The following is a 55,008-nucleotide window of genomic DNA, read 5'->3' as shown; positions in this document are numbered from 1 at the left end:
AAGTCGGCCCGATCAGCGCGAATCCCAGGACCACGAGCAGGATGAGAAGGCCGATCACCGCGCCGCGATTGCGGGCAAACCGTTTGAGAAAGCTCATGCCGCGACCTCGATGCGCGGATCCGCGATGCGATAGATGATGTCGGTGATCAGGTTGAAGACCACGACCATCGCGGACGAAACGAAGAAGACGCCAAGCAGCACCGAATAGTCGCGCTGGACGAGCGCATCGAACATCAGCCGCCCGATGCCGGGCCATGCGAAGACCGTCTCGGTGAGAACCGCCCCGCCGACGAGCTGACCGGCCTGCAGTCCCGCGAGCGTGACGACCGGCAGGATGGCATTGCGGGCAATGTGACGCCTGGTGATGACCGCCGGTGACAGCCCTTTGGCACGCGCCGTCTTGACGAAGTCGGCGCCGGACACCTCGAGCATCGAGGCGCGCATCATGCGCGCGTAGAGGGCCGTGAAGAAGAGACCGAGAGACAAGGCCGGAAGCGCGAGGTGCTGCGCGATATCGGCCGCCCTCGCGAGACCCGTATAGTTCGCGCCGATGGTTTCATAGCCGACGTTCGGCACCCAGCCGAGTTTCAACGAGAAGACGATCTGCCCCATCAGGGCGATCCAGAACAGCGGCGTGGCATAGAAGACGAGGGCGATTGTCGTGATGAGGCTGTCGGACCACCGTCCCGCCCGGCGCGCCGCGAGAGCCCCGAGAACGACACCCAGCAGCAGCGAGATCACGAAGGCCGTTCCGGTGAGGATCAGCGTCGCCGGCAGCCGGTCAAGGATCAAGGTCAGCACCGGTTGCTGCTGCCGGTAGCTGAAGCCGAGATCGAACGTCGCGTAACCCTTCAGGTAGATCCAGAGCTGCTCCAGCAGCGGCCGGTCGAGACCGAATCGCTCGCGCAACTGCTCGAGAAGCACGGCGTCGGCCGCTCCTCCCTCCCCGGCCAGCACCTGAGCCGGATCGCCCGGCGCGGCGCGGATCAGGAAGAAGTTCAGGACTGCGATCGCGAACAGAACCAGCACGCCTTTGACGAGCCGTCCTGCCGCAAAGCGGACAAAGGGCATCTATCGGACCTATCGAGAATCGAGCGCGGGCTGCTCACCGATGAGCGGTCTCCCCGCAATGAAGCCACACGGGGAGACCTGCAGTAACCGCAACCTATTCCTTCCAGGCGTCGCGGAAACCGTCGTTGAGGCCGATTCCGGTCGTCACGAGGTTCTTGACGTTGCAACGGTAGATCGTCGGGAAGTCCATCTCGAGCAGCCACAGAACCGGCAGCTCCTCGACGAGGATCTGCTGCACCTTCGTGTAGAGCTTCTGACGATCGGCTTCGGTCGGGGCGATGGCGGCATCCGCGAAGAGCTTGTCGACCTCCGGGTTCGAGTAACCACCGACATTGGCAAAGGGATTGCCCTTGACGATGTTGCTCGAGATGTAGCTGCGCGCCACGCCGATCGCCGGATCGCCCAGCTGGTAGAGGAAGTTGAAGGTCAGGTCGAAATCGAAGTTTCCGGTCTTCTGGGTCCAGCCCGGCACGTCCGTGTTCTCGATCTCGACCGTGACCCCGACATCGGCGAAATTCTGCTTGATCGCCTCGGCCCAGCGGTTCCAAGTCTCACCGTAAGGGATGCCCAGGAGCTTGATGGTTTCTCCCTTGTAGCCGGAGGCCTTGATGAGTTCCTTGGCCTTTGCGGGATCGTATTCGTATTTCTTGACGTCGTCGGAATAGAACTTCGTCTTCGACGAGATCGGGCCAGTCGGCACTTTCCCTAGGCCGCCATAGACCACGTCCTTGCCGAACTCGCGGTCGATCGCGTGCATGAGGCCCTGGCGAAACTGCTTGTTGCCGAGAATGCCGTTGCGGTGATTGACCGCAACCCAGGCGATCGGGGCCATCATCTCCCAGCCCTTGGTCGTCATGCAGGTATTCGGCAGCTTGGACAGGCGGTCGACGTCGTAGACGTCGACCGAGCCGCCGGAGAGCACATCGACCTTGCCGGTCTCATAGGCGACGGCGCGCGCCGCGGCATCCGGGATCACATGCCAGTAGATCTCGGAGAGGTTCGGCTTGCCCTTGAGCCAGTAGTTCTCGTTCTTCTCCAGGTGGATGTAGGAGCCCTTCTTCCACTCCTTGAGCTTGAATGGACCGGTGCCGATGGGCGTGTTGTTCATCGGGTTGGCCCGGAAGTCGGTGCCCTCGTAGATATGCTTCGGGATGATCGGAGCAGAGGCCGGATCCATCGCGAGCAGGAGCGGGCCGAACGGCTGCTTCAGGGTGATCCGGACCGTGAGATCGTCGAGCTTTTCGATCTTTTCGATCTGGTTGTTGGCGATCGGGCGCCAGCGCGGATGGACTTCGCGGAGAAACTTGTCGAGCGAGAAGACGACGTCGTCCGCCGTGAAGGGCTTGCCGTCGTGCCAGGTGACGCCCTCCTGGAGCTTGAAGGTGTAGACCTTCGCATCACCCGAGACCTCCCAGCTCTTGGCGAGGGACGGTTGCGGGTTGAGCTTCTCGTCGTAGCGCACGAGGGACTCGTAGATGTTGCCGGCGACCATGTTGGTCGTCGCGTTCTGGTTGAGTCCCTGCATCAGGCTCGGGGGCTCGGGCTGAACCACCACGTGCACCGCGCCGCCCGCCTTCTGTGCCCATGCACCCGACGAGATCGTCCCGGCACCGGCCATGACCACGGCCGCGGCCGCCCGTTTCCATCCTCGCATCGACTCTCCTCCCACAATTCTGTCATCGGCGGCCGGCATGCCCTCCGGCCCTTTGCGGGTTGTGCAACACGCCGGCCGCAAACGCCAGCCCGGTTCGAAAACCCGGACCGGCCGGTCCGATCAGGCGCCCGGACGCTCGCTGGAGGCGCAAAGGCCGATATTCCCAGGTCGACCTTAGCTCGTCTTCGGGCGTCGATTACCGAGCCCGACCTCCCAAGCTCCTGATCCGGCACGTGGATCGGATCCGAGCTCGACCGTGCGGATCCGCACGAGCCGGTCCTGGAACAAAGGAGCAGCCCTCTCTCCATGCCCTTCGATACGGTCGCATGGAACGCGCCTTCTTGGGGCGACGTTAAGCTGTCGTCGTTGCGACCTTTCGATTGGAGGATGAAGATGGCTGGACAGGCTGGAAACATGGGTGGTTCCACTTCGCGCTATCAGGGCGGAAGTGGCGGCCAAGGCATGCACGGAGGAACGGGCGGAAGCTACTCCGAGCAGGCTCAGAGCGCGATGCGCAATGTCGCGGACAGTGCGTCCGAGATGTGGGATGACGCCTATGAGCAGGGCGAGCGCTACTATCGGCAGGGCAGTCAGGCGCTCGGCAATGTCGACGGGACGACGCTCACCGGTTGGATGGTCGCCGGCGCGATCGGCTTCGGCCTCGCTTGGCTGATGTTCGGCCAGCATTCACGGTCGGGCGACTATATGACCCGGCGCATGAGCGAGAGCAGCAGCCCGCACCGCTAAGGCGGAGCTGGCGAAGCCTCAAGAGCGATGCTGCTCGTAGGCAGATCGCCCGCCCAGTTGCTCCATCGAGCCCGGGCGGGCGATCTCGCAGGCCGAGCCGTGACCGCCTGCCGCCGGATCTCCCGGGCGTCATGGCTGCCTCGACCTCGTGACGCGCCTCCATCGGGATGCGGCGTGACCGGCACAGGGGCCATTGCGTCACAGCGGGGTGCTCTCATGCGTTTCAGCGAGACCGCACGCGAAATCCTTCAGATCCTTCATCAGACGCACCGGCGTCCCGGGGCGCGCATGACGATTCCCGAGTTGGAGGCCCGTCTCGGCACGGCCCCGGCCATTGCCGTCGGGATTTCCGAACTGGTGGAGGCGGGCTACCTGATTGCTCCGGATTCCCGAACCATTGAGCTGACGCCCCGCGGGTTCGACGCCCTGCAGGACGGAGCCGACCGCCGCGGCGAGACGCAGTGATGCATCCTCCTGCCCGAGCCGGGCGGACGCCCGGACGGTACATATGGCCCGCGTCTGGCGGAGCCCGCCTGCCCCGTTTCAGGACTGCGAACGCTTCGCCCCGGTCGCCCATGCAGCTGGCGGGGGGTGAAGCGTGTCGGGTGCCTCCAGTTCCATGACCAGTCGTTCGAGAAAATCTCGCGTCGTCTGCGGAAGGGTCCGTCCGAGCATCGTCAGGATCTGGAGGTTGCGCTCCAGGAAGTTCGTCTCCCGGAGCGGCACGACCGCGAGGTGGCCATCGCGGACAGCGGCCCGTGCCGAGATATAGGAGGCGAAGGTCATGGCGGGACCGAGCCGGCAGAAATGCAGCACGCTGGCGAGGTTCGAGGAGCTAAGCGCCGGCTTCAGCAAGATGCCCCTTGTCGCGCAATACATGTCGAGGACCCGGCGCACGGTGGCTCCGCTATCCAGAATCGCGACGGGATGCTCGGAAATCTCCTCGATCGTTATCGGGCCGTGCCCGACCAGCGGATGCGTCTTGCCCGCGAAGGCGTAGGCGGAGACCGCCCGCTGCCAGCGGATTTCCACGCCGTCCTCCGGAGAGAGGGAGAAGGTGAGACCGATCTCGACCTCCCCCTCCTGCACGCAGGTGACGACCTGTGCCGGCGACATGACCCTGACATCGAAGAGCATATGAGGCCGCTCCAGGCGAAAGGCATGGATCATCTCCGGGAGGAAACTGACGGCCAGACCTTCAGTGACGCCGAGCCGGATGAGGCCACGGGTCGCATCGCTGCTGAGCGCCCGGATCTCGCTGACGATCTCATCCCCCTCCAGCACCGCCCTGCGGGCGTACGAGGCCAGCAGCCGCCCCGCATGAGTCAATGCCATGCCGCGGGGACGGCGGTCGAAGAGGGGTGTGCCGAGTTCCTCCTCGAGTCGCGAGATCTGTCGGCTGATCGCGGAGGTGGCAATGTGCAGCCGTCCGGCAGCTGCACTGAGGGAGCCGGTCCGTGCGACTTCCAGGAAGTACCGTAGGGCGGATGGCTGCATTCTGCCTCCTGATTTGCCATTTCGGCAATGATCCTTTCGAATCATTCTTATGGAAGCAAGGACTCTGCCTTGGCACATTAGGCCGCGCCTTAGCCCCGGTCGATGGCGATGCCAGGCGGCAGGGGTAACCTTCCAGGACAACAACGAACGTTCACAACTTCCGGGGCATCGATATGAGCTTCATGCGCAAGACAGCCATCACGGGCTTGGCTTCGACCGCACTTCTCTCCGGAGTGCTCGCAGGCCCTGCTCTCGCAGGAAAAGCCGACAACACCATCCGCTTCGCCTACGACCAGGCGCCGGAAAGCGTCGACCCGTTCTTCAACAACGTCCGGATCGGCGTCATCATCGGCCAGCACGTCTGGGACACGCTCGTCTACCGTGATCCCAACACCAACGAATATAAGGGCCAACTCGCGACCGGGTGGCGGCAGATCGACGACCGGACCATCGAGTTCGATCTGCGGCAGGGCGTGAAGTTCCACAACGGCGAGGAGTTCGATGCGGACGACGTCGTCTACACGTTGAACTTCGTTTCGAAGCCCGAGAACAAGGTCGTTACCCAGAACAACGTCAGCTGGATCGAGAAGGCCGAGAAGCTCGACAAATACAAGGTCCGCATCACGACCAAGCAGGTTTTCCCGGCGGCTATCGAGTATCTCGCGGGCCCGGTCGTCATCCATCCGAACGAATATTACGAGAAGGTCGGCCCGAAGGGTCAGAATGACAAGCCCGTCGGCTCGGGCCCCTACAAGGTGACGAACTACGTCCCCGGCAAGTCGATCACGCTCGAGAAGAACGCGGACTACTTCAAGGATTCTCCGAAGCCGCAGCCGACGATCGCCAAGATCGAGATCCGCTTCATCCCGGATCGCCAGACGCAGATGGCCGAGGTCATCTCGAACGGCCTCGACTTCATCATGCACGTGCCCAAGGATCAGGCCGACCAGCTCCAGGCCGTCCCGCATCTGCAGGTCGTCTCCGGCGAGACGATGCGCATCGTCTTCATGCAGATCAACACGCTCGACAACACGCCCGCCCCGGCGCTCAAGGACGAGCGCGTGCGCAAGGCGATCATCCATGCGATCGACCGCGAGGGCATGGTGAAGTCGATCGTCGGCGCAGGCTCGCGCGTCCTCCACACGATCTGCTTCCCGAGCCAATTCGGCTGCACGGACGAGGGTGCGACGCGCTACGCCTACGATCCTGCAAAATCGAAGCAGCTTCTGGCCGAAGCCGGATTCCCCAACGGACTCCAGCTCGATATCGTCGCCTATCGTGAGCGCAACCAAACCGAAGCGCTGATCGGCTACCTGCAGGCGGTCGGCATCAAGACGAACCTGCGCTTCCTGCAATACGCCGCCATGCGCGAGCTCGTCGCCAGCGGCAAGGCGATGCTCACGCACCAGACCTGGGGCTCGTTCTCGGTCAACGACGTTTCCGCCGCGACGCCGAACTACTTCGCGTTCCGGTCGGAGGACATCACCCGCGACCCCGAGGTGCGGGATCTCCTCGGAAAAGGGGACAACTCGGTCGATCCGGAGGTCCGCAAGGAGGCTTACAAGGGTGCCCTGAAGCGCATTGCCGACAAGGCCTATGCGGTGCCGCTCTATTCGCTGCCGGTCTACTACGTCGCCTCGTCGGATCTGAACTTCAAGGCTTATCCGGACGAGATGCCCCGCTTCTGGGAGATGACCTGGAAGTAAGGGCCCGCGCGGCCTTCGGGTGGGATGGCCTGTTCGGTCATCCCGCCTGCATTTCCTTCCGCACCTTTCGGATCGAACGAACTGTATCGGTTCCCTGCCTCGGGACTGCCGCACGCAAGCGCCCGGGCAGGCAGTTGGCCCTAATGCCGGCCAACCACGGAGCAATGCCGTGTTCGGCTATATCCTCAAACGACTGGGTCTCGCGCTTCTCGTGGCGCTCGCGGTCTCGGTTATCGCCTTCTTTCTCCTGCGTCTCTCGGGCGATATCGCGACCGCGATTGCGGGCGAGGGAGCGCAACAGGAAGCCATCGAACTGATCCGGAAGACCTACGGCCTCGATCGCCCCCTGATCGTGCAGTATCTCGACTGGCTATGGCAGACGCTCAGGGGCGATTTCGGAACTTCTCTCTACTTCAAGACGGAGGTGAGCAAACTCGTTCTCGACAAGCTGCCGACGACGATCATCCTCGGCTTCGCGTCACTCGGTTTTGCGCTGCTCATCTCGGTGCCGCTCGGCGTTCTCGCCGCGGTTTACGCCAATAGCTGGATCGACCGGCTCGCGCTTGCGATCGCCGTCGTCGGCCAGGCCCTGCCGAACTTTTTCTTCGCGCTCATCCTCGTGATGATCTTCTCGATCACCCTCCGCTGGCTGCCCGTTTCGGGCTCGGGCACATGGCTGCATTTCGTGATGCCGACGATCGCGCTCGGCTATTACGTGGCGCCGGCCTTCATGCGCCTGATCCGAGCCGGGATGATCGAGGTCCTGTCCGCCGATTACATCCGCACGGCGCGCGCCAAGGGCCTGCCGACCAGCAAGGTCATCTTCAAGCATGCCTTGCGCAACGCTATCGTGCCGGTGGTGGCGCTGACCGCGGTGCAGCTCGGCTACCTCCTCGGCGGCTCGGTGGTCATCGAGACGATCTTCGCCCTCGATGGGCTCGGCTACCTCGCCTACCAGAGCATCACCTACAAGGATTTCCCGGTGATGCAGGTGGTGGTCCTGCTCCTCTCGGTCCTCTACGTGCTGCTGACGCTCGCCTCCGATGTCGCCAACGCGTGGCTCGATCCGCGCATCCGGGTGGCCTGATATGACCGATTCGGCCCTTTCGATTCCCGTCGCAGAACCATCGCCAGGGATGCAGCTCGTCCGCCGGTTTTTCGGGCAGAAAGCGTTCGTGGTCGGCGCCGGCATTCTCGCCGTGATCGTGGTTCTGGCCCTGCTCGCGCCGCTGATCGCGCCGCACGATCCCTATGCGCAGAATCTCGCGCTCCGGAACGTGCCGCCCGTGTGGTACGAGAAGGGATCCTGGCTGCACCCGCTCGGGACCGACCAGCTCGGCCGCGACTACCTCTCCCGCGTCCTCTACGGCGGCCGGATCTCGCTGCTGATCGGCGTCAGCGTGGTCCTGATCTCCGGCATCATCGGAACCACGATGGGCCTGGCCGCCGGCTATTTCGGCGGCAAGGTCGACCTGCTGATGACCTTCATCGTCACGACACGCCTTTCGATGCCGGTTATCCTGGTGGCCCTCGCCGTGGTCGCGATGGTCGGCGGCTCCCTCTGGATCGTGATCCTGGTGCTCGGTCTCCTCAAGTGGGATCGCTTCGCCGTCGTGATGCGCAGCGCGACCCAGCAAGTGCGATCCCTGGACTATGTGGCGGCCGCAGAGGCAGCCGGGGCGTCGACGACACGCATCATCGTTCAGGAGGTGCTGCCGAACATCGCCCCTCACCTCATCGTGGTCGCAACCCTCGAGGCCGCCAGCGCCATCCTGCTGGAAGCCGCTCTCTCGTTCCTGGGCCTCGGAGTGCAGCCTCCCCTCCCCTCCTGGGGCCTCATGATCGCCGAGGCGAAGGCGTACATGTTCTTCTCGTTCTGGCTCATCGCCATTCCGGGAACGGCTCTGGCAGTGCTGATTTTCGCGATCAATCTCGCCGGCGACGGCCTACGCGACGTGATTTCACCGGAAGGGCGGACCTAGGGCCATGAGCGACGTCATCCTCGAGGTCGACGGTCTGAGCGTCGACATCGCCACGGCCCGCGGCCCTCTCCATGCGGTGCGGGACATTTCCTTTTCCGTGAAACGCGGCGAGACCTTGTGCCTCGTCGGAGAGTCCGGCTGCGGCAAGTCCATGACATCGCTTGCGATCATGGACCTTCTGCCCAAGGCCGCAACCCGAAGCGCCCGACGCATCGCCTTCGCGGGAGAGGATCTCGGCAAGGCCGGCCGGAAACGCATCAACGCGCTGCGCGGCGACCGCATGGCGATGATCTTCCAGGAACCCATGACGGCGCTGAACCCGGCCTACACGATCGGCAACCAGCTCGTGGAGGTCTATCGCCAGCATCGGAACGCCAGCGAAGCCGAAGCCCGCGACCGCGCCGTTTATCTCCTCGAGAAGGTCGGCATCGCGTCGGCGGCCGAGCGCCTCGGCCAATATCCGCATCAGCTCTCCGGCGGCTTGCGCCAGCGCGTCATGATCGCCATGGCGCTGATGTGCGGGCCGGACCTGCTGATCGCGGACGAGCCGACGACGGCCCTCGACGTGACGATTCAGGCACAGATCCTGCGGCTCCTGGCGGACCTGCAGCGCGAACTCGGCATCGCGATGGTACTCATCACCCACGATCTCGGCATCGTGGCGCGCATCGCCGACCGAGTCGCGGTCATGTATGCCGGCGAGATCGTCGAGGAAGGACTGGCATCCTCCCTCTTCACGAATCCACGGCACCCCTACACGCGGGGGCTGATCGACTGCATTCCGGTGCCGGGCCGAACCACCCCGGGCGGAAAGCTCGGCGTCATTCCGGGCGTCGTTCCATCTCTTGTCGGCGAAATCCGTGGCTGCAGCTTTCGTGACCGCTGCAGCCATTCTCGTGAGGTCTGTTCGGCGACCGTGCCTGTCCAGTCTGCGATCAACGGCCAGCGCTGGCGCTGCATCCTGGAGAACGCAGCATGATGCCGCTCCTCGAAGCTCGCGACCTGACCCGCCAGTTCGAGGTGAGTCAGGGCATGTTCAAGCCACGGCGAACCCTCCACGCCGTCAACGGCATCAGCCTCGATATCCGCAAGGGCGAGGTGCTCGGGATCGTTGGCGAATCCGGCTGCGGCAAGTCCACTCTCGCCCGCATGCTCCTCGGCCTCCTGCCGCCGACCCAGGGCGGCATCACATTGGACGGCACCGACATCCGGTCGCTCGGCCGCAAAGGCATGGCGCGGCGGGTACAGCCGGTCTTCCAGGATCCGTATTCCTCGCTCAATCCACGCCGCACGATCGCGTCCATCGTGGCCTTCCCGCTCGAGGTGCACGGGATCGGCACGGCCGCCGAGCGGCGGAAACGCACGCTCGAGATCCTCGACAAGGTCGGCCTGCCTAAGCGTTTCGCGGACCGGTATCCGCGCGAGTTGTCGGGCGGCCAGCGCCAGCGCGTGGCGATCGCCCGCGCGCTGATCATGAATCCGGAGATCGTCGTCTGCGACGAGCCGACCTCCGCGCTCGACGTCTCCGTGCAGTCGCAGATCCTGAACCTGCTCATGGATTTGCGACGCGAGTTCGGCCTGACCTACGTCTTCATCAGCCATAACCTCGCCGTGGTCGAGCACATCGCGACGCGGGTGGCGGTGATGTATCTTGGCCGTGTCGTGGAACTCGCCGAGACTGCCACGCTCTTCAAGACACCGCGCCACCCCTACACCAAGGCGCTCCTGGCCTCCGTCCTGACGCCCGAGCCGGGCCAGGGAATCCCCGAGACGGGGCTCGGCCTCGCCTTTCCGGATCCCCTCAATCCGCCGCCCGGCTGCCCGTTCCATCCGCGCTGCCCGGAGCGGCAGCCGCAATGCAGTTCCCTGGAGCCGCGCCTCGTGCGCTTCGACCGGGACGCAGTGACCTGTCATCTGTACGAGCCGGGACAGGTCCCCGCGCCCACTCAATAACTCCCCAACCATCCGGACGGCTGAGATGCGGCGCTGCAGATCAACGCCGGGGCCGCGCCATCCATTCTTCACAGCAACCGAGAGGTAATTCCCCCGATGACCCGCCAGGCCGCGATTACGAGAGCCGAGACCTATTTCGACTCCGGTGCCTTTAAGACCGATCTCGCGCGCCTCGTGGCCATGCCGACCGAGAGCCAGAATCCGGAGCGGGCGGAAGCGCTCGCCGCCTATATCGAAACCGAGATGCGCCCGCTTCTCGAGGGTCTCGGCTTCACCTGCACCACCCTGCACCACCCTCGTGCGAAGGGACCGTTCCTGTATGCCGAACGCATCGAGAATCCGGCCCTCCCGACGATCCTCGGCTATGGCCACGGCGACGTCATTCGCGGTCTCGACAAGGATTGGAGCGAGGGCCTGTCACCGTGGAAGCTGACGGAGATGGGCGACCGCTGGTACGGGCGGGGCGTGGTCGACAACAAGGGCCAGCACGTCATCAACATCGCAGCGTTGAGGGCGGTAATGGAGACGCGCGGGAAGCTCGGCTTCAATGCCAAATATCTCATCGAAATGGGCGAGGAGATGGGCTCGCCCGGCCTGCGCGAACTCTGCACCGAGCAGAAGGAACTCCTGAAGGCCGACGTGCTCATCGCGTCGGACGGCCCGCGCCTCAATGCCGAGCGGCCGACCATCTTCCTGGGTTCGCGCGGCGGGGTGACCTTCGATCTCACGATCGATGCCCGCGATGGCGGCCACCATTCCGGCAACTGGGGCGGCCTCCTTTCGGATCCGGCTATTCAGCTCGCTCATGCAATTTCTACGATCGCCTCACCGACGGGCCAGATCCGCATCCACGAATGGGTCCCGAAGGAAGTGCCTGCCTCGGTGCGCAGGGTACTGGCCGATTGCGAAGTCGATGGCGGTCCGGACGGCCCGACCATCGATCCGGAATGGGGTGAGCCCGGCCTGACGCCGGCCGAGCAGGTGTTCGGATGGTGCTCCTTCGACGTGCTCGCCATGAAGGCCGGCAATCCCGAGACCCCGGTCAATGCCGTGCCGCCCAAGGCCTGGGCGCGCTGCCAGTTGCGCTTCGTCGTCGGCATCGACCCGAACGAGGTCCTGCCGGCGCTTCGCCGGCACCTCGACCGCCACGGCTTCCCGATGGTTCAGATCGCCAAGAGCCGTGACGAGATCTTCCACGCGACGCGCCTCGACCCGGAAGATGCCTGGGTCGGCTGGGCCGTCGATTCTCTTGCGAGGACCACGGGCAAGAAGCCGGCAATCCTGCCGAATCTCGGCGGGTCGCTCCCCAACGACATCTTCTCCGAGGTCCTGGAACTGCGGACGATCTGGGTGCCGCATTCCTATCCGGGCTGCTCACAGCATGCGCCGGACGAGCACCTGCCCGTCGCCATCGCACGTGAAGGTCTCGCGATGATGGCCGGACTCTACTGGGATCTCGGCGACGGCACGACACCGCCGCTCAGCAGGAAGGGTTGAGAGCGGAGAGTAGATGCCGGAGATACGAACTCCGGCCTTCCCGACGATTACGAACTCACAAGGCTTCTGACGCCGACAGTTTGCCGGTGCGCAAGCGGGTGCTCTACCGCCGAGAGATCCATCCTGCCGGCACCATCATGACGCTGACAGGATGGGAGAATCGGCCACCTGAGTCTGAGCACCAAAGCGGGACAAGCTCGTACCCGGTATGCCAGTCGAAGCCCTCAGGACAGGGGAGATCACCCGCTCCAGCGTTACGGGCACGCGCGGGCAGGCCATGTCGCTAGCCCAAGCGACGCCACTCCAATGGACGCAACCCCAAGGAGAGGATCATCGGTAAGCACGTCCGGTTCAGGCGTGCTGTCCTTGTGCGACAGGTCACCGACAGGCGGGGCGCTGTAGCCTTATCGCTGTCTGGTGACTCGGCGCGTCACGGCAGGCCTGATCACCCTCGACCGAGCCTGGAGGCTCACACGCCGACCAGAGGCCCCGCCCCAAGCGGGGCCTTTCTGGTTTGGGCAGGTCGACCCGCCGGAAATCACTCTGATGCCTGGATCCGGCTCACTTGTTTGGTTCGCCACAAGGTCGGATCAGCAGGTGGCAGGGTACAAAGAAACCAGCCAGGATACTTCTTGCCCGACAGCACCGGCCAAGGGCCACATTCCTGAGAGACGCGTTTTTCTTATGGCAGAATGCCTCTTGACCTCTCCGAAGGGCACTCTGCAAGATTAAGACTCGAGGGGCCCTATATGAAAACGATCCTGATTTGCACAAATTGATTTTTATCAACACCGACAGAGCGTCAGCAGATTAGACGGTCTGACGGGTTCATTATGCCCCTCAAACCTGAATACCTTAAGGGCGCCCATATGGGCGCTTTTTCTTTACTTCGTCCGATACAAAGGGCGCTGCTCCTGAGGATTCTGGATAGAAGCTCAAGTATCGAGGACACTGCAGACCCTCAACGCGAACAGCGCGCATAATCCATGATGCCGTTCACCTCGGTTCGATTTGCTGCTCAGTGTCGGGACAGGGTTTGTTCTCGCTCCACAAGAGTCATGCTGCAGAATCCGATGCCGCTCAGCGGGAGCGTCAGAATTGTATCGCCCCAAGCGTCCGTCACCTCGATCCGCCAATCCTCCCAATCGGCGGCGTCGACAGAGTGCTCCAGCCGGAATTCTTCGATCGCTTTGGTGGCCTCAACGTAGGCTTCTTTGAGGTTGGCCACCTCGATCCCGACCTCGTCGGGAATAATGTCGTAATCGTCCACGAGATGAAAGAAATAGCGGCTCACAATGGCAACCTCGGGTGCTGGAGTGACCGAACGCGCAATCGCCCTGCTCATGGCCCGTGAGATTTGCGGGCCGAATCGAACCTAATGAAGGTGACTTTGCGGCAGGCAAGCGAAAGTCATCGTATTGGCCGAAAGAGGTAGACAGAATACTTCAATAGCTGAAGACAGGACTCGGCCCTTGCCCCTGCCCGAGCTGAAAACGCCTTATAATAGAGGCAAATAGACGTACCCATCGCCAGCTCGGTGACTTGCCGGTCTTTGATGCGAACGACAGCTTTTCGCAAAGGAACAATTGACGAACCACTGTTGACAATGCGTTAAATACTCGTGTCGTCGAGCTCACAATGGACTTGCCCGGCGTATCAGATGAAGACGCAAACTGCAGTCATTGCCACACAGAAGGATTGACCAGCATGTCAAAAGGGGCAGAGGCCACCAGACTCCTTCAGACATCAGAACCAACTGAACGGACCATTGCGCTCGTGGATCGCCGAGTGCTGAGCCGCGAGTGCCTGGCGTATGCTCTGAAGGCGACCGACGCGGGATCCACCGTCCTGTCGTTCTCGTCCGCTGCCGAGTGGGTGGAGCAAAGTCAGAATATGGCACCCGCTTGCGTGATGATCCTGCACGTCAAGCAACCCCATGGGCAGGAACTCGGTCGTGACTTGGCTCTCATCAAGCAAACGGCGGACGCCCCTCCGGTCGTACTCCTCTCGGACGAAGAAGATCCGGAGGAGATCATCAGTGCTCTGAACAGCGGCGTGCGGGGATACATTCCGTCCAGCTTGCCGCTCAGCGTTGCGGTCGAGGCGATGCGCCTCGTCGCTGCCGGCGGAACATACGTTCCCGTCAGCAGCCTTCTGACCTGCCGCCGCACGATCGAGACCTCGGATCAGACGGTCGCCGAGAATAGCGGAAGCGGTTTCACGAGCCGTCAGACAGCGGTGCTGAAAGCCTTGCGCGAGGGGAAAGCCAACAAGATGATCGCGTATGAACTCAACATGTGCGAGAGCACGGTGAAAGTTCATGTCCGCAACATCATGAAGAAGCTCAAGGCCAGGAACCGGACGGAGGTGGCATTCAAGACAGCCGAGTTGTTCGCGGCCGAGGACCGGCGCCGGTTGATGCCGGAGAACCAGTAAAGGGCTTGAGTTGCCCTCGCCCGCAGACCTCTTCTGACGCCACGGAATCTCACCGAGGCACTGGCGTGACAGGGTAGATCCATACCGCACGCTCATTATCGGGCCTGATTTTGACGGCATCCGGACGCGGAGGACCCGGTGCCAATCAGGCTGCCAACAGACACTTTGCGACCGTCACGCCCGGTCACGAAGTGCGCGTGTGGGACGGCGTCGTCGGAATAAACCGCAGCAGGAGCCCAGGGCTCCCGCGGGGCCCGAGGTCCTAACGTAGCCTCTCAAATTCCACTACTCTGGCGCGGTCATGTCCTGAGAGCGCTCCATGAGCCCAGCCGGCCATACGGGCCACCGCCCGAATCGGCAGCCATCAAGCCTTAGAGAGGGAGCTCCCGGCGGCTGGATCGTTCGGATTCGCGACCTCTACGAGGGCGACACGCCTCAGGCCCATTGTTTCCGCTACGGCCTGCTCATCTTCGATGTCACGACGATCCTATTCATCGTCGCCACCTCGTTTCTGCCGCGAATCCCTCTGGTCGAGAAGCTCGACATGCTGTTCGGGCTCGCCATCCTCGCCGACATCGCTGCCCGTCTGCTCATCAGCCGGCACCGCTGGCGGGACCTCCTCCATCCGCTCACGCTGATCGACCTCGTCGTGGCCATCTCCTTCCTGGCTCCGATCTCAGGTGAAGGCGCGGGCTTTCTTCGCATCCTGCGCACCCTGCGCCTGTTGCACAGCTACAAGCTCCTCGCGCGACTGCGCGCCGACAGCCCCTTCTTCTGCCGCAACGAGGAAGTCATCGTCGCGGTCGCGAACCTGTCGGTGTTTCTCTTCGTGATGACCGGGATCGTCTACGAGACCCAGCACTGGACCAACCCGCACATCGGCAACTACGCGGATGCGCTCTACTTCACGGTCACGGCCCTGACTACGACGGGGTTCGGCGACATTACGCTGCCGGGCACGACCGGGCGGATGCTCACGGTCGTAATCATGATCTTCGGGGTGACGCTCTTCTTGCGCCTGGCTCAGGTTTTGTTCCGGCCCAACAAGGTGCGCTTTCCCTGCCCGAACTGCGGGCTGCAGCGCCATGATCCCGACGCCGTGCACTGCAAGGCATGCGGAACAACCCTCAACATCCCCGATGAGGGGGATTCTTAGAAGCAGCCGGAAGAACAATTCGACCGTTACTGGATCGGCTTTGCTGCGCTCAACGTGACGGGGTGATCATGGCCTTGCCCCGGCTCACGAACGAGTAGCTGTGAGTGCCCTCCAGCCCGATCATGACGGCCTCGACGAGAGGCTCCGGGATCGCTTCCTCGGCATCCCACTCGACCACGAAGTTCGCACCCGTTCCGCCGCGTGTGTCCTCGACCGGCACGAAAGCTTCGACCGTGCCGAGCGGACCCACCGCAATCGGCTCCGGAACGTAGCGCTGGAGCAGCTTGCCCGAGGTATCGAAGTAGTCCGTCTGGAGAATGATGAGTCGCCGCTCCTCGGAGAGGTTGTGGATGCTCAAGGTCATGGCGAGGTTCAGCTTCGTCCGCCCGCTGGCCAATCGGATCGCGGAATAGGCAGGCACATACACCTTTCGGGGCTGACTGAGCCGATGGACAGGTGGGACTTCCGTGAGCGGGCCGGTGAATGCGGATGAGTAGTCGGCAGCCGTCTGCGCAACGGCTGGTTTCGGACCAGCCGCGCCTGACAGAAACACGAGGGCGGTCACAATATGGGCCAGGTTACGATGGGGCGACATCCGCTTCTCCTCTGCGGGTCTGCTTGGCCTCTTCATAGATGTCCAAGCGTCGATGAGTGCCGTTGAACGCGGCCACCGCTCCCGTTGACGGAGGCGGCAGCGCGACACGTGCAAGCACAGCGCAACTCACGCGTTCGACAAAGGTGCGAAGTGTTTTCCTTGTCCGGACAGTAAGCGTCCGACCTTTCCCTCCACGGGCGAAAAGTGGATGAGGACGGTGGCGTCAATGATCGACTTGATGCGGTGCGAAACCTCTTCCTCGGACTGGCGCGATGGAAACATTGCTGGCAGCATGGGGCAAAGATTGCAAAAGGAGGAGACGCAATGCCCTACTCGGTTTCTCGCCGCGCCATCCTAGGCTTGGTGACCCTGGCCACAGCGGTCAGCAGTGCGACGATCGCCGCAGCCCAATCCGGAGAGCCCGTGAAGGTGGGCGTGATCATCGCCCAGTCGCCACCCGGCTCAGTCGTCCAGGGCACGCAGATCAAGGACGGTCTCGAGATCGCCCGCGACATGGTCAACCAGCAGGGAGGCGTCCTCGGGCGGAAGATCGAGCTCGTGATCGAGGATGGCCAGGGCGTTCCCGAAAAGGGTCGCTCCGCCGCCGAGAAGCTGATCACCAACGACAAGGTCGTGGCCCTGACGGGCGAGCACCAGAGCTCGAATGTCCTCGCCGAGATCGAGGTCGCGCACCGCTACAAGGTACCCTACATCAACACGAATGGCTGGTCGGATGTCATCCGCGAGAAGGGGTATCCGGAAGTCTTCAATCCCAGCAATTACAACACCCGCGTCGCCAGCGCGATGGCCGAGGTGATCAGCCATATGGGCGTCAAGAACGTCCTGGCCTTCGCCGAGAACACGGATTACGGCATCGGACAGGCGAAGGCGCTCGCCGAATTCCTCAAGGAGAAGGCGCCCAACGTCAAGTTCCGCTATGAGACGCTCGACCGGGCCGCGAAGGATTTCACGCCGGCGGTGCTTCCGCTGCGCAGCAGCCCTCCCGACATGGTCATCAATATCATGCTGCCGCCGGCAGCCTATATCGTGATGAATCAGCTCTATGAGCAGGGCGTCGCCCCCTCGGCCACCACCTGGTTCTACGACGGCGCGGGCATCGCGGACTATCCGGATTTCTGGGCGAATGTCGGCGAAGCCGGCAAAAACATGCTCTCGTTCGGCCTCTATCACCCGAGCATGAACATTCCCGAAATCGGGAAAAAGGTTGGTGACGAGTATACGAAGCGCACGAAGAACGAGCCCAACCGGCTGATCTTCCAGGCGGCCGACTCCCTGTTTCTCATCGTCGACGCCATCAAGCGGGCGAACTCGACAGATCCCGCGCAAATGATCCAGGCCCTCAAGGACACCAAGTATACGGGCACGCGCGGCACGATCGAGTTTTCGCAGAAGCCCGGCTACACGTTCCAGCAATGGGTCGAAATTCCGTATGTCACCTATCAGCTTACGGAAGTGAAGCAGCCGCTGAGCAAGGCGCCCCTCGTGCAGGAACCCGGAAAGCCGCTCGACACGTCGAAGCTGGCGCGCTGACGGCAGCGACCGTTCTCGGTCCAATCGAGGGCGCGGCGAGATCGTCGACTCGGCTGTCCGCCGCGCCAACCGCGCTCCACTTCCAGCGGCTCCCGCCGTTCACGCTCGTCAGGCATTTGCAAGCAAGATGCTGGCACTCGACCTCGCCTTCCAAGGCCTGATCACGGGGGTGTTCTACGCCCTCATGGCCATCGGCCTGTCGCTGATCTTCGGTATCCTGCGCATCGTGAATTTCGCACACGGCGAGTTCTATATGGTCGGCGCCTATGCGTTCACACTGGTGGCGCTGGCCCTCGGCGTGGACCCATGGCTCGCGCTCGTCGCGGCTCCCCTGCTCGGCGCGCTGCTGGGATGGATCACCGAGCGCCTGCTGATCCGCCCCCTCTATGCAGGCTATTCCTCCTGGGGCATCGCCAAGGACGAATACGCGATCATCGTCACCTTTGCGCTCTCGCTTCTTCTCATCAACCTCGTCGACAAGGTGGTCGGTCCATACCCGATGCGGGGACCGAGTCTTGTCGAGGCCCAGCGTCTCAGGCTCGGCCCCTTCATGATGAGCGGGCACCGCCTTACCGCCGCCATCGTAGGCTCAGGCGTGATCATCGCGGTCTTCCTGTTCATGCGCTTCAGCTTCTGGGGGAAGCAGATCCAGGCAGTATCGCAGAACCGGCTCGGCGCCTCTCTCGCCGGGATCGATCCGAGCCGCGTGAGCATGCTCGTCTTCGCGGCTTCTGGCGCCTTGGCGGCTCTGGCGGGCGCGCTGCTCGCGCCGCTGATCAATGCCTCGCCGGATGTCGGCCTGTATATCGCGACCAAGTCGTATGTGATCGTCGTTCTGGGTGGAATGGGCTCGATCGGCGGTGCGCTGATCGCGAGCCTTTTGCTCGGCATTCTCGAGAGCTTCGCCGCCGTGTATATCAGTTACGATTATCGGGACACCTTCGGTCTCGCAATCCTGATCCTGGTTCTCCTCTTCAGGCCGCAGGGCTTGCTCGGCCAGAGGGTGCGGGAAGTATGATCGACAACTCGGAAACCCGCGCCAACCGGCAATTCATCGCCTCGCTCCTGGTCCTCGCCGTCGTGGCGCTCGCGCCTGCGGTGGTCACGAGCGAGTACTGGCTCGGCGTGCTGATCGTCTGCATGTATTTCGCCCTGCAGACGGCAGGCTGGAACGTACTGGCGGGCTATACGGGCCAGATCTCGCTCGCGCCGGCCGCCTTCGCGATGATCGGCGCATATGGGACAGGGCTCATGTCCTACCACCTGCAGGCGCCGTTCTGGATCGGGATCCCTGTCGGCATCGTGGCCGCAGCCCTGTTCGGGTTCGTCCTCGGCTGGGTCGCCTTGCGGCTCTACGGCCCGTATCTCGGCCTCACGACACTGTCCTTTGCCGAGATCATGCGGATCGTGATCGGCAACTCGATCGATTTCACGCGAGGCGATCTCGGCCTGAACGTGCCCGGCCTCTTCACGAGCCGCCTCGCCTATTACTACCTCTTCCTGGCCGTGCTCGTCGCCGTTCAGGTCGGCATTTTTTTCGTGCTCAAATCGAAGGTCGGGCTATTTCTTCAGGCGATCCGGGACGACGAGATCGCGGCCCGCAGCCGCGGAGTTCCGGTCGTGCGCTGGAAGGTCATGGCCTTCGTGGCGAGTTCCGCCATCTGCGGGCTCGCGGGAGCCCTCTATGCCCATTTCGCGCAACTGATCAGCCCGGAGATCGGCCTCGTCCTGCAGACGGGCTTCGTTCTCAGCATGGCCGTGATCGGCGGCATGGGGACGCTGGTCGGCCCGATCATCGGGGCCTTCCTGGTCTATCTCGGCTCGGAGGCGCTGCGCGAGGCCGGCGGCTACCACCTCATCGTCTTCTCGATCCTCGTAATCCTGATCGCCCGCTTCTTCCGCGAAGGTCTTTGGGGTCTTATCCAGCTCGCCCTGAAGCGACTTGCACCCCCGCGCGCGACCAGCGCGGGTGCCGGCACAGCGGCTTGAATTGCGCCATGGCTCTCCTCACGATCCGTCACGTCAGCAAATCCTTCGGAGGCGTTCGCGCTCTCGAGGATGTATCCTTCGATGTTGCGGCCGGCGAACTGATCGGCCTGATCGGACCGAACGGTTCCGGAAAGACGACGCTGATCAACATCCTGAGCGGGCACCAGTCGGCCGATCGCGGCGAGGTGCTCCTCGACGGGCAGTCGCTTCTGGGATTGTCACCGGACCGGATCGCCCGGCGCGGCGTGCTGCGCATGTTCCAGCTCACCCGCGGCTTCGGACGGATCACCGCGCTCGACAATCTCCTCGTGACCGGGCGCGCGCTGGGTCTGGATTCCGACGAGGCGCACAGACGCGCCGAGCGATTGCTCGACGAACTGACGTTGACGCGCGTGATGAACCTGGATGCGCGCCAGCTCTCCGGCGGGCAGCAGAAGCTGCTCGAGTTCGGCTCGTGCTTCATGGTCCCGCCGCGGCTCGCTCTCCTCGATGAGCCCTTTGCCGCCGTGCATCCGACCATGCGCCAGATCATGGCGGATTTCGTGCGCAAGCGCCATGCAGAGGGCCAGACCTTCATCCTCGTCAGCCACGACATGCCGATCGTGATGGAGCTCTGCCCGCGGACCGTCTGCATGAATGCCGGAACCGTCATTGCCGATGAGGCCACGCGCCTCGTCCTCGATGACCCGGTCGTGATCGAGGCCTATCTCGGAGGGCAAGCAGCATGACCGCGGTGCTGCGTCTCGAACGGGTGACGGCCGGCTATTCGGCGGATATCGACGTGTTGCGGGATGTGTCGATCGAAGTCGAGGCTCATGCGATCCGCGGACTCATCGGCCTCAACGGCGCTGGGAAGTCGACGGTGATGAAGGTCGCGTGCGGTCTCCTGCGTCCGCGCCTGGGCCGCGTCCTGTTCGAAGGCCGCGACATCACCGGCCTGCCGCCGCATGAGCTTGTCGGGCTCGGGCTGTCCTACATCCCTCAGGAATCGAGTCTGTTCCCGGCGATGAGCGTCCAGGACAATCTCATGATCCCACTGCGCCGCCTCCGCGAGTTGCGCGGCTCGCGCGACGAGGCGACTGCCGACCGGACGCGGTTCGAGACCATGCTCGAGCAATTTCCGATGCTGCGCGACAAGCTCAAGCAACCCGCTGGCTCGCTGTCCGGCGGGCAGCAGAAGACGGTGGAGTTCGCCAAGGCCTACCTGCTCCGCCCGAAGCTCTGCATGATCGACGAGCCGAGCATCGGATTGGCCCCGAAGATCGCCGAACAGGTCTTCGACTGGATCCGCCTGTTCACGCGCGAGGGCATGGCGATCCTCCTAGTCGATCACAACATCCGCAAGGTGATCGAACTGTCGGACTTCACTTACGTGATCAGCCTCGGCGAGGTAACGGCTGCAGGACCGCGCGAGCACTTCCAGGGCGACATGCACGAGCAGGTGAAGCAGTGGCTCGGCCTTAATTACTAGACACACTCTTTCCGCATTCCGTCATAGTGAACCGCAGACGACAATGCGTTGTCTGTCCCGTTGCGGTTTCCGTCATTGCGGGCCGCTGGCGAAGCGATCCAAGAGCGCATCCGTTGACGGGTAGATTGCTTCACTTCGTTCGCAATGACGATGAGGGTCTGAGGGCGGGAGGTGCAGGGCCGGAACCGGAGTAGCGCCGGACCCACTGCCGTCATGGCGGGCCCAAGGCGTGATGCACTGCCGCTTCTGCCGCACCTCCGTCCTTGCGAGCCGGAGGCGAAGCAATCTACCCATCGACCGTTACACTCCTGGAGTGCCTCACTGCGTTCGCAATGACGAAATGGGTGTGAGTGCGGGAGGCGCAGAGCAGCCCAGGTTCGACTCGCCGGCCGGATCGGCATCGCAGGCCACATCGGCGCTGATACCGTCACTCCCGATGCGCTACATTCCGATACGAGCACTCACCCTGGCCGGAGGAGATCAAAGATGCTGAAAATGATGTTCGTTCTCACGGTCCTCAGCGGACACTATAACACCTCGCCTGTCACCATCTCGCATCATAGCTCGTTGGAAGCCTGCGAGAAGGCATTTGCGAGCCTTCAAACCCAGCTCGCACGGAACACGGGCGCAGTGAGCTACCAGACGACCGTCATGCGCAGCCACGCTTGCACCGAGACGGAAGTCTGGCTCCCGGGAAGGGAACTCGATCGCGCCAACGACACACAGCCGTAATCGGCGCGGCGGCGACGTCGGCCATTCCTGTCAAGGTCAATCTTCCCGCTCCAAGGCGATTAGCCTGCTGGAGCAACCGAGCTGATGTGACGGCGGCCGCTCTGTGAGGAGGGTTGGAACGACGCCGGACCGGGCGTGTTGATTGGAGGGGCTTCGGAACAGGAGGCCTACATGATTGGGCGGCTTGTCGTCATCTCGGCAGCAGCGATCGTCCTTGCCGGGCCTGCTCTTGCGGGACCGTGCACCCAACGTCTTGCCGAGCTGGAAAAATCCATAACCGCGCAACAGGAGGGCAGCGGTCCGGCGCTAAAGGGGCCGACGACGACCGGCTCGACGGCATCGACTCCGGCTTCGACCCCACAGAGCCAGAACGCGAGTGAGGCCATGCGAATGGTTCAAGAGGCAAAGCAGTTCGACCAGCAGGGCAAGGAGGCCGAGTGCATGCAAGCCGTTTCGCGGATCGAAGGGATGGTCCCGTCCCGGACGAAATAGCGGCCACGCTAAGAAGGCAGGCTGCCCTTCCTGGTGGCCTTACGTGCGCAAGCCCTCATTCGAGCTGTCGCAGGGAGTTCAGCCAATGCCCAACAGATCGCAGAACACCGGAAAGGGCCAGCAGCCCGAGGCTCTTCGCTCTCTCGAGGCTGCTGCCAAGTCGGGCAGCCGAAAGCCACCCGAGCAGGGATTGGAGGCGCGAGGCGATACCGCGCCGGCCCCGGCTTCTCCGAAACAGGAGCAGGAGGCAGCAGCGGAGGTCCTCAAGGCCGGAACCGAAAAGGATCCCAAGGCCATGGAGGCGGCCGCGAAGAAGGCACCTCCCCGATAGGGTGATCGAGGCCGCTCGAGCAGCCTGAACGCCAGTCGTAAGCTGGCGTCCGGTTCCGGGCAGTGGCGCCGTGAACAATGCGTGGCGGCTCTGGTCGTCGACCCCACTACATGCGGCGCACAGGCAAAGGAGAGTTCCTCGGAGCGGTCACGAAAAAGCCCCGCTGAAGCGAGGCTGGAGGTGCAACCGAGGGCGCCCGTTCAGGCTGCGCTGCCACCTTCTTCGAGTTGGAACGAGATTTTCACGAGGACCCGGAACTGGGACACCTTGTCGTTCTCGACCACCGCTTCGAACTCCTTGACCCAGACCGAGCGGATATTGCGAAGCGTGCTCGAGGCCCGCTCCACGGCTTGGCGGACTGCGTCCTCATAGCTGTTTGGAGATTGGGCCGATAATTCGAGGAATTTCACGACCGACATGATTTCCTCCCAAGTAGATCGGGCTAACGAAAAGCCCTCTTCCGGAGCCACGCCTCAATCGAGACGGGAGCCCTTCGGCTCTGATCCGGGACGATCAGGCCAGCGCTCACGCGCAGGACTATCAAGCCAACGGCCGTATTCAGAGGCAGTTCCCTGAACCCTCGCACAAGACGACGTCCTCGGGACAGGACGCGGGAGCGAACTGTCCGGGAGCGACTCGACGCCGTGGACGCGCGGGAAGCTCATGCAAGCCGGTCTAGCCCTCGCTGTTGCCCCTCAGCGGTAGGAACGCCGTGATCGGAGAGTCTACGGGTCACAACGACAGCCGATATTCGAACAGCGCCCCAGGGTTCAGAGCATTCCGTAACGTAAACCTGCCCTTAACCGGATCGGCGCAATTTGCACTCGAGCCGGATGTGATCCCGGTTCGCTGTTTCTCTCCTCTGGACTTCCCCGCTCGCTCCGCCGAGCGGGGCTTTTCCAGGGTGGTCAGGAGTAGCTGGACGATTCCAGCCATGTCGCTCGACGAGAAAGGCCCCACCTGTGGGCGGGGCCTTTGATCTGATCGGCGTGGAAGCCTCTAGGCTCCGGTCTAGGGTGATCAGGCCTGCCACGACGCGCCGAACATGAAGTGGCATTAACGCCGTCAATGCCCATGTGTCGGTGCCATGTCGCACAAAGGGAAGATTCTTTGCCGAGTTCGCGTGCGCTTGCGTTACGGTGAGTGCGAAGCTGGCTGCCGCGGAGCGTGAGCTGTTGCGCGTGCCTCTCTGGCTCTACGCACACGCGCTGGCCGAACGTCGCGCGTCACTTCGAAGATGAGCGTGCGTGCTCAATCGATTGCGCAACGGAGCGAGTAGTGCACCGCACTGCTTTCAGAAGCACCTGGAAGCCAGTCAAAGATTCAGACCCGCAGCAGCTCGCCCTAAATCTGTGACTACGAGCATTCGGCCGCGATACTCGACAAACCCATGAGCAGCCAACTCCTTTGCAATTCTGGGCTCAACGCCTCGCGCTTGGCGCGCATATGCGAGAGCACGAAGCGTTCCATGTGCTTCCGGTGACAGTCGCAAACCCATGACAGACCTCTCCCGAGCATGCAGGTCGCATCTGACGACAACGCTGGAGGAGCAAAAAGTGCCATCTCCGGACTTCAGGACGTGTCTTCCTTACGCAACGTGCGTCAATAGCGCCAAATTGACCGCCACTCGCATGCGCGGAATTGGTCCGATGATGAACGCGTCACCCGTGACCGCCTGCATTGCAGACTTCACGCCGACTGCGCGTGGCTGCTCCGACCCCAACAAGATGTCGAAGAGCAGCAATCCGTGCGCTGCTTACCGCACCTGCAACTCTACCAAACTCTCTCTCGGGCCGGCCAGACCATAACGGATAGATCCGCAATCCCGCGGTGGTGGATAGTGCAGGAAGTTCCTATCCGCCGCTTCGCGTGACGAACAAAAATGGAGAACGGAACCACATCCGTCCGGAAATCGGTTTCGATTTCTACGAGTTGCTTGGATGGCGGAGACGGAGGGATTCGAACCCTCGATACGGCTTTTGACCGTATAACGGTTTAGCAAACCGCCGCCTTCAGCCTCTCGGCCACGTCTCCGATGACGTTTTCCTTAGGGATTCGAGCCCTACGGGTCAATGCCATTAGCGCCGACACTGTGAACGAAAGTGGTCCCTTGCGGCACAAAGCGCGGCACAGCGACTGGTCCCCGGCCCCTCCTCGCTCCCGGTGAGCCAGGTCACCTCACCCCGGAGTCGCTTTACCGCGCCGCGCCGTTCCTTGGAGCACGCCCCGAAGCCGCGTCCGCCCGGCGCCGCTCGATGTGCTTGGCGAGGCGCAGATGGCGCGAGATCGCGTAGTTCATCGCCGTCAGGAACCCGTAGGTACCCCGAAGGGCGTGGCGACGGCCGAAATAGGCCTTTAGGAAGGCCGCTGGGAACTCCACGAACACGCGCCAAGCTGGGATCGACACGCCGCGCGCGTCCAGATCCTCCGCCTGCTGGTCGGAGTAGCGGTTCAGCTTAGCGATCTGGTCCCCGAGTGAGCGCACCGAATAGTGCCGGACCACTCCCCTCAGGCGCCCGACCTTCACGCCGGGATTCAGCACCACCCTGTCGTGGACCGGGGACGGCGAGTAGCGGCCCGCCGACTTCCGGTAGAGGCGCACCGGCGCTAAGGCATAGGCCAGCCGATGAGGCGCCGATTCTCCCGGGAACACTTCCGCGATCCGGAAGGCATAGGCCTGCAGCGGGGGCTCGCCCCGCTCGAAGAGCGCCCTGATCTCCGAGGCGAGGTCCGGAGGCACCACCTCGTCGGCATCAAGGTTGAGCAGCCACTCGTGCCGGCACTGGTCCTCGGCAAAGCGCTTCTGCTGCCCGTAGCCCGACCAGTCGTTGTGAATCACGCGGGCGCCGAGCTTGGCAGCCACGGCCTGCGTCCCATCGGCTGAGCCCGAATCCACGACGACGAGGTCGTCCGTGAGGTCCCGGACGGCCTGGATCGTCTCGCCGATGCGATCGGCTTCGTTGCGCGCGATGATGAAGATCGAAAGAGGAAGCATGAGAGAAAGGACAAGGGGCGCCGAAACCCGGCGCCCCTGCGCTCTACAACGTTCGCGCTGGAAGGCAATGCACTCGCGGCCCGGCGCATCGGGCGCGGGCCCCTAGCACGGTCAGGCCGCGTTCCCGAGCAGCCCCTCCTGCCGGAGAGCATCCTGGACCTTCGGACGCGCGGCGACGCGGTCCATGAAGGCGCGGATCCGCGGGTAATCGGCGAGGCTGACCTTGTGGATCTTCGTCCAGTTCAGGATCGTGAAGGCATAGGCATCCGCGACCGTGAAACGCTCGCCCGCGAGATACGGCCCCTTCGCGAGCGATTCCTCGACGAAGGCAAAGCGCTGACGCAACCTATCGATGGTCGCCTGCCGAACCGCGTCCGGGGTCGACGGATTCCAGAGCGGGCCGAACCCCTTGTGGAGCTCCGTGCTGATGAACCCGATCCACTCGAGCACCCGATACCGCTCGGGCGTGCCCTGGGCCGGAACGAGACCGGCGCCCGGCGCCTGATCGGCCAGGTACTGCATGACGGCCGACGCCTCGGTGAGGACTTCGCCCGCCCCGAACTCCAGGGCCGGAACATAGCCCTTCGGGTTGATGGTCATGTAGTCCCGTCCGGACTCCGTCTTGTGAGCCCCCAGGTCCACCTTCTCGAGATCGAGGTTCAGTCCGGCCTCGCATGCGACGATGTGTGGGGCCAGCGAGCAGGCTCCTGGAGCATAGTATAGCTTCATCGAAACGACTCCTCATGATCCGGCCAAGCGGAAGATGCCCGGTCGTGGAGCGGGATATCGGCAGCCCGTCTGCCTCCGGCAATGCACAGAATCGTGCAGTTCTCGATGGAAAGCTTTGCAGGAACGCCAAGTCGATCCGATCGGCGCCGATCAGATCGACACACGCGCTTCCGGAGGGTGCGCGCCGGCTCGGGCCGCAGGGCTTGCGGTGAAATGCAGTTCCGCCAAAAGGGGAAAGTGATCGGAGGCGATCTTCGTTAGCTTGTTGCGCACCGGCGCCGCGGAGACCACGCGGACGCCCTCCGTAACGAAGACGTGGTCGAGGCGCAGCACGGGTGCGCGGGTATGAAACGTCGCTTCCGGCTCGCCCGCCGGGTTTCGTTTCTGGGTGTCGACGAGGCGGCTCGCGAAAATGCGGTAGGCCCGGGATTGCGGCGGAGCGTTGAAGTCCCCCATGAGCACGGCGGGGCGCCGGCAATCCGGATGCCCGAGCCACTCGGGGCCGACGAGCGCTTCCGCCTGGGTCAGCCGGTCTCGTGAGCGGAGCGACAGATGCGCGTTCACGACCTGGAGTTCGGTGTCGCCGACATTTACCGAAACCCAGAGTGCACTGCGCTTCTCGAAGGAGGGCTCACCCGACAGGCTCGGAAGGCGAGCCGAATGGACGAGCCGAGAGGGAAGCCGGGTCAGCACCGCGATCCCAAACTGCTCGCCAAAGACGCGGATCGTCGGCTGAAAGTGAAGCTCCATGCCGAGCCGGGTCGCTACCAGGGCAGCCTGATCCACCGAGCCCGGCCGCGTGCGCCCGACACGGACCTCCTGCAGAGCCACGACATCCGGCTCGCAGGAGGCAATCACATCGGCCACCCGAAGCGGCGAGATCTGGCGGTCGGTGCCCATCCAGCGATGCACGTTATAGGTGAGAATCCGCGCCATCAGGTCCCGTCGTCAGGCGGAGGTCGCCCGCCCCAAATTGCGGCCGGGGAGCCCCGGCGCGCGGCCAAGTTTGAAGCACCCTGTCGCCATGAACTGCCTCCCTAGCCCGCTCGTTCCGCCGGGGCAAACCCCATCCGAGCGCGAACGGCGTTCCGTTCCTCCGAGGGTCAGGTTGGGCGAGGATGGCGGGCGGTCCTGCTGTTCGCGACGACGCTCGCGCCCAGCCCGTCGTCGCCCCGGAGGGTGAGCGAGCCCCTTCCCGCCCGGGTGCGGGAGCAGCTATCTTCGGGCGTTCGGTCCAATGTGTCCTTTACCCGCAAAGGCAGCATGAACGTATTCGTACTCACCGGCGCCGGCGTTTCGGCCGAGAGCGGCCTCGGCACGTTTCGCGACAAGGACGGACTCTGGGCGCGTTTCGATCCGATGAAGCTCGCGACTCCAGAGGCCTTCGCCAGGGATCCTCGAACGGTTCACGCGTTCTACAACATGCGGCGGCGCAATCTCCTTGCCGCCACTCCCAACGAGGCGCACCAAGCCCTTGCGCGGCTGGAACACGCGCTCGCCGAACGCGGTGGAAGCCTGTTCCTGTGCACGCAGAACATCGATGACCTCCATGAGCAGGCCGGATCCAGGCACGTGGTGCACATGCACGGCGAACTCCTGAAGACGCGCTGCATCGCTTGCGATGCCGTCACGGGCTGGCGCGAGGATCTGACGGTCGATACCGCGTGTCCGCATTGCCGGCGAGCCGGAAGACTCCGCCCGCACGTCGTCTGGTTCGGAGAAATGCCGCTCTTCATGGACGAGATCTACGGCGCGCTCGGCAGGGCCGATCTGTTTGTCGCGATTGGCACGTCGGGCTCGGTCTATCCCGCAGCCGGCTTCGTCGCGGAAGCGAGAGCCAACGGGATCCGCACCTGCGAGCTCAACCTCGAGCCATCGGACAATGCCGCGCTCTTCGACGACGCACGCTATGGGCCTGCAGGCGTGGTCGTTCCCGCTTGGACCGCGATCGTGATGGCCTGAGATGGATCCAGGAGAGCGGCGGTGATCTCCTGCGGAGTTTCGAACACCGCAGCGGGTTGGAGGGCGCGCAGGACATCGCCGCGGGTGAATCCCCATGTGACGGCGCCGAACCGCAGACCAGCGGCGGTCGCCGCTTCGTGGTCCCGGATCTCGTCGCCGATGCAGATGGCCTCAGTGGCCGGGACACCGCTCGAGCGCAGAACACGCTTGAACTTCGCCGCTTTGCCGAAGATGGACGCACCGCATTCGTACTGGTGAACGAGCCCTGCCAGCTCCGCACCGAGAATCCGCTGTACGTTCCTTTCATCGTTCGAGCTGACGATCGCGAGCCGGAATCCCGCTTCGGAGAGGCGACGGAGCATTGGGGTGACGCCGTCGAACAGGTGGATGAGGTCGATCTCCTGCGCGGCCAGGACCCGCATATGTCGCGCGATGAGCGGCATTTTCCACGGCGGCACTTCGAGGTGCTTCACGATCTCGCGCGCGCTGCAGCCTCTGAGGTGCTCGACTTCGTGCTCCTCGATCCGCTTGAATCGAAAGCGGTCGGCGACCGTGTTCACGACACGCAGGAACCACGGAAAGGTATCCGCAAGCGTGCCGTCGAAATCGAAGATGGCAAGCCGGTATGTCATAATGCGGTGCGCTCCATGGTCCGTGCCGAGGCGACGTTACAGGGCGCGTCCGGGCAAAATGGGGCGTGCGGTTAGCACGCAGTCGAGCCCGGGTCCAGGACGTGGAATCATCAAAGCGGGAAGAGCCGACATGAACCAAACGAGAACTGGCGGTTGCAGTTGTGGCGCGGTGCGGTTTCGCGTTGACGGCGATCCCGTTCGTGTCGGGCTCTGTCATTGCACGACGTGCCGCAAGGAAACCGGCAGCGTCGTGATGGCCTTCGCGGTCTGGCCGAAGGCGCGCTTCAAGGTCACGGGAGAGACGAAAGGCTGGGGCCACAGGCAATTCTGCCCGACCTGCGGCTCGCGGCTCTTCCAAGCCAGTGACGAGAGCGACGAGGTCGAGATCAAGCTCGGGACCCTGGATGATGCCCCGACCGGGCTCACGCCGGTCCGTGAGCTCTGGACGAAGCGCCGTGAGCCCTGGATGCACCCGGTCTCAGATGCAGCGCAATTCGCGGAGAACCGCAATCCGTGAAGGATATTTCCGGAGAGCGACACCGAGCGCGCGCCCCGCCCTACCCACGGATCTTCCGTAACGCGAACAGGTTGTTGAAGACGGTCTCGGCTTCCTTGAAGCGTCGCTCGGCCTCCTCCTTTTCGTCGGCCGGCCGCGCGTCGGGATGCAATTGCTTCCGATAGGCCGTCCTGACGGCTTTCAGGACGAAATCCGGGCATCCCTCGTCCAGGCCGACACGCCGGTAGAGCGGGTTGCCGCCCCTAGGGGCTACGGAGGCCAGCTTTCGCTCCTGCCAGCGGATCGTATCTCGGGCCTGGAGCAGCACGCTTTGCAGGTCCGCGACCTTCTTTTCGGCCGCCTCCTTCTCGATGCGCAGTCGAGCCAGTTCCTTCGCAATGGCCTCCGCGACCGAGGAGTGCTCCTGTAGTGGGGGGTCGGGCTCGGTCTCCCCGGCTTCCTCGCCTCGAAGCTGCTCGATACGAGAACCGACCTCGCCATGGAGGCGGCGGGCGCCCTCCGTCGTGCGCTGGGCAAGCTCATCGATAACGATTTGAAGGAACAGGGCATTCTCCCAATGCTCCTTCGCCAGCCTGTAGAGGTCTTCGAGGCTGTTGTGTCGATAAGGGCGCTCCTTGCGCATGAGAGCCGTTCGGTGCCGCCGATCTCCTTCTTGGTCCGCCATGATGCGGACCGAGCGATTACGGAGGCCTTAACGATTCTCGAGCAGCAGGATGGACCACGCCGCGCGTCCTGCTTCCGACCGGATTGCGAAGCATCAAACGGCAAATGCTCGTGAGACTCGTTCTCTCACGAGCGCCAGGTATTCCATCCTCGGGCCGGGGGAGCCGTGCCCGGCCCGTAAAGATGGCGCGTCAGTGTTCGGCCATTGCTTCCGCATGACCATTGGCATGGCCATTCGCGTGCCCATTGGCATGGCCATTGCCGTTCTTCACCCCGCTCGTGACGACGGCCCGCAATCCGGCCTCGAGTTCCGCAAGGTCAGAGGCCTTGCTCGCCGGCGCAGTGATCGCGACGGTCTTGGCAGGCGTACCGACGACCCAATCCGATTTCTGGAATCCGATGACGCCATTGTTGATCCGGATGTGCCGGCGTTCGATGACCTCACCCGTCTTGGTGTCGAGGACATGCCACCACTCGGACGGCGTCTGCTCATCGACGAGGGACAGGAACGCCTCGGCCACCGAGTCGAAATCCCGCACGAATCCGCGCATTCCGACTTCCTGGGTGGCCTCGTGGCCCGCGAAAAGCAGGTACTGCTTCATGGTAAGTTCCCCTTGTTTACCCTCAGGTAACCAAGGGGAATATCGGATCAAAACGGGCTTGACAAGCATTGGCCGATTCGGTGCTCGGCCCGTTGGAGTCCAGGTGGAATCTTGTTGGTTCTGTCAACTTGTATCAATTTTGGATGCTTGTCGCTGAAACAAACGACGCAAGCCTCATTGACGCCAAGACTCGACTCGTAGTCCCCGCATCGAAAGTTCGTCATCGAACAGAGACGGAAACGACGGTCGATGAGGGCCCGATCACGCTTCTGAAAGAGATGGGGTCAGGCCGGGGGCGTGCGATGAATGCGCGAAATCGCCGGTCGATTCGAGCCGGGCCAGTCCCGATCAGTGCCTGCGATACATCGTCAAAAAGAGGTAGGCCCGCAAATCTTCCCTGCGTTCGATGACAGCATCGAAGGCAAGCGACATCATAGGAATTTCGTCGCGATCCTCCGGGTTCTCCCGGCACGTGCAATCTCGGTATTCGGCGCCCCGCTTGGAACATCCGCACCTTCCCTCGGTTGTGCGCCGAAGGAGGTTGCTCTCATGAAGCTCGCGGATTTTCTCAAGAAGATCGAGGGGCTCGATCCGAATACCGTCCTGTGCGTCGCCGAAGTCGACGAGGCGTTCGGTTCGGAAGTGGCCGATGTCGAGGTCGTCAGCAACGCGCGGCAGCGAAGTCCCGATGCAGCCGATCAGGAGAACGTCGAATTGGCGAATGGAAGCGAGACGGTGATCGTGGTTCGCTGGTAGAGGTGCATGGGGTTTCGGCTCGAGGGTGCCATTTGTCCCCATAATCCCCAGGGTTCGCCCATTGGAACCCGACCATCCGTGGGAAAGCTGGATCCGTTGGGCCGGGATCCGCCGGCAGGAGGCCGTGCGGAGCCTCCCGTCCGATGCGTTAAAGCCAAGCTAACACAAAGTCGCCGCGATCTGCCGTGAACTGTCTCCCTTCATCCAGGGGGCATTCATGATCTCTCGTCTCGCTCTTGGCTGCTTGCTGGCGGTGGTGGCGCTGCCCGCTACAGCTTCCGATCAGGTGTCCATCGATGCTCTCGTCGCGCGGTATGCAAAGATGCATGGCGTGCCCGAGGCCCTGATCCATCGCGTCATCCAGCGGGAGAGCGGCTACAACCCCCGTGCCGCGAATCGCGGTCATCTCGGCCTCATGCAGATCCGTCACGACACGGCACGCGGGATGGGCTACAGGGGTCCGGCCTCCGGCCTTCTCGATGCGGATACGAATCTGGCTTACGGGGTTCCCTATCTCGCGAATGCTTATCTCGTTGCAGGAGGCAATCCTGCCCGCGCGATCTCGCTTTATTCGCGGGGCTACTATTACGAAGCCAAGCGCAGGGGGCTCCTGGGCGCCCTGCGAACGGCCGCTACGACGACCTCGGCCGCTGAGGATCCGGCGGCAACCCAGCCGCCGACTGTTGCCTCATGGTTCGCATCCGTCTTCTCGCCGCAAGCAAGCGCGGCTCGGTCGGCGGTCGCTGACCGGTAGTCCACCTCTTAGAGTCTGACTCAAAACTCACCGCCTCTCTGGGCGGTTGGGATTCCAGCGACGTGAGAGGGCTTGGATCGGGCGACTTCGAGCCGGCTCCGCTCTATCAGGTCGGGATTGGATGCCTCCATGCGCCGTTTTCAGTCAGACACTTAGGGCGGAGCCTCGGGCCACAGCACCCAGGCATCTCGCTTGAGCCGCCCGCATGCGGGGCCGGAGCCGGCCTGATCGCGGACCTGTCCCAATGCCGTCCGACGCCTGTGTCGAGCATTGTTCCTGCGTGCACATCAATGCGCGCCTGGTTGGCAAAGGCCTGGGTCGCCCGATGACATTCCAACCGTCGCGGCCTCTTGACAGGTTCCGAAGTTGGGCGAAACCTCGGGTTCGCCGTCCTCGGGAGACAATATGCCGGGCTATGTTTCCTGCCCGCACACCCGGAAGCCATCGGACATCATCCGGGTATCGGGCCGAGAAGGTTGCCCGAGATCGACGGGCAGGCAGAGCCGTAACGAACCGGTATGCCGATATAGGGTTGTCGGCATCGCGCATCATCAGGCAGCGTCAAGTCTGGTCCGGCCTGTTCCCGCCCCATTCCTTCCCGGCCCATGATCGGGAAATGCGCTCACGAGGAACCGAAAGCGCGGAGGAAGCCATGACTCTTCAGATCGGCAGCACAGCACCGGATTTCGAAGCTGAGACCACAGAGGGTCGGATCCGGTTTTATGACTGGATGGGAGATTCCTGGTGCGTGCTGTTCTCGCACCCCAAGGATTTCACTCCCGTCTGCACGACGGAACTCGGCTACATGGCGAAGATCAAGGACGAGTTCGACAAGCGTAATGTGAAAATCATCGGCCTCAGCGTCGATCCGGTCGACAGCCACCGACTGTGGCACGAGGACATCAGAGAAACACAGGGCCATGCGCCGAACTACCCGATGATCGGCGACCCCGACCTGTCGATCGCGAAGCTCTGGGGCATGCTGCCGGCCCATGCGACGGGTGACGCCTCGACTCGCAGTCCGGCGGATAACCAGACGGTGCGCAACGTTTTCGTCATTGGACCCGACAAGAAGATCAAGCTCATCCTCGTCTACCCGATGACCACCGGACGCAACTTCGACGAGGTGCTCCGGGTGATCGACTCGCTGCAGTTGACCGCGAAACACAAGGTCTCCACTCCGGTCAACTGGCAGAGGGGTGAGGATGTGATCATTGCCGGGTCGGTCTCGGATGAGGAAGCGAGGCAGACCTATCCCCAGGGCTGGCGATCTCCGAAGCCTTATATCCGGATCATCCCGCAGCCCGGGCAGTAGTGCAAAGCCGATCGCTGCAAGCCGGCGCGGGCTACAGGCGCGCCTGAATTCCTGCTGCAAGAAGTCCGGTCCAAGCGTAGAATGAATCAAGTCGGGTCCTGGAATGGCAGCGGCGCGCTGGACCCGCCACCATCGGAGAAGCGCCGTTTCGGGGGTGTGGACCTTGAAAGGAGGTCCGCCATGAAAGCTCTGTGGGAACGGGAGGACGCCGCGATCAACGGCTTGAATGCGGCTCTCGGCGTCATCCTTCTGATCTCCCCGTCGTTGCTGAATTTCTCGGTTGCGCCGATCGCGACCGGGACGGCCGTCACCGGTGGCATCATCATAGCCATGGTGGCGTTCGCCGCCTTCATGCGCCTCCTGGAATGGGAAGAGTGGGTCAATCTCACGACCGGGCTCTGCGTCATGTTCGCGCCCTGGCTCTTTGAGTTTGCCGGAATGAACTCCGCCGCCTGGACCCATACCATCATTGGATTGACCGTCTCAGCCCTGGCAAGTGTCGAACTCTGGCGTCTCCACGGGCCTCCGCCCCCGAGAGTGATATAAGGTCGTTTCGGCGGGAGGGGACGAGATAGCCCGTCACCTGTGGCGACCTCGCGGCGCGCTAATTGTGCGTGAGTTCTTTCTTTGCACTTTCCTCGTCACCACGAGTAGCAGACGAGGCATTTCGTTTTGAGATGGTAGTCTGGATTGCTTCACTTCGTTCGCAATGACGAAGTGGGCATGAGGGCGCGAGGAGCACGGCCGGAAACGGCAAGAGGCGCCAGATCCACTTCCGTCCTTGCGAGCCGCAGGCGAAGCAATCTACCCGTCGACCGATGCGCTCCTGGATTGCTTCACTGCGTTCGCAATGACGGGTGTGGCGGCGTAACGGCCGACTATCCGGTCTCGAATTTCATCATTCCGTTGTAAGCGTGAAGTATCTCTCCTGATGCGCTTCGCCGCTGATTTGACTCCTGAACATGTTCGACAGCAGCTTCACGACGAGAATGAATTCGAGCGGTTTCTCCGCCAAGGACACATCCCCGAGATCGACCGTGTGGGCATCGCTGTCTCGCCACGAGGTATAGAACAGGAACGGGATGTTCCTGCTGTAGAGTTCATCGGCGAACTCGAAGGAAATCCCGTCCGACACCGTGATGTCGAGAACGACAACGTCGGGTCTGTCCTTCTCGATATACTCCATCGCGTCCGCAATCGTACCGAACGGTCCTAGGAGAGTAAAACCGGCCTCCGTGATGGCCTCGACGAGCGGCAGGTTCGGCAACGCATCGTTCTGAAGTAGCAACACCCGTAGGAGAGACCGTGAGCCACCTCCTGCAACTGCGCCACCCTTCTCCGTTGCCGGCCCGATGACTGGCATTGCTCTATCCTCGTTCCGCTCCTCGCAGGAGCGCCCGTCGGGGACAGGTCTGTCGTTCTCGCGGCCGGAGCGGGTTCGATTCAGCTTGAAGGTCTCCCGCTTGCAAGCTCTTGCTCGAGCACGATCTCGGAGGTAAGCCGTATTTTGCTTTTCCGATCATCCTGCAACGCTGCCGCTCCTGAAGGCTTCCGAGCAAGCGCTCCATTAGGCGTATGGCCCTGCTCGGACGCCATCCCAATCGCCATCGTTTCGGATGTAGTGGAGGAAAATACGGGCGCAGCTATAATCTTGTCTGTCGGCAAGCAGACAGGGGAGTTCGACCCAGGGCGAGGTGCTTACGTCACGCAAGCCTAGAAGGAGCATGCAGCGTTGAATTTATCGCGGATCGCTGCCTTCCAGCATGTGCGGGCCAATACGTGTTTCACCGCGCGCCACCGTCTCCGAAGAGAGCGCTCACGCACGTTCCAAAGCCGCTCTTGAATGTCCGACGATGCCAGGAACGGCCGTACTTTGCCGTGCCAATCCCGACCTAAGCAATCTTCCAGGCGGACAGCCTTGCGTATTCCACGGCCCCCGTATGGAGGCGTTCTGCATCCCGCTCGCCGTCCAGGCTGCGCTCGATGATGAACCGGGCTAACTCATAGCGAACCGTGCACGGATCGAAACTGCCTCGGCCGAGAGTGGCAACGGCGGACTCGAAGGCCTGCACGGCGGTCCTCAGGTCGTCAGGATCGAGGAAGCGAGCCCTCTCGGATGTCAAGGAAGGAACCATCGGTCATCCTCCCGGTCTGCCTGCAGGGGGGCCGTTCACTCTCTCGCCCGCAAGCACGATGCGGAGCATAGCCGGAAAGGCTATGCTCGTCCGAAATCGGTAGTCCGAAATTAAGGCCGAGGTATGGCCGCCCGCGCTCCAGGCAGGTGCCTGCCGAAGGCGCTTCCGCCCAGCAGATAGCTGCTCAGTGGACGTTCTGGGCTCCTTTATCGGCAGTTGGAGCCATGGCCATTTGCCGAACGAGGCTCACGATGGTCGAGGGCTGATAGGGCTTGGTGATGAACGGGACGTCGGCCGGCAATTCCCCGAGCAGAGGTCCCTCGTGACCGGAAATCGCGATGACCCCAACGCCAGGCCAGCGCTCGCGGACAACTCTCGCCAGATCGAAGCCGCTCATTGCACCCGGCAATGCCACATCCGTCATGACTACGCGCACATCGAGCCTGACTTGGAGAATTGCGACCGCCTCGTCCGCGCTCATGGCTTCGAAGACCTTGAAGCCGGCATCCTCGAGAAAGTCTGACGCATAAACGCGAAGAAGCGTTTCGTCCTCCACCACGAGCACCGTCACGCGCGGCTCGGGCGTATCGATCTGGCCCATTCGATCCCACCTCACGAGGTCCGGCTGATCTGTCCGGGATTCCAGGCGCCATCACCCCTGAAATGATGGCACACGAAACGTGCGGTCAGGTGATCGTCCGAACGAGCTGCCTCATAGACTCCAGTGCATCGGCGCGCAGATTGTCTCCATTCCTATTCGTCCTCGAAGGCTTGTCCGAGGATGAACCCGACCAGACTCTCTTTCGTCCAGCAGGGATCGGAGCGGCTTCGGTCGACAACTGCCGGAGCAGCTTCGAACTCTTCGAAAACGACGCGCAGCTCATCCGGATACAGGGATCGAGCCGTCACCGGCGGAAAGCAATGAATCATCTGCACTCCTCCCAGCCCACCGACATGCGGGAGCTTTCTACTCTCTCGCTTGATGGCTCGCTTCGAACCGTATGCCGGGGTTCAGGGCTGGGCTATTCCCCTAATTGTTTGTTCAGAGTACAGCCAAGGTATTATGGGAAATGGGCATTGATTACCAAGAACGATAATATCATGGCAGATCAAGGATCAAAAGGGTAGACGATGCTCCGCATCGCTACTGTATTGATGCTGATGACGATTGCTCCGCCAGTCGGTGCCGAAAACTCGGCGGATGCGACAACCGTGGCCCGGGAAAGCCAGCCTGGGCAACAGGCTCCCAAGCGTGACTGTGAGAAGCGCACCGAGGGCGTGAGTGCCTGAACACGCGCGCTACGATCCACTTGTTCCCCAGGCGCGATGCGCATCTCTCAGCGCTGCCAACAGCAGAGATGTCGCGGCATTTTCTACGCCTCGGCGGGCTTCGCCTCGAGCCACTCCCAGGCCTTGTCCTCCTCGTCACGCCCGAAGTGACGGGTCTCGGTCCGCACCATGGGCGCGACGCTATGCAGGATCTTGTCCAACCAGTTCGGACCGCCGACCAGCGCATAGCGCTCCACCTGCCTCAGGCCACGCATTTTGACGGACCACAGCGCCTCGTTGCGCAGTGCATCGAGGCTCACACCGTCGAAATCGATGACTCGAACCAGGATGCGCAGCCGTTCGTGAGCCTTGAGTGCGTCGTCGAAGGTCGACACCAGAAGGCGCATGTCCTCGCTTCGGATCTTTCCCGTGATCTCGAATGCGATCACATCGGGTCTCGTGGTTTCGATGAGGCGAATTGCCGGCGTGGCATGGGCGTGGGGCTCGCCGCCCTCATGCTGGCCCCGAGGTTCCGGTTGTGAAGCCCATTCCATGGCGGCGTCTCGCTCCGACGGAGCGAACGCGCGCACCTCTATTCGCGGCAGAATGCGATTCTGCACCTCGGCCAGAGTGCGAAGCCATTCCTGACTCGTGACGATCGCGACGCGCGGAAAGCGATGGAGATCTCGCAGCCTTCCGAGGCTGTAGCTCAGGTCTTTTGCGATGGCTCCGGCGGTCATGCCCGACATGTCGACCTCGGCGAGCAGAGATACAGTCTCGCGGTGGGCCAGTGCTGCCTCGATCGCCCCGATACCGCGTTCAATGTCAGCCTCGTCCACCCGGCCCGTCACCCGCATCGCGACGACCTGATCCGGAGCGCTCAACAGTTCGAGCATGCTTCCTCCTCCGATGCATGTTGCTTTTCGGGTCGACTGCGACTCATTGAAACCGTCGCCGGCCCTTCGTCCTGATCTCCCTCAGATTTCCCTCGATGGCTCTCATACGGGTCATCAGACGGTCGATTTCTCTGGCAAGCCTCGAAACCTCGCCCTCCGCATCCTTCTGCTCATGTTCCGTGGGACCGTACTGCTGCCGCTGTTTGGCCAGTCTGATGCGGCCATTCAATGTCTCGTATTCCTGGTGAACACGGCGAAGCTCGCCGAGCAGATTCCCTTCCTCCGACATCCTGGCGCCCTCGGCTACGCACCGGGACTGGCCCCGTCCCGGCGCGGCTGCAGCCAGCATCACCCCGAGCGCTGGAAGCCGCAAGGGCTCAAGGCTCCGTCGGTCGACGTTTCGCGTACGGATCAGTACGACAGAGCCTTGGGCGAACTCCGGACCGCCCTGAGGCTCGGTCCCGGCTCTGCCCTTGGCCGGACGGCATGGCGCCGGGGCGACCGGCGCCAACGGAAACAATTCTCGAAACAGTGCCCTGCTGCCGCGCAATCCTCTGGCAACAGAGCTCTGCGACATTGCCCGGAATGCGCCATTCCTGAGTGGAGGCAGACATGAACCGCGCGGATCGCCAGAGCTCGCGCTGGGCCAATCTCGTTGCCATCGCCGCAGTGGCCTGCGCCCTTGGCGTGCTCTATCTGCCCCTGTTCCTGGGGTGAGGAGCGCGCTCCGTACCCGGCCCGGGCGGTCGGATCGTCCGGCCTCGCGGCTCTCGCTGCCCGGGAGCGTTCGGCTCCGATCATTTCGGTGTGCGCTATTCTCCTCGAAGCCCGAACCCGTTCACAGTGCGAGGAGTTGGACTTATGCTCCCGTTACGGCAGGAGCGAGGCGACAGCTTCAGGAGGCACTCGTGACGACACTCAAGGAGTTCGAGGAGGCATTGCGAGAGCAGGGCATGCACATGGCCCTCGCAGTCCTCGAAAAGCTGCGGGATCGTGACCGGGCCAAGCGGACCATCGCTCCGGCCCGCCGCGTCACCGGCCGCAAGATGACACCCGATCTGGCGCACCGCATCCTCGAGCTGCATGCAACCACCAACATGACCCAGCAGGAGATCGCCTTCAAACTCGGCGTGAACCAGGGCCGCGTGAATGAGGTGATCAAGCGCGGAAAATGGCTCACCGACGATCCCGAGGCGCCGGAGGCGATCGCACGTGACAAGGCTCTGGCTCGAGTCAGTCGGGGCGAGAGAACTCGGTCCCGCTCGACCCCCTCGGCGAAGCGCGGAAAACAGGGATCGCGCAAGCCAAAGGATCAGACACAATTGATACTCGGTGATCTGTAGAGCGCCCCTCGCCCCGGAGGACGTGCCCCGCACCAGCCAAGTCAGAGTCCGCCGGGCACCAGGACGCTGCGAGCCCCACGAACGAATTACGCAATGCCCGATTCCGAAACATCCATCCTTCGCGCAACCCTCGACACGAAGCTCTACCGGGATATCGAGATTCCCGACACGAAATCCCTCTACGACCTCGGCGAGGCGATCGTGGAAGCCTTCGATTTCGACCTCGATCATGCCTTCGGGTTCTACAGCAAGCTGAAGGGCCACATCTTCGATTCCCCGGTCAAATACGAGCTCTTCGCCGATATGGGGGAGAGCGATGCGCAGAGCGTGAAGCACACCCGCATCAGCACCGCGTTCCCGGAGGTCGGGGCGAAGATGATCTTCCTGTTCGATTACGGCGACGACTGGCGCTTTCACCTGGAGATGATCGGCAAAGGCCAGAAACAATCTCGCGTCAGATATCCGAAGGTCATTGCCTCGGTCGGAGAGGCCCCCGAGCAGTATCCGGATTACGAGGAAGGGTGATTGGGAGAGAGATGGGTGCGCGCTTACGCAGCGCGGTGTCGCCCCTTTCCCCTACCCGCGCAACGGCAACAAGCGCAAAGCCCAACCATCCAAGCGGCTGAACACGCCTGCTCCGGATCGCAGCATGATCTGCAGCGAAGCGAAGGATGCCAATGCGCTCACGGCTGCGGCGCCGATCATGTCGAAGGGGAAGTGAACCCCGAGATAGATGCGTGACCAGGCCACCAACAGGCCGAGGCCGGCAGTCGCCCATGCCAGGCGCCGAACGCCGAACAGGCCGAGCGTGATCGCATAGGTGAAGAACACCGTTCCGTGATTGCTCGGAAAGGAGAAACTGGGGCGGTGGTCCATCAACGTGTTCCCGATCCCGACCACGAAGGGACGCGGCGTATAGGCCCCGAGTCCGATGATCTGGTTCACGGCAAGGGCGGCCAAGAGCGCAAGCACGGAGGTGATCGCCATGAACCGCATCGCCCGCGTGCCTCCGGACCAAACGAGCGCAATGTGCAGGGGCACGAGCAGGATCAGGTATTTGGCGGCGAAGATCGCAATGATCACCAAAGCCTGGGGCGGCTCGGACGAGGCATTGAGTGCGAGAAAGAGTGTGTGATTGAGGCTGTCCACAACCATCTCCCGTCCGATAAAGGGCAATGCTCGGCGAGTTTGGTTAATCTCCCGTTAACCTGAGGCTCGGGGCCCCGACGGCCTCTGCCCTCGCATTGCCATTTCCCCGACCGGTCTTGACCTCGAACGATCGGCTGTTACCGTTCATGAAGCTGGGCGGTTCTTGTTGGCCGCCTGCACATCGGCCTCATCCGGAAGACGCCAGGACAGGAGCGTCGGAGCGGGCCTCGACATAAGTCATTGGGAGGGAACGGTGACGAAGACTGGAAGACGTGAGTGGCTGCGCGGCCTCATGGTCGCTTTGTGCGCAGCGCCCCTGCTCGCCGGCGCACCTGCTGCAGCGCAGGACGCAAACTATCCCAGCAAGCGGCTAAACTGGACGATCGCCTTCGGTCCGGGCGGCGGCAACGACATCATGTCCCGCACGCTCATCGACATCATCGAGAAACACAAGCTCTACCCGAACGACATCGTGGCCGAGAACCGGGCTGGCGGCAGCGGCGCCGTCGGCTGGGGATATCTCTTCGGCCAGAAGGGCAACCCCTACCATATCTCGAGCACGAGTGGCAGCTTCATCACGACGCCGCTCCAGGCGAACACACCCTGGAAGCCGGCCGATTTCACGCCCGTCGCGCTCCTCGCCTCCGACGATCTCCTACTTGTCGTCAAGGGCGATTCCAAGATCGGCAGCCTCAAGGAATTCATCGAGGAAGCGAAGAAATCACCCGCAACGATCGGCGGCATCGGTGCCGTCAACGTGGATTTCATCGTGCCGACGCTGCTCGCAAAGCAGGCGGGCTTCAAATTCGAGTATGTCTCCTTCAACAAGGCAGGCGAGCTGACGACGGCGCTTCTGTCGAACGCGCTGACTGCCATGATGGTGAATCCAGGCGAAGCGCTCGGGCTGATCAAGTCGGGCGACGTCAAGCCCCTCGCCTATAGCGGTGCCAAGACGCCCGCGGCGCTCGGGAACGTCCCGACCTTCGCCGATGCGGGCTATCACATCGAGGTTGCGATGCCGCGCGGTCTCGTCCTGCCGCCGGGCGTTTCCCCGCAGGTGCAGCAATGGTGGATCGACACCATGAAGAAGGTCGTCGAGACGCCCGAGTGGAAAAGCTACATCGAGAACCAGATCCTGACCGAGAACGTCAAATACGGCGAAGATTTCCGGACTTTCCTGACGAGAACCCAGGATGTGTTCGCGAGCACCTTGCGGGAGCACGGCGCGATCAAGTGACGTAGGCGTCATGATCCTCCGGCATCGGCACGACGATCTCGAAACAAGCGGACAATGAGAGCCATCTTCCTTCTCGGCGTGCTCTGCCTCGCGAGCTTCTACACTTATGTGGCCTTCGCGGACCTCAGCTTTCTCTCCTCGACGGGACGGCTGGGGCCCGGCTTTTTCCCGCGCCTCATCGGCATTCTCCTGATCGCCACGTGCGTCTACAGCCTACTCATGGAGGCCGCGTTCCGACTACCGCGGAACGAAGAGCATGATGCAGGGCACTGGGGCATCACGGCCATCGTCGCCGGGTTCTCGGCCGGATTCGTGCTTCTGCTCGAAATCCTTGGCGGGCTGCCGGCGATGATCCTGTTCATGCTCGGGATGCTGTCACTCCTGAACCGCGGGCGCATCTTGCAGAACGTCGTCGTCAGCCTGCTCCTGCCTGCTGCTCTCTATCTCATGTTCCATGTCTGGTTGAAGGCCTCCTTCCCCGAAGGCCTGATCTCGCTTCCGGGCTGATCCGGACGCGCTCGCAAAGGCTTCAGGAAGGCACATGGACTTTCTCGCCGATCTCTGGCTCGGGTTCTCGGTAGCGCTGTCGCCGATGAATCTCGTCTACCTTCTCATCGGTGCCGTGGTCGGCATGATCGTCGGCATCATTCCCGGCTTCGGTCCGTCTGCCGGCATCGCCATCCTCCTTCCCATCACCTTCGGGATGGATCCGACGGGCGCCGTCGTGATGCTGGCCGCGATCTACTATGCCTCCATGTATGGCGGCACGATCACCTCGATCCTGCTGAACACGCCGGGCGAATCCGCCACGGTCGCGAGTACCTTCGACGGCTATCCTCTGGCCCAGCAGGGCCGAGCCGGGCCAGCGCTCGTGATGCAGGCGGCAGCATCCTTCGTCGGAGGAACGCTCGGCGTCATTCTCATCTCGCTCCTGGCGCCCTTCTTCAGCCAGATGGCGCGCAATTTCGGACCACCCGAATACTTCCTGCTCGCCCTGATGGGCATCGGCATGATCGTCATCATGGTGGCGGGCAGCTGGCGCTACGGCGTGATTTCCGCGCTGCTCGGGTTTGCCATTGGAACGATCGGCGTCGACCTCGAAACCGGCCAGCAGCGCTTTACCTTCGGCTCGGCGGAGCTCATCGGCGGGATCGACTTCATCCCGATCGCGATCGGCCTCTTCGGTCTCGGGGAGCTCTTCTATGCCTTCTATCAGGGCCTGCATCTGTCGGGTACGGGCGGTATCGTCCAATACCGGAACGAGCGGCGCTTCTGGCCGGAGGCGCGCGACTGGATCGAGACCCGACTCACCCTGGTCAGGGGCTCGCTGCTCGGATTCTGCATCGGCGTCATCCCTGGCGCCGGCGCGACGATCGCATCCCTGATGGCCTATTCAGTCGAGAAGATCTCCTCGCGCACGCCCGAGAAATTCGGCAAGGGCGCCATGGCGGGTCTGGTCGGGCCGGAAGCCGCCAACAACGCTGCCTCCTCGGGAGCCATGGTGCCGCTCCTGACACTCGGCATCCCGGGCTCCGCCTCGACGGCCGTGCTGATGGCCGCCTTCGTGATGTGGGGCCTGCGTCCCGGCCCACTGCTGATGACCGAGCATCCCGAATTCGCCTGGGGATTGATCGCCAGCATGTATCTCGGAAACGTCGTCCTGCTGGCGATCAACATCTTCGCGATCCCACTCTTCGTCTGGATGGTGCGGCTGCCTTATCGGATCCTGGCGCCCTCCGTGATCCTGGTCTGCACGATCGGCACCTACAGCGTGAACGGCAGCATGATCGAGGTCTGGTTCATGCTCGCCGCCGGCATAGCCGGGTTCTTCATGAAGCTCTTCGGCTTCTCGCCCGCTGCGCTCGTGCTGGCGCTGGTCCTCGGGCCGCTCGCAGAGGAGGCGCTTCGGCAGTCTCTCACGATCTCGCGCGGCTCCTTCGCGATCTTCATCGAGCGCCCGGCCTCGCTCTGGATCCTCGCCGTCACGGCTCTGATGCTGCTGACGGTTCCCGTGATGCGCCGCTTCCAGGGCAAGGATTAGGACAGGACAGAATGGACGAGAACGCCGCCCGATCCGCTTTCGAGACCGCCCTCGACACCCATGCGCCCGCCTTCGGGACCTTCTTCCTCGCAAAGCTGCTGGGCGCCGAAATCTCCTACACACCGGAAAGCTGCATCGTCGAGATTCCGGTGCACGACTTCCTGTACAACCCGCAGGGCAGCCTGCACGGCGGCATCATTGCGTTCGCGCTCGACGTCTCGATGGGGCACCTCATCCACCACACGACCGGGCGCCCAGGCATCACCCTGGAGATGAAGATCCAGTATGTCCGCCCTGCCCTCTCGGGCCGTGTTCGCTGCGAAGGGCGCTTCCTCAAGAGAGGACGCACCATCAGCTACCTGGAATCCCGCATGATGGACGCCGACGGGAAGCTCGTGGCGGCCGCGACATCGACCTGGCAGATGCCGAAGGACACGGGCAAAGAGCGGGATCCGCGAACTTGATCCATCCGGAGTCCATGCGAAATCGATGAACGGCAGGAGTGAGCGAACTTTGTCTTCAGTGAGCCCATCCGAGTGGAGGTTGAGCCCATGAGTTTCGAACCGGCCTCGCGCGCGCTTTCGCGCTTCACCGTGCTCGACCTGACGCGCGTTCGCTCCGGGCCTACGGCCGTCCGGCAGCTCGCCGACTGGGGCGCGAACGTCATCAAGATCGAGATGCCCGAAGGGCTGGAAGCGGGGGAAGGTCCGGGCGGCCCGCGCCACGGGTCCGATTTCCAGAACCTGCATCGCAACAAACGCAGCCTCAGCCTCAATCTCAAGGCGGAAGATGGGCGCGCCATCCTCGAGCGTCTGGTGCGCGACGCCGATGTGCTCGTCGAGAATTTCCGGCCCGACGTGAAGTTCCGGCTCGGCATTGATTACGAGAGCCTTAAAAGCGTGAACCCGCGCCTGGTCTATGCCAGCATCTCGGGGTTCGGCCAGGACGGGCCCTATCGCGACCGCCCCGGCTTCGACCAGATCGCCCAGGGCATGGGCGGCCTGATGTCGATCACCGGGCTTCCAGGCCAGGGACCGGTGCGCGTCGGGATTCCGGTCGCCGATCTCACCGCCGGGCTCTATTGCGCGCTTGGCATCCTGGTCGCCCTGCTTGCCCGGGAGGAGACCGGCGAGGGCCAGTGGGTCCAGTCCTCCCTGCTCCAGGCCCAGGTCGCCATGCTGGATTTCCAGGCGACGCGCTGGCTGGTGGACGGCACCGTGCCCAAACAGGCCGGGAACAATCACCCGACCTCCATCCCGACCGGCGTGTTCGAGACTGCGGACGGACACATCAACATTGCGGTGACGGGCCAGAAGATCTGGGAGCGTTTCTGCCGCGCGATCGGCGCGCCGGAGTTGATCGAGCACCCCGACTACGCGACCTCGGCTCTGCGCTCGAAGAACCGGGATGCCTTGGGCGAGCGAATCAACGAGCAGACTCGGCAAGCCGACAGCGCTACCTGGGTGGAGCGTTTCAACGAGGCGGGCGTACCTTCGGGGCCGATCAACACGATCGACAAGGTTTTCGCCGATCCGCAGGTCCAGCATCTCGAGATCGCGCAAACCGTCACGTCTCAGGCGCTCGGACCTCTGACGCTGGTCGGCCAGCCCGTCACGCTGAGCGCGACCCCGAGCGAGCTGCGGCGCGCGCCTCCGGAACTCGGCGAGCACACCGACGAGATTCTGCGCGAGTTCGGCTACCGCGACGAAGACATTGCCGAGTTCCGGCGCAAGGGCATCGTGTAGTCCGCGCTGGCCGAAGGGGAACTGCCATGAGCACCAACAAGATGATCGCCCACAAGGCCGACGGGATCGGCTGGATGATCTTCAACAACCCCGAGCGGCACAACGCCGTCTCGCTGGAAATGTGGGAGGCCGCGCGCGAAATCATCGCCGATTTCGTTGCCGACGACGCCGTGCGCGTCATCGTTGTGCGCGGGGCCGGCGAGAAGGCCTTCGTGTCGGGCGCCGATATCTCGAAATTCGACAGCGAGCGCGCAGAGCAAGATGCGGTAAAGCGCTACGACGACGCAACGGAGGCGGTGTATGGCTCGCTGCTTGCCGCGCCGAAGCCGACGATCGCCATGATCCAGGGCTACTGCATCGGCGGCGGCGCCAATCTCGCGGTCTGTTGCGACCTGCGCATCTGCAGTGAGAGCGCCAAATTCGCGATTCCGGCCGCGAAGCTCGGGCTCGGCTACGGCTATACGCGCGTCCGGCGCCTGCTCAATGTCGTCAGCCCGTCTTTCGCCAAGGAGATCTTCTTCACCGCCCGCCAGTTCACGGCCGAAGAGGCGAAAGTGATGGGCCTGGTAAACCGCGTCGTGTCACACGCGGACCTCGAAAGCTTCACGACCAGCTACGCGCGGATGATCGCGGAAAACGCCCCTCTGACAGTGACCTCAATCAAGACGATCGTCGGCGAAGCCGTGAAGGACCCGGCCGATCGTGACATCGCGCTCTGCGACCGCCTCGTCCGGCAATGTTTCGAGAGTGAGGACTATGCCGAAGGGCGGCTCGCCTTCAAGGAGAAGCGCAAGCCGCAGTTCAAGGGGCGCTGAGCAGATTCCGAGTCCGGCCGGCGAGAAAAAGCGAAGCGCATTGTCGGATCGTCGCTCGCTCGATCGTCCTATGAATGATCCGAGTGAAGGGAGACACGGATGTCCTATGTAGACGGTTTCTTGGTCGCGGTGCCCAGGCAGAATCTCGAGGCCTACAAGAAGATGGCCCAGACGGCGGCCGCGGTGTGGAAGGAGTACGGCGCGCTCGAATATGTCGAGTGCATCGGAGATGACGTGCCCTATGGAGAGTACACTTCCTTCCCGCGAGCCGTGCAGGCCAAGGAGGACGAGATCGTCGTCTTCGCCTGGATAGTCTATGAGTCACGCGAGCAGCGCGATGCCATCATGGCCAAGGTGATGGCGGATCCGCGACTGAAGCACCACCCGGCGGACCTGCCGTTCGACGGCAGGCGCTTGATCTATGGCGGGTTCGAGAGCTTCGTGGAGATGTAGTGGCGATCGAGGGAGGGGCATCGTCACCTTCCCTGCCTGTCCTGAGGTTTCGCCTACCATGGAGGAGGTCTGGGTAGCCGTCGGGTGTGAATCCTCCTCCAAGAGTAAAGAATGAATTCATTGCTTCTAGCAATGACCCGGAACCCGAACGGCGACTGGAGAATTTCCGATATCGAGAAGCTCTGCCGCGCCTACGATATCCGATGTGTTCCGCCTACCGGAGGCGACTCTCTATAAGATCTCCCATCCCTCTCAGAGAGACATCCTGACGACCGATCAAAGCAGTTTACATTCGGAAGCTGGTTTCGTTTGTTCACTCGGTCGTGGACAGCACCAATGGCCACCCATGAATTCCGCATCGTCCTTGACCCCCTCCCCGAGGCGGAGGGAGGCGGCTGGCTTGCGACGGTCCCGGATCTCCCGGGTTGCATGAGCGACGGTGAAACGCCCGAGACAGCCCTGAAGAGCGTTCAGGACGCCATCAGCGCCTGGATCGAGGAAGCAGAATCCCTGGGCCGAGAATTCCCCCAGCCCACTCGACACGCTGCCTGACCTTTCACAGAGTCACATGGCGGCTCCGAACAGCGGGCGTAGTGGCGCGAACTGTGTCTGCCAAGGCACCTGCTCGGCGACGGATTCGAGCGAGGGTCTGTGGGATGTTGAGACAACATTTGGCTGGCTCCATGATCCAGATGAGTGAAGTAGGCCTCATGGAGATCCCTCGCATCCTCCTCCGTCTTTGCGAGCCGCAGACGTGATGTGCTGCCCTTTCCGCTGCACTTCCGTCCTTGCAAGTCGCAGGCGAAGCAATCTACCCGTTGACGAGTGCGCTCATGGATTGCTTCACTGCGTTCGCAATGACGGTGAGGGCATGAGGGCGCAAGGAGCACGGCCGAAACCAGAGTAACGCCGGACCCATCACCGTCATTGCGAGCCGGAGGCGAAGCAATCTACCCCTCAACGGGTTTGCTGCTGGATTGCTTCGCTCCGCTCGCAATGACGAAGAGGGCCGGCAGAGGCGTAGTGCTCAGGGCACGAACGCAACAGTCCCAATCAGTTCGTGTGAGAGGTATTGCCTCTACTCACACCCCACGTCGCTTCTCCGGCTTCATCTCCAACAGCAGCAACGAACGACCCGTCACCTCGTATTCCGTGCCGAAATCGTGCCGGGTGTGCTCGTCGAGAGTCGCCTGGTTCGTGTCGCAGAGACACATCCACCAAGCTCCGCCCACCACCTCCGGTAGCCGGAACTTCACGACGTCGTGGTAGGCGTTGAGGATGAGGAGCATTGTCACGTCGGTGCCGCGCCTACGGATCCCGGTCGGTTGCGCGCGGCCGTCGAGGATCAGGCCGAGACAGCGCGCGTGTGGGTCGGACCAATGCTCGGGCGTCATCTCATCGCCCGCGGGCGTGAGCCAGGTCGCATCCTTGACGTCGAGTTCCTCGTTGTACGCGCCCGAGAGAAAGCGACGGCGCCGCAGCATGGGGTGCTGCTGGCGTAGCTCGATCAGCCTTTTCGTAAACTCGAGGAGATCGCAGCCGTCCTGGGTGATCCCCTCCCAATCGACCCACGAAATCTCGTTGTCCTGCGCGTAGGCGTTGTTGTTGCCCTGTTGTGTGCGGGCGAATTCGTCGCCGGCCAGGATCATCGGCGTACCCTGCGAGAACAGCAGCGTCGCCAGCATGTTGCGAATTTGGCGCAGGCGCACGGCGCGGATTTCCGGATCATCCGTGGGTCCCTCGACGCCGTAATTGCACGAGATGTTGTGGCTGTGGCCGTCGCGGTTGTCCTCGCCATTGGCCTCGTTGCGCTTTTGCTCGTAGGTCACGAGATCGTTGAGCGTGAAGCCGTCATGGGCCGTGATGAAGTTCACAGAAGCCCATGGCTTGCGACCGCGCTTGTTGAAGAGGTCGGCCGAAGCAGTGATGCGGGAGGCCATTTCGGCCAGCTTGCCGTCTTCGCCCTTCCAGTAGGCGCGGATCGTGTCGCGGTATTTGTCGTTCCACTCCGCCCAGCCGGGAGAGAAGCGGCCGACCTGGTAGCCGCCGGGTCCGCAATCCCACGGCTCGGCAATGAGCTTCACCTCGGACAGCAGCGGATCCTGCAGGCACGCGTCGAGGAAGCGCCCATCCTCCTCAAAGCCCTGTGGCTCGCGGCCCAGGATGGTCGCGAGATCGAAGCGGAAGCCGTCGACCCGCATCTCATGCGCCCAGTAGCGCAGCGAATCCGTCACCATCTGGAGCACGCGCGAGTGGCTGAGATTGACCGTGTTTCCGGTGCCGGTATCGTTGATGTAGTAGCGGGGGTCCGGCGCGAGCCGGTAGTAGGATGCGTTGTCGATGCCCTTGAAGGAGAGCGTCGGCCCGAGCTCGTTGCCCTCGGCGGTGTGGTTGTAGACCACGTCGAGGATCACCTCGAGGCCTGCGTCGTGCATATGCGCGATCATCTCCTTCACCTCGTTGACGAAGGGTGTCGCGAGATAGCGCGGATGCGGCGCGAAGAACCCGATGCTGTTGTAGCCCCAGTAATTGCGCAGGCCCTTGTCGACCAGATAGCTGTCGTCCACGAAAGCATGGATGGGCATGAGCTCGATGGCCGTGACGCCGAGATCGCGGATATAGTCTGTCACCTCCTGGGTCATCATCCCCGAGAAGGTGCCGCGCAGTTCCTCCGGGACGTCCGGGTGGCGCATCGTGTAGCCGCGGAGATGCGTCTCATAGATGATCGTACGCTCCCACGGGATCTGCGGGCGCCGGTCGCGCCCCCAGGTGAAGGCCGGGTCGATGACGCGGCACTTGGGTATGAAGGAGGCGCTGTCGCGCTCGTCGAAGGACAGGTCCGCCTCGGGAGAGCCGATCGTGTAGCCGAACAGCGCCGGATTCCAGATCAACTCGCCGACATGCTGCTTGGCATAAGGGTCGAGCAGGAGCTTGTTCGGGTTGAAGCGGTGACCGGCCGCCGGCTCGTAGGGACCATGGACGCGATAGCCGTATGTGGTGCCGGGCCGCGCGTCCGGCAGGTAACCGTGCCAGACCTCATTGGTGAATTCGGGCAACTCGATCCGCTCGATCTCGGTGGCGCCGTCCTCGCTGAACAGGCAGAGCTCCACCTTGGTCGCGTTGGCCGAGAACAGCGCGAAGTTTACGCCGATGCCATCCCACGTCGCGCCGAGCGGGAACGGGCGCCCTTCGCGGACGTGCGACCGCCTCATGACCTTGGGCGAGACCGGCTTGGATGAGGCAGTCGCGGGCGTCTTCACGTCGATGGTCATATGGGGGCTCGGGCGCTGGGAAGGGAGCAGGCGGCCTGCCTGCACTGCCACAACGCGCGAGAGCCCCATTGGTCACGCCCGCAACAAAAAACCTTGGCCTTGCCTCGAAGCAAGCGGGAGTTGGAGAGCCCGTGTCGTCCGGCGCCGCGCCTATGGCCTGGCACGGGCCATCGCCAATCCCAGCCCGGCTCCCATCAGGAGGCCTCCCGAGAGGCGGTTCCTGAGGCGGCCCCGCGATGCCAAGAGCCAGCGCGCTCGTCCGGCCGTCACAGCCCATGCACCGTCGATCAGGACCGCGAGGGCCAGGAACGTGACCGACAGTACCGCCACCTGCAGGCCGATATCGCCTTCGGGCCGGACAAATTGCGGGAAGAAGGCGCCATAGAACAGCAGGGTCTTGGGATTGGTGACGGAGACAAGGAGACCCCGAGCGTAGATTGCCCTAGCGGATTTCGGCTCGGGATTCGTCCGGGTGAGATCGACGGGCGGTGCTCGCCACTCCTTGATCCCGAGCCCGACGAGATAGATCACCCCGAGCCAGCGGATCCATTCGAACCAGGATGCGGCGGCATGGAGCGCCTCCGTCATGCCCAAGGCGACGATACCGAGTTGAATGATCATCGCCGAACTCGTGCCAGCGACCGTCAACAGCCCGTAGCGGGCACCATACGCGACGCTGTTCGCGACGATCAGGACCACATTCGGCCCCGGCATGAGCATCAGCACAATGATGGCCAGGACGAATGCGAGAAACAAATCCAGGTTGGGCATTGCATGCTCCCTCGAAGGACGGGCCGACGGGATGCATCCGCTTCATCATTCGTGTGTCGCGCTACGCGCGGTCCGCGCTCTCGCCTGCAGGGAGATGCTTCCATCCGGGCGGATCGGCAGTTCCTGGCGCATGATGGCCGCCTTGGTCGAGGTGCTTTTCCGGAAGCGCTCCGGAGGTTGTCAGCCAAGCGGGCTTCCGGCAGAAGCCTTCCGGAAATCGCCACCGGTACCGGTCGGCTACCGTAATCCTCGCTTCTCCAGATCACCACGCCTGCGGCGATCATCCTTCGGTTGTTCACTGCCGCCCGCCAGCGCCGGGTCGTCATGTCCCGTCCAAATGCGGTTGCCCGGCAAGGGCTCTCCGGGCAGCGCGAGTTCGGGGCTGCTCTGGACAGGTTTCCGGCCGGAATGGGCACCCTGCCCTGCCGGCCCTTTGACACGCGTTTCGGGCATCGTCCGATACTCGTTTGCCCAGCCCCGACGCCGCCATCATAGCTTACGCAAGAACGTCAGGGACACTGGGCAGTTCCGAGCAAGACACGATGCCATGGCCGTGCTGAAATGCGGTTTCCCGAAAGCCGAGACGATCGATTCCGTAGCGAGCCCGAAGGATGGCCATTGAACCTGCATCAGCCTGCACGTGATAGGCCGGCGATCAGTTCTCACCTCCGACGGGGCTTTCGGCGGCCTCGCTGCTGCCTGGAGCAAGCTCGTAGTGCACGGCGAGCCAGATGGTCGGCTCGGTGGTATCGGTCCACTCGACCCGATGGCGCCGGCCAGCCGGAATCAGGATGTAGTCTCCCGGCTTGAGGGGCCGGGGTGCCCCATCGCCCTCGAACAGAAGTCCCGCTGCGCCGGAGACCAGAAGCACCCATTCGGGCCAGGCCTGCTCGTACCAGAAACCCGGCGGACTCGCCTGCCCCATGGAGACGATGCGCTCGATCCTGATCCCCTTGGCCGCAACGAGTTCCGTGAACTGTTCGTCCGGCGCTCCCCTGACGATATGATCGAAGATGTTTCCGTCTGCTCGCGTCATTGGCTCACCCTCATTGCAGGGCCAGCGCAGACGATAGCTGCCTGCCGAAATGCGCCTCCAAGGCCGCGTCAGACTAATGCGACCTCGGCCAGCGAGTAACTGGTGCTCCGCCCTCCTCCGGCATCCTTCCTCAAAATGCCGCGCTCTATCAGATCGCTGATGTCGCGCAGCGCAAACTCCGGCCAGTCCGGTAGATTATGAATATATCTCGGCATAATCACCGCACGTTTTGCGGAGATCATGCGGTTTATTCGCCGCAAGAACAATTACTGCAAAACACACTGGGATCGATGTTGCCATTCTCCACAACGGCGGAGCTATCACGGCACAACAGTGCAGCAGATTTCGACGCCACCAGAAGTGAGAATGCGCAAGGGCGGCAAAGCAGGTATTTACGTTCGGCTTAAACTACGAAGACGAGCACTACTTTGGCAGTTCGGCTCCAAAAGGCCGGAGTCCATCACAGCGGAGAACGGCACGACCGAGCAGCAGTTCATGGCGATCTTCGGGTGGAAGAGCCCGAAGCAGCCGGTCCCCACTGCACGAACAAGGTGTGCCGGAAGCGGCTCCCCGGCCGCGCCATGTACCTTATCGCCATGGACGAAACCGGGAATGATTGCCCCACTCTTTCGCCTCACCGTATGAGGGTGCGAAGAGAACCTGGAGGAGCCTAAGGACTTCAGCAGAGTTTTAGGGGAGTGGTGCCCAGGGGCGGGGTCTGCTTTTTTCAATAAAATCAGCGCCTTACGGGAAGTGGGAAACCGCCCGAGACGGCCAATTTTGGCCTATGTTCCTCTCAGGGTTTCCCACGCTCCCTGATGGTCTACACGCGCCCAAGCTGGCTTGCCACAGGCTTGCACGGGCCTATGGTGAAGTTTGAGCCAAGGGCAGCTACGCATGCTGACACAGACCATGGAGGTTCGCAGGGTCTGGATCGTGTGGGACGATCCCCCTGCCCTTACGTGAGCAACGTGAAGCGTCTCGCGGCTACGCCGCGTTCTGGGCAATTTGTCGCAGGGATGGCCCGTGTGGTTGGACGCCATGTCCATGGACGTTGCTGTGCTCGAAGCAAGCTCGTTCGCGTCGCCCCTCTGAATGATGATGCTCTCCTACCTTCCTTATACTCCCTGTGGGACCACGATCTCCGATGCCGTGATCTCCGGAAGCCCAGGCGGCCTCCCATCCACGTGGACGGTGATCGCTGGCTCCCTCGCGAGCAGATAGCTGAGGTGCGGCTTTGTCGGGACCTTCTGCCCGAGATACTCCAACAGGCTCTCCTCGCTGGCCCGGAACTGCTCCTGGGTCAGGGCACCCCGGAACAGTTCATAGGCGAGCCAGACCCGGAAGGTGCTCACGACATCGGTCTCGCAGTAGGCCGCGACCTCGGCGATACGCCCCTCCTCCACGTATCGAGCGACCTCGGAGCCGTCGATATCCTCCGGCTTTCCCGGATACCCGAGGGCACGACACAGGTCGTTGAGGCTGACCTTCCCCTGCTTGTCGAAGCACGCCAGCACATCGCACAAGTCGAGCGCATCCGTGCCATAGCGGTAGAAATAGCGGCGGCTTTCCAGGCCGGGGGTGGTGCCCGAAGGAATACCAGTTGGGTATCCTCGGCCACGACAAAAAGACGGTTGCCGATGACTACGGCACTGGAGAGTCGGTCGTCATCCTCAAGGAATGGATTGAGAAAATCGGCTGGTGAAATGTTCGCCGGGCGGTCAGGCCACGAGCCGCAACTCTGGTCCCGAGCGCACCTGGGTCATGGCCCGCGTGATCTTGGTCAGAGTGGTCCGTCCTTTCGCGGTCGGCACATACACCTGAGCCCGGCCGGTGGTTGCGGCATCGTCGCGAAGGAGCCCATGGCCGGGCTTGTCCGTGTGGCCTGATCCGAGGGTCTTGAGAGCGTAGCGCACCGAACCCTCGGATGTATCACCGACAGCTTCGGCCGTTTCCTTCACGCTGACCCCGTTTCTGGATGCCGCATGCACGAAAGCAATGGCGGTCTTGATCCGCATCTCGGGATCAATCCGGCGCAGCGTCTGGAGAGCCGCCACGAGCCCATCCAAGGAACCCTTCTTGGCGCGACCCTCTTACATTTGCTGCTCAAACTTCAAGGCATTGCGTGCATGAAACGCAGCCTCTTTGGCAGCCCGAGCTTCCTCATACTTGGCCTTGATCTCTGAATCCTTGGTCTCGATCTCCACATCCTTGGCCTTGATCTCTGCATTCTTTGCCTCGATCTCGGCAGTCTGACGACGGATTACCTTCAGGTTCTTGCGCTCTGCGGCCTCGTGGCACCGCACCTGAGCACTGAGTGCCGCAATCTCCGCTTTCTGCCGCTTGATCGTTTCAACCTGCTCGGCGATCCGCGCCTCCATGGCCTCGATCCGCTTCATCATCTTGACGATGGTGACGCCCTCGGGCCTCGCTGTGGGCTTGTTCCCCTGTCCCTCGAAAACGTCATCCGGTGATACCCCGGCCGCCTCCAGGTGCTCCCGGAGTTTGTGCAAGGCGACGACCGCCTCGTGCGCGTTGGTCGCGGGGTGGGCGGCGAGGGCGAAGAGCTTGCAGGCGAGGGTTGGGTTGAGCGCGGTCATGGAAAAATTGATTAACCAAATGTTTAAAAATCGTCCGAACCGATAACCCGACCGCCCGAATCACGTCAACGGGGTGCGCGCATCGCGATAAACTACGTGACGTAGTCAACAATAAGCACGCTTATAATTCTGGGGTGGTCAGCGCCTGCCCCGGCCGGATGGTCGTGGAGGCGTTGATGCCGTTGGCGCGGGTCAATTGCAGCGGGGTAATGGGGTGCTGGCGACTGGTGCCGAACAGGGTATCCCCGGCCTGGACGGTATGGGTGCGGTGCTCAGAGAACTTCCGGCTGGACCGAGGCCCACCACGAGCGCCCGTCGAAAGACAGGTATGCCCTGCTGACCTTCGGGACATCCCCGTGACCGAGCACTTCCGCATCGGGGTAACGGGTCAGAAGTTCTGCTACGAGTCTCGCCGTGGCAGCCTTTGGCGCTTCCATGTTGCGGACCTAGTCACGTGAATC

The 55,008-nt window shown here is 62.8% G+C and carries 61 protein-coding genes and 1 tRNA gene (1 of these 62 only partly in view); 34 read left to right on the top strand and 28 right to left on the bottom strand.

The genetic code is table 11. The features are described 5' to 3' along the window. The 3 genes from BN1233_RS17290 to BN1233_RS17280 all read right to left on the bottom strand — a co-directional run. Window positions 1-97: the 5' portion of an ABC transporter permease gene (locus BN1233_RS17290; protein ID WP_046864839.1), read on the bottom strand. The gene continues 743 nt to the left of window position 1, outside the view; only the first 97 of its 840 coding nucleotides appear in the window; the start codon lies at window positions 95-97; its stop codon lies beyond the left edge, outside the window. Next, the gene (locus tag BN1233_RS17285) at window positions 94-1,071 is read right to left on the bottom strand and encodes an ABC transporter permease (protein WP_046864838.1); all 978 of its coding nucleotides are present in this window, start codon (window positions 1,069-1,071) and stop codon (window positions 94-96) included. Before BN1233_RS17285 ends, BN1233_RS17290 begins: the two co-directional genes overlap by 4 nt. Window positions 1,072-1,165: 94 nt before the next feature. Beyond that, window positions 1,166-2,725 carry an ABC transporter substrate-binding protein gene (locus BN1233_RS17280; RefSeq protein WP_147707352.1) on the bottom strand — a complete coding sequence of 520 codons (1,560 nt, stop codon included), beginning with the start codon at window positions 2,723-2,725 and terminating at the stop codon, window positions 1,166-1,168. A gap of 393 nt (window positions 2,726-3,118) precedes the next feature. Here BN1233_RS17280 and BN1233_RS17275 point away from each other — a divergent pair, with 393 nt between their 5' ends. After that, window positions 3,119-3,472, top strand: coding sequence for a hypothetical protein (locus BN1233_RS17275; protein WP_046864837.1), 354 nt, complete (start codon window positions 3,119-3,121; stop codon window positions 3,470-3,472). A gap of 174 nt (window positions 3,473-3,646) precedes the next feature. Beyond that, a complete protein-coding gene (locus BN1233_RS17270) occupies window positions 3,647-3,937 on the top strand; it encodes a hypothetical protein (RefSeq protein ID WP_244470707.1) in 291 nt (96 codons plus the stop codon). Between the two features lie 78 nt (window positions 3,938-4,015). Here the strand turns inward: BN1233_RS17270 and BN1233_RS17265 are convergent, their stop codons facing one another. After that, the gene (locus BN1233_RS17265) at window positions 4,016-4,969 is read right to left on the bottom strand and encodes a LysR family transcriptional regulator (protein WP_046864836.1); all 954 of its coding nucleotides are present in this window, start codon (window positions 4,967-4,969) and stop codon (window positions 4,016-4,018) included. A gap of 182 nt (window positions 4,970-5,151) precedes the next feature. Between BN1233_RS17265 and BN1233_RS17260 the strand changes: the two genes are divergently transcribed. The 6 genes from BN1233_RS17260 (at window position 5,152) to BN1233_RS17235 (ending at window position 12,107) form a co-directional block, all read left to right on the top strand. Continuing rightward, window positions 5,152-6,675 carry an ABC transporter substrate-binding protein gene (locus BN1233_RS17260; RefSeq protein ID WP_082145529.1) on the top strand — a complete coding sequence of 508 codons (1,524 nt, stop codon included), beginning with the start codon at window positions 5,152-5,154 and terminating at the stop codon, window positions 6,673-6,675. 169 nt (window positions 6,676-6,844) lie between these two features. Beyond that, window positions 6,845-7,762: an ABC transporter permease gene (locus BN1233_RS17255; protein WP_046864834.1), complete on the top strand. Its 918-nt coding sequence runs from the start codon at window positions 6,845-6,847 to the stop codon at window positions 7,760-7,762. Between the two features lie 49 nt (window positions 7,763-7,811). Next, on the top strand, window positions 7,812-8,657 hold the full coding sequence (locus BN1233_RS17250) for an ABC transporter permease (RefSeq protein WP_425311723.1): 846 nt from the start codon (window positions 7,812-7,814) through the stop codon (window positions 8,655-8,657). A 4-nt stretch (window positions 8,658-8,661) separates the two neighbouring features. After that, window positions 8,662-9,636 carry an ABC transporter ATP-binding protein gene (locus BN1233_RS17245; protein ID WP_046864832.1) on the top strand — a complete coding sequence of 325 codons (975 nt, stop codon included), beginning with the start codon at window positions 8,662-8,664 and terminating at the stop codon, window positions 9,634-9,636. Beyond that, window positions 9,633-10,610 carry an ABC transporter ATP-binding protein gene (locus BN1233_RS17240; protein WP_046864831.1) on the top strand — a complete coding sequence of 326 codons (978 nt, stop codon included), beginning with the start codon at window positions 9,633-9,635 and terminating at the stop codon, window positions 10,608-10,610. Before BN1233_RS17245 ends, BN1233_RS17240 begins: the two co-directional genes overlap by 4 nt. Before the next feature lie 96 nt (window positions 10,611-10,706). Next, window positions 10,707-12,107 (top strand): M20 family metallopeptidase, encoded by a 1,401-nt coding sequence (locus BN1233_RS17235; RefSeq protein WP_046864830.1) that lies wholly within the window; start codon window positions 10,707-10,709, stop codon window positions 12,105-12,107. 1,018 nt (window positions 12,108-13,125) lie between these two features. On the opposite strand, the gene BN1233_RS17230 is transcribed toward BN1233_RS17235, so the two are convergent. Next, on the bottom strand, window positions 13,126-13,401 hold the full coding sequence (locus BN1233_RS17230) for a DUF6894 family protein (protein WP_147707350.1): 276 nt from the start codon (window positions 13,399-13,401) through the stop codon (window positions 13,126-13,128). A gap of 494 nt (window positions 13,402-13,895) precedes the next feature. Here BN1233_RS17230 and BN1233_RS17225 point away from each other — a divergent pair, with 494 nt between their 5' ends. Together BN1233_RS17225 and BN1233_RS17220 are read left to right on the top strand one after the other, a co-directional pair. Then, a complete protein-coding gene (locus BN1233_RS17225) occupies window positions 13,896-14,543 on the top strand; it encodes a response regulator transcription factor (protein ID WP_048708038.1) in 648 nt (215 codons plus the stop codon). Between the two features lie 319 nt (window positions 14,544-14,862). Next, on the top strand, window positions 14,863-15,699 hold the full coding sequence (locus BN1233_RS17220; protein ID WP_187144310.1) for a potassium channel family protein: 837 nt from the start codon (window positions 14,863-14,865) through the stop codon (window positions 15,697-15,699). A gap of 49 nt (window positions 15,700-15,748) precedes the next feature. Here the strand turns inward: BN1233_RS17220 and BN1233_RS17215 are convergent, their stop codons facing one another. Then, the gene (locus tag BN1233_RS17215; RefSeq protein WP_052763827.1) at window positions 15,749-16,294 is read right to left on the bottom strand and encodes a DUF3124 domain-containing protein; all 546 of its coding nucleotides are present in this window, start codon (window positions 16,292-16,294) and stop codon (window positions 15,749-15,751) included. Window positions 16,295-16,618: 324 nt separating this feature from the next. On the opposite strand from BN1233_RS17215, the gene BN1233_RS17210 reads away from it, so the two are divergent. The 8 genes from BN1233_RS17210 to BN1233_RS17175 all read left to right on the top strand — a co-directional run bounded on the left by BN1233_RS17210 (window position 16,619) and on the right by BN1233_RS17175 (window position 22,860). Continuing rightward, entirely contained in the window at window positions 16,619-17,845 is a 1,227-nt protein-coding gene (locus BN1233_RS17210; protein ID WP_046864826.1) for an ABC transporter substrate-binding protein, read from the top strand. Between the two features lie 127 nt (window positions 17,846-17,972). Further along, window positions 17,973-18,863 (top strand): branched-chain amino acid ABC transporter permease, encoded by an 891-nt coding sequence (locus tag BN1233_RS17205; protein WP_046864825.1) that lies wholly within the window; start codon window positions 17,973-17,975, stop codon window positions 18,861-18,863. Continuing rightward, complete coding sequence (locus BN1233_RS17200) at window positions 18,860-19,834, top strand: branched-chain amino acid ABC transporter permease (protein WP_046864824.1); 975 nt, start codon at window positions 18,860-18,862, stop codon at window positions 19,832-19,834. Before BN1233_RS17205 ends, BN1233_RS17200 begins: the two co-directional genes overlap by 4 nt. Window positions 19,835-19,842: 8 nt before the next feature. Continuing rightward, window positions 19,843-20,562 carry an ABC transporter ATP-binding protein gene (locus BN1233_RS17195; RefSeq protein WP_046864823.1) on the top strand — a complete coding sequence of 240 codons (720 nt, stop codon included), beginning with the start codon at window positions 19,843-19,845 and terminating at the stop codon, window positions 20,560-20,562. Continuing rightward, window positions 20,559-21,305: an ABC transporter ATP-binding protein gene (locus tag BN1233_RS17190; protein ID WP_046864822.1), complete on the top strand. Its 747-nt coding sequence runs from the start codon at window positions 20,559-20,561 to the stop codon at window positions 21,303-21,305. The genes BN1233_RS17195 and BN1233_RS17190 overlap by 4 nt, the downstream gene beginning before the upstream one ends. Window positions 21,306-21,791: 486 nt before the next feature. Continuing rightward, complete coding sequence (locus BN1233_RS17185) at window positions 21,792-22,037, top strand: hypothetical protein (protein ID WP_046864821.1); 246 nt, start codon at window positions 21,792-21,794, stop codon at window positions 22,035-22,037. 171 nt (window positions 22,038-22,208) lie between these two features. Beyond that, entirely contained in the window at window positions 22,209-22,529 is a 321-nt protein-coding gene (locus BN1233_RS17180) for a hypothetical protein (protein ID WP_048708041.1), read from the top strand. An 85-nt stretch (window positions 22,530-22,614) separates the two neighbouring features. Next, window positions 22,615-22,860, top strand: a complete 246-nt coding sequence (locus BN1233_RS17175) for a hypothetical protein (RefSeq protein ID WP_046864819.1) — start codon at window positions 22,615-22,617, stop codon at window positions 22,858-22,860. A 200-nt stretch (window positions 22,861-23,060) separates the two neighbouring features. On the opposite strand, the gene BN1233_RS17170 is transcribed toward BN1233_RS17175, so the two are convergent. The 5 genes from BN1233_RS17170 to BN1233_RS17150 all read right to left on the bottom strand — a co-directional run bounded on the left by BN1233_RS17170 (window position 23,061) and on the right by BN1233_RS17150 (window position 27,520). Further along, window positions 23,061-23,279, bottom strand: a complete 219-nt coding sequence (locus tag BN1233_RS17170) for a dodecin family protein (protein ID WP_046864818.1) — start codon at window positions 23,277-23,279, stop codon at window positions 23,061-23,063. A 1,522-nt stretch (window positions 23,280-24,801) separates the two neighbouring features. Beyond that, window positions 24,802-24,894, bottom strand: a tRNA-Ser gene (locus BN1233_RS17165). Window positions 24,895-25,054: 160 nt separating this feature from the next. Further along, entirely contained in the window at window positions 25,055-25,855 is an 801-nt protein-coding gene (locus BN1233_RS17160) for a glycosyltransferase family 2 protein (protein ID WP_046864817.1), read from the bottom strand. A 111-nt stretch (window positions 25,856-25,966) separates the two neighbouring features. After that, entirely contained in the window at window positions 25,967-26,584 is a 618-nt protein-coding gene (gstA, locus tag BN1233_RS17155; protein WP_046864816.1) for a glutathione transferase GstA, read from the bottom strand. A 150-nt stretch (window positions 26,585-26,734) separates the two neighbouring features. After that, the gene (locus BN1233_RS17150) at window positions 26,735-27,520 is read right to left on the bottom strand and encodes an endonuclease/exonuclease/phosphatase family protein (protein ID WP_046864815.1); all 786 of its coding nucleotides are present in this window, start codon (window positions 27,518-27,520) and stop codon (window positions 26,735-26,737) included. A gap of 327 nt (window positions 27,521-27,847) precedes the next feature. Between BN1233_RS17150 and BN1233_RS17145 the strand changes: the two genes are divergently transcribed. Further along, window positions 27,848-28,546, top strand: coding sequence for an NAD-dependent deacylase (locus tag BN1233_RS17145; RefSeq protein WP_046864814.1), 699 nt, complete (start codon window positions 27,848-27,850; stop codon window positions 28,544-28,546). Here the strand turns inward: BN1233_RS17145 and BN1233_RS17140 are convergent. Continuing rightward, entirely contained in the window at window positions 28,492-29,178 is a 687-nt protein-coding gene (locus tag BN1233_RS17140; RefSeq protein WP_046864813.1) for an HAD hydrolase-like protein, read from the bottom strand. The two genes, BN1233_RS17145 and BN1233_RS17140, sit on opposite strands and share 55 nt — an antisense overlap. Before the next feature lie 130 nt (window positions 29,179-29,308). Between BN1233_RS17140 and BN1233_RS17135 the strand changes: the two genes are divergently transcribed. Next, a complete protein-coding gene (locus BN1233_RS17135; protein ID WP_046864812.1) occupies window positions 29,309-29,695 on the top strand; it encodes a GFA family protein in 387 nt (128 codons plus the stop codon). A 40-nt stretch (window positions 29,696-29,735) separates the two neighbouring features. Here BN1233_RS17135 and BN1233_RS17130 read toward each other — a convergent pair whose 3' ends face one another. Then, on the bottom strand, window positions 29,736-30,317 hold the full coding sequence (locus BN1233_RS17130) for a J domain-containing protein (RefSeq protein ID WP_048708045.1): 582 nt from the start codon (window positions 30,315-30,317) through the stop codon (window positions 29,736-29,738). A gap of 232 nt (window positions 30,318-30,549) precedes the next feature. Next, window positions 30,550-30,960 (bottom strand): hypothetical protein, encoded by a 411-nt coding sequence (locus BN1233_RS17125; RefSeq protein ID WP_046864810.1) that lies wholly within the window; start codon window positions 30,958-30,960, stop codon window positions 30,550-30,552. A gap of 549 nt (window positions 30,961-31,509) precedes the next feature. Between BN1233_RS17125 and BN1233_RS17120 the strand changes: the two genes are divergently transcribed. The 4 genes from BN1233_RS17120 to BN1233_RS17105 all read left to right on the top strand — a co-directional run bounded on the left by BN1233_RS17120 (window position 31,510) and on the right by BN1233_RS17105 (window position 34,331). Continuing rightward, window positions 31,510-31,716, top strand: a complete 207-nt coding sequence (locus BN1233_RS17120; RefSeq protein ID WP_046865032.1) for a hypothetical protein — start codon at window positions 31,510-31,512, stop codon at window positions 31,714-31,716. Between the two features lie 217 nt (window positions 31,717-31,933). After that, the gene (locus BN1233_RS17115) at window positions 31,934-32,470 is read left to right on the top strand and encodes a lytic transglycosylase domain-containing protein (protein WP_063776636.1); all 537 of its coding nucleotides are present in this window, start codon (window positions 31,934-31,936) and stop codon (window positions 32,468-32,470) included. A gap of 652 nt (window positions 32,471-33,122) precedes the next feature. Then, on the top strand, window positions 33,123-33,785 hold the full coding sequence (locus BN1233_RS17110; RefSeq protein WP_046864809.1) for a peroxiredoxin: 663 nt from the start codon (window positions 33,123-33,125) through the stop codon (window positions 33,783-33,785). Window positions 33,786-33,965: 180 nt separating this feature from the next. Then, window positions 33,966-34,331 carry an SPW repeat protein gene (locus tag BN1233_RS17105; protein ID WP_046864808.1) on the top strand — a complete coding sequence of 122 codons (366 nt, stop codon included), beginning with the start codon at window positions 33,966-33,968 and terminating at the stop codon, window positions 34,329-34,331. A gap of 352 nt (window positions 34,332-34,683) precedes the next feature. On the opposite strand, the gene BN1233_RS17100 is transcribed toward BN1233_RS17105, so the two are convergent. From BN1233_RS17100 to BN1233_RS17085, 5 genes are all read right to left on the bottom strand, one after another. Next, window positions 34,684-35,148: a response regulator gene (locus BN1233_RS17100; RefSeq protein WP_046864807.1), complete on the bottom strand. Its 465-nt coding sequence runs from the start codon at window positions 35,146-35,148 to the stop codon at window positions 34,684-34,686. A gap of 529 nt (window positions 35,149-35,677) precedes the next feature. Further along, entirely contained in the window at window positions 35,678-35,920 is a 243-nt protein-coding gene (locus BN1233_RS17095; protein WP_046864806.1) for a hypothetical protein, read from the bottom strand. A 184-nt stretch (window positions 35,921-36,104) separates the two neighbouring features. Beyond that, window positions 36,105-36,521, bottom strand: coding sequence for a response regulator (locus BN1233_RS17090; protein ID WP_046864805.1), 417 nt, complete (start codon window positions 36,519-36,521; stop codon window positions 36,105-36,107). 152 nt (window positions 36,522-36,673) lie between these two features. Then, window positions 36,674-36,850, bottom strand: a complete 177-nt coding sequence (locus tag BN1233_RS47020; RefSeq protein WP_154678271.1) for a hypothetical protein — start codon at window positions 36,848-36,850, stop codon at window positions 36,674-36,676. 443 nt (window positions 36,851-37,293) lie between these two features. Then, complete coding sequence (locus BN1233_RS17085) at window positions 37,294-38,085, bottom strand: SpoIIAA family protein (protein WP_046864804.1); 792 nt, start codon at window positions 38,083-38,085, stop codon at window positions 37,294-37,296. A 908-nt stretch (window positions 38,086-38,993) separates the two neighbouring features. Here BN1233_RS17085 and BN1233_RS17075 point away from each other — a divergent pair. Then, entirely contained in the window at window positions 38,994-39,428 is a 435-nt protein-coding gene (locus BN1233_RS17075) for a hypothetical protein (RefSeq protein WP_046864802.1), read from the top strand. A gap of 93 nt (window positions 39,429-39,521) precedes the next feature. Further along, window positions 39,522-39,953 carry an IS1096 element passenger TnpR family protein gene (locus tag BN1233_RS17070; RefSeq protein WP_046864801.1) on the top strand — a complete coding sequence of 144 codons (432 nt, stop codon included), beginning with the start codon at window positions 39,522-39,524 and terminating at the stop codon, window positions 39,951-39,953. Window positions 39,954-40,004: 51 nt separating this feature from the next. On the opposite strand, the gene BN1233_RS17065 is transcribed toward BN1233_RS17070, so the two are convergent. Further along, complete coding sequence (locus BN1233_RS17065) at window positions 40,005-40,577, bottom strand: undecaprenyl-diphosphatase (protein ID WP_048708048.1); 573 nt, start codon at window positions 40,575-40,577, stop codon at window positions 40,005-40,007. Window positions 40,578-40,830: 253 nt separating this feature from the next. Between BN1233_RS17065 and BN1233_RS17060 the strand changes: the two genes are divergently transcribed. The 8 genes from BN1233_RS17060 to BN1233_RS17025 all read left to right on the top strand — a co-directional run bounded on the left by BN1233_RS17060 (window position 40,831) and on the right by BN1233_RS17025 (window position 47,420). Then, the gene (locus BN1233_RS17060; protein WP_197094539.1) at window positions 40,831-41,814 is read left to right on the top strand and encodes a tripartite tricarboxylate transporter substrate binding protein; all 984 of its coding nucleotides are present in this window, start codon (window positions 40,831-40,833) and stop codon (window positions 41,812-41,814) included. Window positions 41,815-41,868: 54 nt separating this feature from the next. Continuing rightward, on the top strand, window positions 41,869-42,321 hold the full coding sequence (locus tag BN1233_RS17055) for a tripartite tricarboxylate transporter TctB family protein (RefSeq protein WP_046864798.1): 453 nt from the start codon (window positions 41,869-41,871) through the stop codon (window positions 42,319-42,321). A gap of 34 nt (window positions 42,322-42,355) precedes the next feature. Further along, window positions 42,356-43,855, top strand: coding sequence for a tripartite tricarboxylate transporter permease (locus BN1233_RS17050; RefSeq protein ID WP_046864797.1), 1,500 nt, complete (start codon window positions 42,356-42,358; stop codon window positions 43,853-43,855). A gap of 11 nt (window positions 43,856-43,866) precedes the next feature. Further along, the gene (locus BN1233_RS17045) at window positions 43,867-44,319 is read left to right on the top strand and encodes a PaaI family thioesterase (protein ID WP_046864796.1); all 453 of its coding nucleotides are present in this window, start codon (window positions 43,867-43,869) and stop codon (window positions 44,317-44,319) included. A gap of 87 nt (window positions 44,320-44,406) precedes the next feature. Beyond that, window positions 44,407-45,600 (top strand): CaiB/BaiF CoA transferase family protein, encoded by a 1,194-nt coding sequence (locus tag BN1233_RS17040; protein WP_046864795.1) that lies wholly within the window; start codon window positions 44,407-44,409, stop codon window positions 45,598-45,600. 26 nt (window positions 45,601-45,626) lie between these two features. Continuing rightward, the gene (locus BN1233_RS17035; protein ID WP_046864794.1) at window positions 45,627-46,415 is read left to right on the top strand and encodes an enoyl-CoA hydratase; all 789 of its coding nucleotides are present in this window, start codon (window positions 45,627-45,629) and stop codon (window positions 46,413-46,415) included. Window positions 46,416-46,514: 99 nt separating this feature from the next. Beyond that, window positions 46,515-46,868, top strand: coding sequence for a DUF1428 domain-containing protein (locus BN1233_RS17030; RefSeq protein WP_046864793.1), 354 nt, complete (start codon window positions 46,515-46,517; stop codon window positions 46,866-46,868). Window positions 46,869-47,204: 336 nt separating this feature from the next. Next, window positions 47,205-47,420 (top strand): type II toxin-antitoxin system HicB family antitoxin, encoded by a 216-nt coding sequence (locus BN1233_RS17025; RefSeq protein ID WP_046864792.1) that lies wholly within the window; start codon window positions 47,205-47,207, stop codon window positions 47,418-47,420. A gap of 530 nt (window positions 47,421-47,950) precedes the next feature. Here the strand turns inward: BN1233_RS17025 and glgX are convergent. From glgX to BN1233_RS16995, 8 genes are all read right to left on the bottom strand, one after another. Then, window positions 47,951-50,140 (bottom strand): glycogen debranching protein GlgX, encoded by a 2,190-nt coding sequence (gene glgX / locus BN1233_RS17020; RefSeq protein WP_046864791.1) that lies wholly within the window; start codon window positions 50,138-50,140, stop codon window positions 47,951-47,953. A gap of 150 nt (window positions 50,141-50,290) precedes the next feature. Continuing rightward, window positions 50,291-50,911, bottom strand: coding sequence for a LysE family translocator (locus BN1233_RS17015; RefSeq protein WP_046864790.1), 621 nt, complete (start codon window positions 50,909-50,911; stop codon window positions 50,291-50,293). A 237-nt stretch (window positions 50,912-51,148) separates the two neighbouring features. Further along, window positions 51,149-51,364, bottom strand: a complete 216-nt coding sequence (locus BN1233_RS47015; RefSeq protein ID WP_147707348.1) for a hypothetical protein — start codon at window positions 51,362-51,364, stop codon at window positions 51,149-51,151. Between the two features lie 202 nt (window positions 51,365-51,566). After that, window positions 51,567-51,947, bottom strand: coding sequence for a cupin domain-containing protein (locus BN1233_RS17010; RefSeq protein ID WP_046864789.1), 381 nt, complete (start codon window positions 51,945-51,947; stop codon window positions 51,567-51,569). Between the two features lie 68 nt (window positions 51,948-52,015). Continuing rightward, a complete protein-coding gene (locus BN1233_RS47010; protein ID WP_154678270.1) occupies window positions 52,016-52,189 on the bottom strand; it encodes a hypothetical protein in 174 nt (57 codons plus the stop codon). A gap of 876 nt (window positions 52,190-53,065) precedes the next feature. Further along, the gene (locus BN1233_RS17005) at window positions 53,066-53,521 is read right to left on the bottom strand and encodes a hypothetical protein (RefSeq protein WP_280139396.1); all 456 of its coding nucleotides are present in this window, start codon (window positions 53,519-53,521) and stop codon (window positions 53,066-53,068) included. A 147-nt stretch (window positions 53,522-53,668) separates the two neighbouring features. Beyond that, window positions 53,669-54,004, bottom strand: coding sequence for a hypothetical protein (locus BN1233_RS17000; RefSeq protein ID WP_046864788.1), 336 nt, complete (start codon window positions 54,002-54,004; stop codon window positions 53,669-53,671). Window positions 54,005-54,040: 36 nt separating this feature from the next. Further along, on the bottom strand, window positions 54,041-54,547 hold the full coding sequence (locus BN1233_RS16995; RefSeq protein ID WP_046864787.1) for a hypothetical protein: 507 nt from the start codon (window positions 54,545-54,547) through the stop codon (window positions 54,041-54,043). Window positions 54,548-55,008: the final 461 nt, after the last annotated feature.

The sequence above is a fragment of the Microvirga massiliensis genome (genome assembly GCF_001006805.1).
GTDB classification, from domain to species: Bacteria; Pseudomonadota; Alphaproteobacteria; order Rhizobiales; family Beijerinckiaceae; genus Microvirga; species Microvirga massiliensis.
This window is presented reverse-complemented; position numbering and strand designations above follow the sequence as displayed.

Bases quoted from the DNA above. Each gene is read 5' to 3' on its own strand.
- BN1233_RS17285 (WP_046864838.1), bottom strand. From the start codon at position 1,071: ATGCCCTTTGTCCGCTTTGCGGCAGGACGGCTCGTCAAAGGCGTGCTG.
- BN1233_RS17280 (WP_147707352.1), bottom strand. From the start codon at position 2,725: ATGCGAGGATGGAAACGGGCGGCCGCGGCCGTGGTCATGGCCGGTGCC.
- BN1233_RS17275 (WP_046864837.1), top strand. From the start codon at position 3,119: ATGGCTGGACAGGCTGGAAACATGGGTGGTTCCACTTCGCGCTATCAG.
- BN1233_RS17265 (WP_046864836.1), bottom strand. From the start codon at position 4,969: ATGCAGCCATCCGCCCTACGGTACTTCCTGGAAGTCGCACGGACCGGC.
- BN1233_RS17260 (WP_082145529.1), top strand. From the start codon at position 5,152: ATGCGCAAGACAGCCATCACGGGCTTGGCTTCGACCGCACTTCTCTCC.
- BN1233_RS17250 (WP_425311723.1), top strand. From the start codon at position 7,812: ATGCAGCTCGTCCGCCGGTTTTTCGGGCAGAAAGCGTTCGTGGTCGGC.
- BN1233_RS17245 (WP_046864832.1), top strand. From the start codon at position 8,662: ATGAGCGACGTCATCCTCGAGGTCGACGGTCTGAGCGTCGACATCGCC.
- BN1233_RS17240 (WP_046864831.1), top strand. From the start codon at position 9,633: ATGATGCCGCTCCTCGAAGCTCGCGACCTGACCCGCCAGTTCGAGGTG.
- BN1233_RS17235 (WP_046864830.1), top strand. From the start codon at position 10,707: ATGACCCGCCAGGCCGCGATTACGAGAGCCGAGACCTATTTCGACTCC.
- BN1233_RS17220 (WP_187144310.1), top strand. From the start codon at position 14,863: ATGAGCCCAGCCGGCCATACGGGCCACCGCCCGAATCGGCAGCCATCA.
- BN1233_RS17215 (WP_052763827.1), bottom strand. From the start codon at position 16,294: ATGTCGCCCCATCGTAACCTGGCCCATATTGTGACCGCCCTCGTGTTT.
- BN1233_RS17210 (WP_046864826.1), top strand. From the start codon at position 16,619: ATGCCCTACTCGGTTTCTCGCCGCGCCATCCTAGGCTTGGTGACCCTG.
- BN1233_RS17205 (WP_046864825.1), top strand. From the start codon at position 17,973: ATGCTGGCACTCGACCTCGCCTTCCAAGGCCTGATCACGGGGGTGTTC.
- BN1233_RS17200 (WP_046864824.1), top strand. From the start codon at position 18,860: ATGATCGACAACTCGGAAACCCGCGCCAACCGGCAATTCATCGCCTCG.
- BN1233_RS17195 (WP_046864823.1), top strand. From the start codon at position 19,843: ATGGCTCTCCTCACGATCCGTCACGTCAGCAAATCCTTCGGAGGCGTT.
- BN1233_RS17190 (WP_046864822.1), top strand. From the start codon at position 20,559: ATGACCGCGGTGCTGCGTCTCGAACGGGTGACGGCCGGCTATTCGGCG.
- BN1233_RS17185 (WP_046864821.1), top strand. From the start codon at position 21,792: ATGCTGAAAATGATGTTCGTTCTCACGGTCCTCAGCGGACACTATAAC.
- BN1233_RS17180 (WP_048708041.1), top strand. From the start codon at position 22,209: ATGATTGGGCGGCTTGTCGTCATCTCGGCAGCAGCGATCGTCCTTGCC.
- BN1233_RS17175 (WP_046864819.1), top strand. From the start codon at position 22,615: ATGCCCAACAGATCGCAGAACACCGGAAAGGGCCAGCAGCCCGAGGCT.
- BN1233_RS17170 (WP_046864818.1), bottom strand. From the start codon at position 23,279: ATGTCGGTCGTGAAATTCCTCGAATTATCGGCCCAATCTCCAAACAGC.
- BN1233_RS17160 (WP_046864817.1), bottom strand. From the start codon at position 25,855: ATGCTTCCTCTTTCGATCTTCATCATCGCGCGCAACGAAGCCGATCGC.
- gstA (WP_046864816.1), bottom strand. From the start codon at position 26,584: ATGAAGCTATACTATGCTCCAGGAGCCTGCTCGCTGGCCCCACACATC.
- BN1233_RS17150 (WP_046864815.1), bottom strand. From the start codon at position 27,520: ATGGCGCGGATTCTCACCTATAACGTGCATCGCTGGATGGGCACCGAC.
- BN1233_RS17145 (WP_046864814.1), top strand. From the start codon at position 27,848: ATGAACGTATTCGTACTCACCGGCGCCGGCGTTTCGGCCGAGAGCGGC.
- BN1233_RS17140 (WP_046864813.1), bottom strand. From the start codon at position 29,178: ATGACATACCGGCTTGCCATCTTCGATTTCGACGGCACGCTTGCGGAT.
- BN1233_RS17135 (WP_046864812.1), top strand. From the start codon at position 29,309: ATGAACCAAACGAGAACTGGCGGTTGCAGTTGTGGCGCGGTGCGGTTT.
- BN1233_RS17130 (WP_048708045.1), bottom strand. From the start codon at position 30,317: ATGCGCAAGGAGCGCCCTTATCGACACAACAGCCTCGAAGACCTCTAC.
- BN1233_RS17125 (WP_046864810.1), bottom strand. From the start codon at position 30,960: ATGAAGCAGTACCTGCTTTTCGCGGGCCACGAGGCCACCCAGGAAGTC.
- BN1233_RS17120 (WP_046865032.1), top strand. From the start codon at position 31,510: ATGAAGCTCGCGGATTTTCTCAAGAAGATCGAGGGGCTCGATCCGAAT.
- BN1233_RS17115 (WP_063776636.1), top strand. From the start codon at position 31,934: ATGATCTCTCGTCTCGCTCTTGGCTGCTTGCTGGCGGTGGTGGCGCTG.
- BN1233_RS17110 (WP_046864809.1), top strand. From the start codon at position 33,123: ATGACTCTTCAGATCGGCAGCACAGCACCGGATTTCGAAGCTGAGACC.
- BN1233_RS17105 (WP_046864808.1), top strand. From the start codon at position 33,966: ATGAAAGCTCTGTGGGAACGGGAGGACGCCGCGATCAACGGCTTGAAT.
- BN1233_RS17100 (WP_046864807.1), bottom strand. From the start codon at position 35,148: ATGCCAGTCATCGGGCCGGCAACGGAGAAGGGTGGCGCAGTTGCAGGA.
- BN1233_RS17095 (WP_046864806.1), bottom strand. From the start codon at position 35,920: ATGGTTCCTTCCTTGACATCCGAGAGGGCTCGCTTCCTCGATCCTGAC.
- BN1233_RS17090 (WP_046864805.1), bottom strand. From the start codon at position 36,521: ATGGGCCAGATCGATACGCCCGAGCCGCGCGTGACGGTGCTCGTGGTG.
- BN1233_RS47020 (WP_154678271.1), bottom strand. From the start codon at position 36,850: ATGATTCATTGCTTTCCGCCGGTGACGGCTCGATCCCTGTATCCGGAT.
- BN1233_RS17085 (WP_046864804.1), bottom strand. From the start codon at position 38,085: ATGCTCGAACTGTTGAGCGCTCCGGATCAGGTCGTCGCGATGCGGGTG.
- BN1233_RS17070 (WP_046864801.1), top strand. From the start codon at position 39,522: ATGCCCGATTCCGAAACATCCATCCTTCGCGCAACCCTCGACACGAAG.
- BN1233_RS17055 (WP_046864798.1), top strand. From the start codon at position 41,869: ATGAGAGCCATCTTCCTTCTCGGCGTGCTCTGCCTCGCGAGCTTCTAC.
- BN1233_RS17050 (WP_046864797.1), top strand. From the start codon at position 42,356: ATGGACTTTCTCGCCGATCTCTGGCTCGGGTTCTCGGTAGCGCTGTCG.
- BN1233_RS17045 (WP_046864796.1), top strand. From the start codon at position 43,867: ATGGACGAGAACGCCGCCCGATCCGCTTTCGAGACCGCCCTCGACACC.
- BN1233_RS17040 (WP_046864795.1), top strand. From the start codon at position 44,407: ATGAGTTTCGAACCGGCCTCGCGCGCGCTTTCGCGCTTCACCGTGCTC.
- BN1233_RS17035 (WP_046864794.1), top strand. From the start codon at position 45,627: ATGAGCACCAACAAGATGATCGCCCACAAGGCCGACGGGATCGGCTGG.
- BN1233_RS17030 (WP_046864793.1), top strand. From the start codon at position 46,515: ATGTCCTATGTAGACGGTTTCTTGGTCGCGGTGCCCAGGCAGAATCTC.
- BN1233_RS17025 (WP_046864792.1), top strand. From the start codon at position 47,205: ATGGCCACCCATGAATTCCGCATCGTCCTTGACCCCCTCCCCGAGGCG.
- glgX (WP_046864791.1), bottom strand. From the start codon at position 50,140: ATGACCATCGACGTGAAGACGCCCGCGACTGCCTCATCCAAGCCGGTC.
- BN1233_RS17015 (WP_046864790.1), bottom strand. From the start codon at position 50,911: ATGCCCAACCTGGATTTGTTTCTCGCATTCGTCCTGGCCATCATTGTG.
- BN1233_RS47015 (WP_147707348.1), bottom strand. From the start codon at position 51,364: ATGCCCGAAACGCGTGTCAAAGGGCCGGCAGGGCAGGGTGCCCATTCC.
- BN1233_RS17010 (WP_046864789.1), bottom strand. From the start codon at position 51,947: ATGACGCGAGCAGACGGAAACATCTTCGATCATATCGTCAGGGGAGCG.
- BN1233_RS47010 (WP_154678270.1), bottom strand. From the start codon at position 52,189: ATGATCTCCGCAAAACGTGCGGTGATTATGCCGAGATATATTCATAAT.
- BN1233_RS16995 (WP_046864787.1), bottom strand. From the start codon at position 54,547: ATGACCGCGCTCAACCCAACCCTCGCCTGCAAGCTCTTCGCCCTCGCC.